This is a genomic window from Dyella sp. 2RAB6, assembly GCF_052115385.1.
Lineage (GTDB): Bacteria > Pseudomonadota > Gammaproteobacteria > Xanthomonadales > Rhodanobacteraceae > Dyella_D.
Window position 1 is genome coordinate 1 of sequence record NZ_JBFRGP010000004.1, and the last position, 55,021, is coordinate 55,021.

Below are 55,021 nucleotides of genomic sequence, written 5' to 3' on the forward strand. Positions count from 1 at the left end.
CGTGAGGGCTGGCCGGGCTTTTTGACAGGGCATCCATGCCCTGATCAAAAAGGCGGGGACGTCCTGTCCCCGCCCCCCTGCGGGGGCCTTTTCGTCCAGCCCTCACCGCCGGCGCCAAGGGGACCCGGTAGATCAAGAGCAAGATCAAAGGCCAGAGCAGAAGCGCACCAGCGGAACGCAGCGGCTGTGCCGCTGGCTCTTGGCTCTTCGCGAGAGCCCACGGACTCCCTCTCCCCGCCGGGGAGAGGGTTGGGGTGAGGGGGGCGGGGCTTGCACCGAGCGATGTCGCCAACAAAAGCCAGTCGCAGGCAAAGCCTGGTAATGCCAAACGCAACCGCTACGATCTCTTCTCCCGGCACTGTTTGAACATCACGAACAACTCCATCGCCATGGCGATCGTGCAGCCGCAGAAGGCAACCATCAACGCGCTCTTTGAATTCAGAAGCAGCCCGATGTCGTAGACGAAGAACGCGCAGAGCGCCACCACGACCATCGCCAGAACCGTATCCATCTCGTTATCCACGGGGTAGGGAATGAGCTTGCGATGCTAGGCAAGAAGGGGCGCCGGGCTGAATCGGTTTACTCCGATAAGGCGGCATGGGCGCGCATTTCCAGACAAATCCAACGGAAATGAGTGAGTGCTGCCAATCGCACATCGATGCTGTACTCAAGCGTCGTCAACGCCGAGGGCACACAAAAAGGCCGCCGGGACATCGCCACCGGCGGCCTTCTTCGGATGCAGTGCGTTTTACTTCACGCCATCGACATACCAGTACGTGCGCTTGCGCTTCCCGGTTCCCGGCGGCACTACTTTCTGCGTGCCCAGCGACGAGGTGTTGTTGCCGCCGACCAGGCCAAGCTGGTTGCCGCCGCCGATCAGCACCGGCGTCAGCAGTGTGCCGCCACTGGAAGTAGGCAGTTGCACCAGGCCGAAGATCGGTGAGGGCGGCATGCCGCCACCATCGAATTTCACGAAGCGGTCGGCATTGAGGCCGCTGCCGTCGAGGAAGTTGATGGCGTAGCCGCGCGCCACGCCCAGGTTCGGGTAGCACATGTTCGGGTTGTTGGCGGGGTTCGCCGGCTGGTTGGTGCCGAAGTAGGTATAGCCGGCCACGGTCAGCGGCGAGTTCACCGCCTTCTCGCCGGCATTGGTCAAGGTGACGTAGAAGCCGCTGCCGCTGCCGGTGAACAGCGTGCTGGTGGCGTCGGTCAGGTTGTTTTCGGTGATGGTGGTCCAGGTGGCTGCCACGCTGTTGCCGGTGCTGGTGTCGCGCAGGCTGTAGAAGCGGTTGACGACATTGGACGCGGCGTTCGAGGCCAGTGGATGTTCGCGGTCGCCGCTCGCCGCGACGACGGCGTCGTAGCTGCCGGTCGGCACCACGTCCGGCGGATAGAAGAACTTGCGTGCGCTGGTGCCGGTGCCGCCGAGGCTGGCGAGCTTGGTCACGGTCCAGTTGGTCGGCGCGGTCAGCGCGTTCGGTTCCAGGTCGACGCGCCAGATATTGCCGCCGAGGTCGCCGGCGTAGAGGCGCTCGATATTGCCGTCGCCGTCGCGGTCGAGCAGGGTGATGTCGGAGGGGATGGCGTAGGTCATGCCGGTCACGGCTTTGCAGGGGCTGGGCTGGCCGGTGCAACTGGGCGCGGCCATCCATACCGGTGTGCCGGTGACGGCGTCCAGCATCACGATCGCGCGGCCCATGCTGTCGGCGCCTTGCACCGGGTCGACGTCTTCGGCCGTGTCGTAGCCGCCGCCCATGATCAGCACGGGGTTGGTATTGCCTTTGATGCGCGCGACTTTCGGTTGCGACCAGGTCATGCCGAGTTCTGCAATGTCCGCATTGGACTTCTTCCACAGGAAGCGCGGCGCGGTCGGCGTGCTTACGTCGAAGGCGTAGATAAAGCGGCCGCCGCGGCGTGCGGTGAGGTAGATGTAGGTGGTCGCGGGCGTGACGCTCTGGTTCTGGTACACCGTGGTGGTGCCGTCGAAGAAATAGTCCTTCGGCAGCGCGCTGGCATCGGTGATGCCGGGCAGCTTGATCACCGGGCTGTTGTCGCGCTGGCGCTTGAGCTTGCCGAAGAATTCCGGCGCGATGAACGACCACAGTTCGCCGCCGGGCCGCACGGTGCCGATGCCGGTGGTCTGGTTGCCGTTGATCGCGCGGAAGTAGCCGTCGTTGGAACCGTAGAACACCACCACGCCGGTACTGCCGCCGTAGTTGATGATCGCGGGGCGCGAATGCAGCACGTCGCCGTGGATGGACGGGCGCACCGTCACCGGCGAGCCGGGTCCGGGTTCGGCTTCGTTGTTCGGGCTGGTGTTGTCGGTGCCGCGCACCCAGTTGATCAGGTTGGGCAGGTCGGTGGCGGTGGTGCCCAGCAGCGCCGCGGTGACGTTGGTATTGCTGGTATCGAACTTCGGCATGGCGCTGCCGGTGGGGCAGTTGCCCACGCCGTTGCAGGTGTACACGGTGCGGCCGGTCTGCGAGGTGAGGTAATCGGCGCGCAGCATTTCGCCCACGCCGCCTTTCTCCACCACTTCGCCGTCCACCGCGTCGTAGGCCAGGGAGATGCCGGAAGGCTTGTTGACCCAGAAGCCGTTCGCCGGCCAGTTGGTGACCACGCTGCTGCCGGGGAAAGCCAGCGGTCCGTTGCGCGGCGTGCCGGTCTGCTGGTCGGAGGTCCAGTAGCTCAGTGCGTTCGGCGAAATGAAGCCGGAGCCGTTGTTGCTGATCGCGGAGTTGCCGAGCGAGTCCTCGGTGATCACGTTGTTGTTGCTGTCCAGGCCAAGCTGGTACTGCTTGAGATTACCGATCCAGCGCGGCTGCGCCGTCGGGTCGGGGCGGAACACGCCGACGTAGACCTGGTTCAGCGACACGCCCTGGCTGTTGACGCTTACCGGCAGGCTGACCGAGGCGAACACGCTGTTGATCGACTGCACTTCGTTGAAGATCTGCTGCAGATCGTTCACCAGCGTATTGAGCGCGTTCGCATCGTTGATGTTCACCACGAAGGCCTTGCCGCCGCCATGGCTGGACATGCTTTGCAGGAACTGCACGTAGTCCGGGTTGCTGCCGTCGGTGACGGCGATGGTGTAGGTGATGATGTTCTGCGGATTGGTCGACGAGCCGCCAGAGAGATCGGTCTGGTACATGAACTGCGCCCACTCGTCGCCCCAGTTGGATTGGTACTTCGGGTAGGACGGAATCACGATCTGGGTCGGATTGGACTGGCCGGTCGCCTGCTGCAGCGAAGACTGGGCGCTGGGCGAATTGCCGGCATCCTGCGGCTTGCCGTTGCCCACCGCGTTGGCGATGTAGATGACGAAACTCTTCTGGCAGGTGCCGGACAGCGGCGACTTGTAGGTGACGCCGGATAACCCGGTCTTGCCCGCGAAGTACGCCCACATCTCTTCCATGCCGCCACCCACGGCGGAGTTGTTGGATTTGTCGCTCTGGCGGTCAAGCGCCTTGATGGTGGTCTGGAAGTTGGCCACGCCGGTGGCATCCATCAGCGGCAGCGCGCCCGGGTCCTTGGCGCGGCCCACGTCCGGGAAGCGGAACCAGCCGCCGTTGCTGGACGGATCGAACAGCATCAGACCCATGTTGAGCTTGCCCAGCAACACCGGGTTGGTGCCGATCGCCGTCACCGCCTGGTAGAGCGAGCATTGCTCGAAACCGACGTCCTTGCCGGCGTTGTTGGACGACACCACGCCGGAGGTGGGACAGGTGAAGCTGACGGAGCCATTCCATGCCGCCGCGTTGTCCAGCAGGATCAGCAGGTTCGGCGAACCGCCGTTGACCGGCGCGCCGGTGTACAGGTCGATGTCCTCGCTCAGGCTCAGGCCCGGCTCGGCCAACAGGGCGGTGGCGAGCGCCAGCCGGCGCAGGCGGCGGCTCAACGATGGGCGCGTAGTGGACATGGCGGCGTCTCCGCGAGGGCTGCTGGGCGTGTTCATGGACAGGGCGTTCCCACGGGGACGCGTACCGACGCGCCCTGGTGCACGATGACCGAGGTCGCGCTGTTGTTCGGATCGGTGACGGAGGACTGGATTTCCCACTGCGTGTCCGAGCACAGCGAGAACGCCGCGGTGGCGGCAGCGGAGCTGACCAACAGATCGCCGCTGCTGCTGGTGGGCGTGCGGCAGACATCGCCCACTGACAGGTCCTGGTTGAGCACCGGCTTGCTGTCCAGGCAGATCGGCGCGGCGACCTGCGCGGTGAAATCGTTGCTGCCGTCGCCGGTGACGTCGATCGGCACGGACGAGGCCGGGATCGGATTGAGCGTGAAAGCCTGGTTCATCACCGCCTCCACGCCCTGCTGCGCCACCGACCTCGCTTCCATGCGGTATTGCTGGTTCGAGGCCACCTTGGTGTTGACCAGGCTGGAGCTGGCCATGGAGATGGCGAACAGCAGGAAGATGACCAGGAACACCAGGGTCATCATCAGCGTGAAGCCGCGCTGGCGCTGCCGCCGTGCCGCAGGGAAGGAAGGATGCATGCTCAGTTCTCCCGCACGCCGCCGACGTTCCACAGGCGCGCGACCGCGCTGTAGACGTGGCGCTTGTAGCTGTCGTTGTAGGGGCCGTCCGCCGTCGCGCGGCCCAGGTCGTAGGTACGCGTGTCGTTCCAGCCGGTGGTGGGGTCGAGGTTGCGCGCCAGCACGGTCACGCGCACCGCGGTGATGTTGGCCCAGTTGGCGGTGGCGTTGGTCCAGCTGTAGCCGCTGCTGCCGGTGCAGGTTGCCGAGTTGTCGATGGCGGGATTGTCGACGTAGCAATCGGGCGAGCCGTTGCTGTCGGTGTCCACGCCATAGCTCAGGTGCACGTCCTGGATACCGGCCACCAGCGAGGAAACCTGGATCGAACCGTTGACGAACTCGGCCACCTTCAGGGTCGGCGTGCTGTCGCCGCCGCTGCTGCAGTTGTCGCAGCCGCTAAGGTAGTAAGTGCGCACCACATACTTGCGCAGCTCCGCCGGGCTGCCGCTGCTGCAGGTCTTGCCGAGCAGGGTGAAGTTGGCGGTCTTGCTGTCGTAGATCAGCTGCCTGGTGTCGCTGCTGCAGCTCGATTGCTGCAGGTAATACTCGGTGCCGGACACCGTCGCCGAGACATTGCCGGAGGCATAGTGCACGGTCAGCGCTTCGGTGCCCGTGCTCATGTTGGAAAGGCAGGTGGGTTTCGCGCCGCCCGCGGCCACGCCGGACAACGCCGCCGGCACGGTGATCGGCGAAGTGGTGTTGTCGAAACCCATCGAGGTCTGCGCCGTGGTGCAGGCGCCGGGCAGGTTGTATTGCAGCGAGGCGGACAGGCCCGGGCGGCCGAAGAAGCCGGCCATCTCGACGTCGCGCACCATCGATTCCAGCGCGTAGCGGCCGTTCTCCACCTGCTCGCCGGTCTTGTTGAATTCGGCGCGCGCCTTGGACGTGGCCACGTACAGCGAGCCCAGCGCGGCCAGCATGGCCAGTCCGATGGTCACGCCGATCATCAGCTCGACCAGCGACACGCCGCGCTGGCGTTGGAGTGGCGAGATGGAAGAGGGAGTGCGCATGGCGGCCGTCACGAGAGGTTGGCAATGCGTACTTGCACGCTGACGGCGCGGCGCAGGCTGTCGTCGCCGAACTTGTTCTGCCCGCAGCTCAGGCCCGGCGCGGCGGTGGGCATCAGGCCCTGCCACACCACGGTGATGCGGTAGACGTTGTTGGTCGCGTCGATGCGCTCGACGCAGCCGATCGCGCCGAGCATGGCGCCGACCTTGTTGCCGCCGGAGTTCTCGCTTGCGCCGAGCAGTGCGGCGCGCCAGGCGACGAGGTCGGCGTTGGCGGTGGCGGCCTGCAGCGCGGTGGGCGTGGGCGTGCCGGTGGCGCAGGCCGCCGGCGCGGCAGAGCCGGAGCCGGTGACCACGCCGGTGGCGCCGTTCGAATAGCACGCGGCCACCTGCCGGTTGGCATTGATGCGCGAGACCATGTCCTGCACCAGGGTCAGCGCCTGCACGCGCTGGTAGGACTCCATCTCGTTGCGGGTGGAGCGCGCCATCATCATCACCGTGCCCAGCAAGGCGACCGATGCGATCAGCATCGACACCAGCACCTCGATCAGCAGAATGCCGCGCTGGCCTTTCATGAGCAGGCTCCCTTGGTGGTCTGCACGCGCCCGGTGGCGCCCACCGCGACGCACAGCGGCTGCTGGCCTTGCGCGGTGACGGTGGGGTTGAGGGTGAACGACATGCCGGTGCCTGGCATGCGGCCGTCGCCGCCGAAATTGAACGAGGTATTGCCGCCGCCTTCGCTGATGCGCAGGCCATCCAGCGTGCCCTGCGCGCGGATCGTGCTGGCGGCGGTGACGGCGCTGGCGCTGCTGACCGTCCAGCCCTTGCTCCAGTCCGTGCCATTGGCCACCACGTAGACATTGCCGTTGCGCTTGATCGCCTCGCTGCGCGCGAACACCGCGCTGGAGGCGAGGTCCATGGTGGCGTTCTTCAGGCGCTGGCGTTGCAGGAACGGCGCCATCTGCGGCACCGCGAGCATGGTCAGCACCAGCAGCACGGAGACCGTGACCATCAGCTCGATCGCGGTGAAACCCCTGGCGAGTTCGCGGCGCATGGTTATTTCTTCCAGCACGTGGTGGACGTGCCCGAGGCGGTCTTGCTCCCGTCGCTGCCGAGCTTGAGCGTGCCGCAATCGGTATCGCGGGTCTGGTTGCCGATCGGGGTGGCGGTGACGGTGTAGCTGGGCGGCGGGCCGGCGCTGGTGGCTACCGCTATGGTGTAGTTCGGCGCGACGGTGTTCGGCAGCGTGCCGTAGCCCAGCAGTGCATTGCTGGTGGTGTATTGGCGGCTGTCGATCATGTAGCGCTCCTGCGCGCTGCTCATGTCGAGCATCACGGTCTCCGCCGCCGCGCGATTGGCGCGCAGCATGTAGCGGTAATAGCTGGGAATGGCGATGGCAGCGAGAATGGCGATCACCGCCACTACCACCATCAGTTCGATCAGGGTGAAGCCGCGTGCCGCACAGCGCTGCGCCTGCCGGCCTGGCGGCGTAGCGGTGAATGGCGAGGTGAGCGCGACCATGTGAGAACTCCCCCATGAGTCCACGTGGTTATTCCGCGACAGCGCCTTAATACGAAAGCCCGGCGACATCGAGCTGGAATGGCAAGTGCAGCGTAGGTATCGGCAATATCCAATGTCAATTTGCCGGTCGGCCGCCTGGACATAATCGTGGCCTTAGGCCATCCGGTGTAACAGCTGGTTATCACCGGCGATGACGGGTGATTCATATGCATCAGCCATGCCTGGGAAAGTTCCGCGCAAGCCTGGTTGCGCGAAAGCCTGGAAAATCGAGATTTCGCCGGTTTTTCACGATTCGATAAATCGGGTCTGGATAATCGATGGGCATTCGCCTATATCTTTCGGCATAGGCTTTCTGCAGATTTTTTCAGGCGCCGGACGAAAAATGTCTGCCGCCTGCCGCGGCTGTCTATTTTGGTCACCCGGCCGGCGGATCGGACTATGCATTTCGAGCAGCCGCCGCCGTAAGGATGAGCTAAGCCAAATGCGTTACGAAGACGGCCAGCTGGCCGTCTTCGTGTGCCCGGCGCCATGCGCCGCGCAACGGCCACGGCTAAGCGGTGCCGGCGGCGTCGACAATGGCAGGGGGATGGCGCGAACCGGTCTCGATAGAGGGTGATCGTTCGTTCGTTGACTCTTGACCAGGGAGACCATCATGTTGCTGAAGCAAACCGGTGCCGCGGGCGCCGCGTTGTGTGTCGCCGTCGGCCTGTCGTGCGTGGGAAGCGTGCACGCACAGGACCAGTCCGGCGCGGAGGCCACGCCGGCCGCGCAGCACGACACGCTGCATTCCCTGCGCGGCGTGATGCCGCGCCCCGACGATTTCTCCAAGAGCAAACGTGAGCATGCGGCGCGGCCACTACCGTGGATCGACGGCCCCGGCTCGCCGCCTGACGGCGCCGTGCAAGGCAGTGCGACCGGCGCCGCGCCCACCGCCGGCAGCGGTGTGGATGGCGTAGGCCAGGGCTTCAGCGGACCGCAGGGCACCTTTACGGTGGACAGTGCGCCGCCGGATACCAATGGCGCGGTCGGCGCCACGCAGTACGTGCAGATCGTCAACTCCGGCTTCGCGGTCTTCGACAAGGCGAGCAAGGCCGTGGTCTATGGGCCGGTGCAGAGCAACACGCTGTGGTCCGGTTTCGGCGGTCCGTGCGAAAGCGACAACGACGGCGACGCCGTGGTGGTGTACGACAAGGCTGCCGGCCGCTGGATCATCACGCAGTTCGCCGTCACCGCCGCACCGTATTACCAGTGCGTCGCGGTCTCCGCCACCAGCGACGCCACCGGCGCGTACTACCGCTATGCGTTCAACTACGGCAGCACCTTCCCGGACTATCCGAAGCTGGGTGTATGGCCGGACGCTTACTACATCAGCTTCAACATGTTCAGCGGCAACAGCTTCTCCGGCGCCAAGGTGTGCGCCTACGACCGCAGCAAGATGTTGGGCGGGCAGGCGGCGACGCAGCAGTGCTTCCAGCTTTCCAGCAGCTACGGCAGCCTGTTGCCGGCGGATCTCGATGGCGCCACCGCGCCGCCGGCGGGCGCACCGGATTACTTGCTGAACTTCGGTACCGGCAAGCTCAATCTGTGGAAGTTCCATGTCGACTGGAGCAACAGCGCCAACAGTACCTTGAGCGGACCCACGGCCATCCCGGTCGCTTCGTTCTCGGCGGCATGCAGCGGCGGTACCTGCATTCCGCAGTCGGGGACCAGGCAGAAGCTGGATTCGCTGGCGGACCGGCTGATGTTCCGCCTGGCGTACCGCCATTTCGCCGATCACGAAGCACTGGTGGTCAGCCATGCGGTGAAGGTCGGCACCAGCAAGCAGAACCCGTATACCGGCGTGCGCTGGTATGAAGTCCGCAGTCCCGGCACCACGCCGGTGGTGTATCAGCAGTCGACTTATTCGCCCGATACCACGTATCGCTGGCTCGGCTCGGTGGCGATGGACAAGCAGGGCAATATGGCGCTTGGCTACAGCGCGTCGAGCAGCACGATCCATCCGGCCATCCGCTACACCGGGCGCCTGGCCACCGATGCGCTCAACACCATGCAGGCCGAGGCGAGCATCGTCGAAGGCACCGGTTCGCAGAGCGGCAATAACCTGTCGCGCTGGGGCGACTACAGCGCGATGACGGTCGATCCGGTGGACGATTGCACGTTCTGGTACACCAACGAGTATTTGAAGACGACTGGCTCGTTCAACTGGAATACGCGGCTGGCGTCGTTCAAGTTCCCGGGTTGCCAATAAGCCTCGCGTCCGGCGCGACATGCAGAACCCCGCTTGCGAAAGCGGGGTTTTGTTTTGCTTTCAGTTGCGCAATACGCGTTGCAGCGTATCGACAATGCGCGCGAATTCGTCGTCGCGCAGCCAGGGGCTGTTGGTGATGGTCAGCGAGCGCGCGGCGAAATCGCGGGCGTTCGGCAAGTTTGCCGCGGGCACGATGTCGCGCAGGTAGCCGTAGTCGGGCAGGGCGTGGATAAACAGGCGGCTGACGCCGAGGCCGGCCGTCCACAAGGTGTCGAGTGCGCTATCGCGTGCTTCGCCGGTCGGCAGCGTGAGCAGCAGGAAGGGCCAGCTGCCTTGCGTGCCGGGTGCGTCGTCGAACACCGTGACGCCGGGCAGGGCGCGCAGCGGTTCGAGCCGCGCGCGGGCTTGCCGGCGGGTGTAATCGAGAAAGCCCGGCAGGCGTGCGAAGGCGGCCGTGCCCACGCCCTGGCGCCAGCGGCCGAGCGGATGCAGCGGGATGTCGGGGCCGAAGTCGTCGCCGACGGCAGCCACCGGATCGCCGGCGGCCAGGGCTGCGCGCAGCGGTTTGCCATAGACCGCGTACAGCAGCGAGGGGCGATAGGCCACGGCGTAGCCGAGCAGTTCCACCGCACGCTGCATGCTCCAGCGCGGGTTGGTGCGGATCACTTCGCGGCGGCTGGCCATGCAGGCCTGGCGCAGTTGCGCGTCGCGCGAGATCAGCACGCCGCCTTCGTACAGCGTCAGCCCCTTGCCCACGGCGAGACTGAAAAAGCCCGCATCGCCGAGCAGGCCCACGCTGGCGTCGCCGTGGCGGGCGCCCAGCGCCTGCGCGGCGTCTTCCAGTACGTAGGCGCCGCAGTCGCGCGCGATGGCCATGGCGGCCGGCACGTCGACGACTCGGCCGGCCAGGTGCGTGGGCACGATGGCCAGCGTGCGCGGGCCGCACAGGGTGGCCAGTTGCGCAGCGTCCAGGTCGATGCTGCCGGGCGCGAGGTCGCACAGCTTGAGCTTCAGCCCCGCGCGATGGATGGCCAGCGCCACCAGCGGGCAGGTCCAGGCCGGCACCACCACTTCGTCGCGCTGCGGGCGCAGGCGGTGCATGGCGTGCAAGGCCACCACCATGGCGGCGGTGCCGGAGCATTCGAGCTGCGGGTCGGCGACGCCGAGCCAGCCGGCCAGGTTCGCGGCGAAGCGCGCGCGGCGCGGCAGCAGGTCCGACGGGCGCAGCGGCAGGCCGGCGGTGGGCGGCAGCTCGCGGCGCATGCGCGTCAGTCTCCGGCGGAGACGCCGAGTGCGCCCTTGGCTTCGGTGGGCGCATCGCCCTCCGGATGCGCGCCGCTTTCGGCCAGGGCGAGGCAGACGATGCCGGCCACGATCACCAGCGCGCCGATCACCCGCGCCCAGGTCAGCGGCTCGTTGAACAGCCAGATCGAAAACAGCATCACGCTGACCACTTCCAGATGCGTGACCGCAAAGGCCGGGCCGATCGGCGCGTGCTTCAGCAGGGTCATCCAGGTGAAGAAGTTGCCGACATAGCCGACCACCGCCAGGTAGATCCACGGATGGCCGAACACGCGCACGATCCACGCCCAGTTCGCCTCCGGCGGAAACGCGTGGTTGCCGGCGTACTTGAAGGCCAGCTGCACCACGGTGTCGAACGCCACCAGGATCAGGAAGCCGAAAAAGTAGAAGCGCCCGAGTCGTGCGGGTGCGGTTTGCATGCGCTCAGCCTCCACCGGCGATCCCCACGATGCACACGCCCGCGGTGACCAGCAGGATGCCGGTGACGCGCAATGGGGTGAGCTTCTCGCGGAACAGGATGCGTCCGGCGATCATGATCACCACGATATTGATCGAGCCGAGCAGCACGCCTTCAGAGAGGTCGACCAGCGACAGGAAGGCGATCCACACCAGGAACTCGGCGACGTACGAGGCGATGCCCACCCACAGCCACGGCCGCGCGGCCATGTAGCGCCAGCGCGCCAGGCCGTCGCCGGCCTTCGGGTCGCTGGCCGCGGCCTTGAAGGCGAGCTGGCCGACGGTGTCCAGGCTGACGTTGAGCAGCCACAGCGTGACGGCGAGCGGGCTCATCGGCGCGCTCCGCGGCACGGTAAGGACTTCACGCGATCAGGCATCCGCTGCTCCCATGCTGTAATCAAGCCGCTGTAATCAAACCGCTGTCATCATGCCGCGATTCCGGCGGCGAGGTCGCGCGGATTCAGGCCGCGGCGCGCGCGGCGGCTGCAGCGGCCGGGTCGGCGATGCGGCCGAAGAAATCGGCGGAACGGTCGATCAGCAGGCGGCGTTCGCGGTCCACGGTGATCATGTGGTAGCTGTCTTCGAGCAGCAGCATCTCCACCGGGCCGGACACGCCGCGTTCGACCATGCGCGCATTTTCGAGGCTGGCGATGTCGTCTTCGGTGGCGTGCGCGATCAGGCAGGGCGCGGTGACCTTGGGCAGGTCGCGCTTCACCACCGCGGCCATCTTGTACATCTCGGCCAGCGACGGCCACGGATTGCCGGGCAGGCCGGCCGCGGCGCTGTCGCCGCCGAGCATGGCCGTACTGATCTGGGCGCGGATGCGCTCGTCGCGCAGGCCGTAGGGCTCGTTCTCATGCACCATGCGGTGCTTGCCGATGCCCAGGCGGCCGATCAGCGGCAGCATGAAAGACAGCTTGCTGTACCAGGGCGTGGCCCAGCCGTCGTAGCGGAAGGTAGCGCCATAGACGCCCACGCCCTTGACCAGGTCCGGACGGTCGGCGGCCAGCTTCAGCGCCAGCACGGCGCCCATCGACAGGCCGGCCACGAATAGATGGTCGAGCTCTTGCGCATAGCGTTCGGCGGCGGCCTGCACGCTGGCGTACCAGTCCTTCCAGCCGGTGGCGATCAGATCGTCCACGTCGCCGCAGTGGCCGGCGAGCTGCATGCCGTACACATCGAAGCCGGCGCGGTTCAGGCCGCGGCCGACCAGGCGCATTTCGGTGGGGGTGCCGGTCAGGCCGTGGATCAGCATCACGCCGGCGCGGCCGCCTTCGAGGCGGAATTCGACGTTCTGGATCACGGCTGACGGCCCAGGCGAAGGGTGGGGTGGAGCGTAACGGCTGGGCGCATGATTTCGCGATTAGATGAGACTGACTGGGCCAGTCTGGCCGGGGGCTCTTTCTAAAAACTTTCGACCCGCTTGCCGATCCGGCACTTAGCGCCGCCGAAGCTTGCGCATCAGCGCCCGTTGAAGCGGCTGACGCCGATCGACAGGCCGATGCTGCCGGTGGGGTGCGAGCAGTCGCCCAGGCGCTGCGTGACGTTCACCGCGCCGCTGTTGTAGGTGCCCGAACCCCAGTGGTTGCCGGTGACCACGCCCATGCCCACGCTGCCGTGCACCTGGGGCTGGTTGTAGGTGGCGTCGTCGCAGTGCGGACGGGCGGCTTCCGCCTCGGCTTCGTCCTGGGCGGCGGTGCGGCCGCTGGTGTCGCCGTAGTAGACGCCGGGGGCGGCACGGGTGCTGGCCGCGCTGCCGGCGGGGCGGGCGTTGACCGCGTCCATCGCGGGCGGGGCGTCGCCGGGCCTGGCCGGGGCGGCAGCGGTGCTGGCGCTGGCCGGGACGCTGCCGGGCGGCAGCTTGAGGTTGAGGTTGCTTGCCGTCTGCGCATGAGCGGCGGTGGCGAGCAGGGCGACGGCGAGCGCGGTGGCGATGAGCTTGGTGTTCATGGGGTGACTCCGGGTGCGCTGCCGATAACGGTTGGGGCGGGGCGGGCGTGCACAACAGGGATTCGACGGTTGGCGCTGGAAGGAAGTTCCAAGGCGGGGGTATCGGACCGGCGCAGCTTGGGGTGAGCCGATGACGAACCCCAACGATGTGTTGCGCATGAGGTAATGATGTTGGGGTTCGCCGGCGGCTCACCCCAACCTACGCCAGCTCACCCCGACCCCTCTCCCGGCGGGAGAGGGGCAGGTCGCGATCAAGCCGTGGTTTCGATCCGCTCCACCCGGCGCAGGCCGCGCGGCAGCACGCCGCCGCGGGTGGCACGGTTGCCGCCGAATTCGACCAGGTCGGACCAGCGCAGGGTGAGCTTGCGCTGGCCGGCGTACAGGGTGACTTCGCCCTTGCCCTCGGTCACCACCGCCACGCCGACCACGCGTTCGTCGCCGGAGGACAGCTTGGCCTTGGGAATCTCGATCAGCTTGTTGCCCTTGCCCTTGTCCAGTTCCGGCAGCTCGGCCACCGAGAACATCAGCAGATGGCCTTCGGTGGTGACCACCACCAGGCGGTCGCGCGAAGGGTCGGCGCTGACCTGCGGCGGCAGCACGCGCGCGCCGTCGCCCAGTGTGAGCATCTGCTTGCCTGCCTTGTTGCGGCCGGTAAGCGCCTCGAAGCGGGTGACGAAGCCGTAGCCGAAATCGGTGGCCAGGATCAGGCGGGTGTCGTTGTCGCCGGCGCACAGCGCATCGAAGCTGGCGCCGGCCGGCGGGCTGAAGCGGCCGGTCAGCGGCTCGCCGTTGCCGCGCGCGGAAGGCAGCGTGTGCGCCGCGGTGGAATAGCTGCGGCCGGTGGAATCGATCACCGCGATCTGCTGCGTGGTGCGCGCCCTCACCGCGGCGAGCAGGCTGTCGCCCTCGCGGTAGGACAGGCCTTCGGCGTCCACGTCGTGGCCCTTGCCGGCGCGGATCCAGCCCTTCTGGCTGAGCACCACGGTGACCGGCTCGCTCGCCACCAGGGCGCTTTCGTCCAGCGCCTGCGCGGCTTCGCGCTTGACCAGCGGCGAGCGGCGCTCGTCGCCGAACTTGGCGGCGTCGGCGCGCAGTTCTTCCTTGATCAGGCCCTTGAGCTTGGCCGGCGACTTCAGCAGCACGTTGATGCGGGCGCGCTCTTCCTCGAGCTGGTCGCGCTCGGCATTGATCTTCATTTCCTCGAGGCGGGCCAGCTGGCGCAGCCTGGTTTCGAGGATGTAGTCGGTCTGCTCTTCGCTGAGCTTGAAGCGCGCCATCAGCACGGGCTTGGGCTCGTCCTCGCTGCGGACGATGCGGATCACTTCGTCCAGGTTGAGGTAGGCGATGCGCAGGCCTTCCAACAGGTGCAGGCGGCGCTCGACCTTGGCCAGGCGGTGCTCCAGGCGGCGCGTCACCGTAGCGGTGCGGAAGCTCAGCCATTCGCTGAGGATGCGCTTGAGGTCCTTGACCTGCGGCCGGCCGTCCAGGCCGATCATGTTGAGATTGACGCGGAAGCTTTTTTCCAGATCGGTGGTGGCGAACAGGTGCTGCATCACCTCGTCCGGATCGATGCGGTTGGAGCGCGGCACCACCACCAGGCGGATCGGGTTCTCGTGATCGGACTCGTCGCGCAGGTCCTCGATCATCGGCAGCTTCTTCGCGCGCATCTGCGCGGCGATCTGCTCCAGCACCTTGGACGGGCTGACCTGGTGCGGCAGCGCGGTGATCACGATATTGCTGTCTTCGCGCTGGTACACGGCGCGGGCGCGCAGCGAGCCGACGCCGCTGTGGTAGATCGCCAGCAGCTCGTTGCGCGGGGTGATGATCTCCGCTTCGGTCGGGTAGTCCGGACCCTGGATGTGCTCGCACAGGTCGGCGATGCTGGCGTCCGGATCGTCGAGCAGGCGGATGCAGGCGCTGACCACTTCGCGCAGGTTGTGCGGCGGGATGTCGGTGGCCATGCCCACGGCGATGCCCATCGAGCCGTTGAGCAGCACGTGCGGCACGCGCGCCGGCAGCCAGCTCGGTTCTTCCAGGGTGCCGTCGAAGTTGGCCACCCAGTCCACCGTGCCCTGGCCCAGCTCGCCCAGCAGCGCCTCGGCGATCGGGCTGAGCTTGGATTCGGTGTAGCGCATCGCCGCGAAGCTCTTCGGGTCGTCGGGCGAACCGAAGTTGCCCTGGCCGTCGACCAGCGGGTAGCGATACGAGAACGGCTGCGCCATCAGCACCATCGCTTCGTAGCAGGAGCTGTCGCCGTGCGGATGGAATTTGCCGATGACGTCGCCGATGGTGCGCGCGGACTTTTTCGGTTTCGAGGTGGCGGACAGGCCCAGCTCGCTCATCGCGTAGACGATGCGGCGCTGGACGGGTTTCAGGCCGTCGCCGACGAAGGGGAGGGCGCGGTCCAGGACCACGTACATGGAGTAGTCGAGGTAGGCGCGCTCGGCGTATTCCTTGAGCGGGATCTGTTCGAAATTGGCTTGCAGATTCATTTAGTTACGCGGGGAGGTGGCGCGCGGGGCGCGCGGGATTGGCTCGGGATGGTGCCAGATTGCATCCTGGCCGTCATGCCGCTTCGGTGCGTCGATGCAGGCGTAGGTTGGGGTGAGCCGCAGGCGAACCCCAACGTTTTGGTGCGTTGGGGATTACTGCCGTTGTACTTCGATGCCCAGCTTTTCCAGCTGCTTCAGCAGGCTGTCCGGGCCTGCAAGATGTCCCGCGCCGACCGCGACGAAGGTGGTGCCCGGTTGCTTCATGCGTTCGGCGATGTTCTTTGCCCACGCTTCGTTGCGCTTTACCAGCATGCGGTCGTACAGCTCGGGGGAGCCTTTGCGCAGGTCTTCGTCTTCGATGCGGGCGATTTCGTCGGTGTCGCCGCGGCGCCAGGCGTCGATCAGGTCGCGCAGGCGGGCGGGGCCTTGGGCGACTTCGTCCAGGCTTTGGCGCAGGAAGGAGAGTTGGAGGGGTTCGGGCATGTCGGCGAGCATGCGTAGCTGTTGCTCGGCGGTTTCCAGGCCTTCGACCGGTTTGTCGGCTTTTTCCATGCGCGCGCGCAGCGTCTTGTCGACGCCCTGGGCGGGGTCCATGCCGGCGCGGACCAGGGGGCCCACGGCGAGCGACACGGCGGCCAGCCAGGGGCGCATGGCCTGCAGGGTGGCGGCGCCGCCGGGGAGCTGGGCCTCCTCGGCGGCGCGTTCGAGGCGGTGGCGGTCGCGTTCGGACAATTTGCCGGAGAGCGGGTGGGCCGGGTCGAGGCCGTACTTGATCACCAGCGCCTGCATGTTGGCGGGGTTGTCGTCGGTCAGTTCGATGACCAGGCGGCTGCTGGCTTCGAGGGCCTGGTCCAGTGGCTTCGACGACCAGTTGGTGTCCGAGGGCAGCAGGTGCACGGTGCCGAACAGGTAGACGGTGGCCTGGTCCTTCTTCGCCACCCACAGGCCGGGGTTGGCGAAGGCGGGGGCGGCGAGCAGCAGGCACAGCGCGAACAGGACGCGGATACGGCGGAACGGCTTCAACGGCAACTCCAGATGGGACGGCGGGCGGGGCAGGCGTCAGTGGGCGGCGTGTCCGGCTTCGACGTCCTGCAGGAAGCGGGTGAGGCCGTCGAAGTAGGTGCGCTGGTCATCGTACATCGCCATATGGCTGCCCTTGGGGCACAGCAGGAAGCGGCCCTGCGGCAGCTTCTTCGCCATCGCGGCCATGTAGGCGGGATCCATGGTGTCGTGTTGCGCGCCGATCACCAGGGTGGGCACGCGGATCTGCTGCAGGTCCTTGCTGCGGTCCCAGTGCTCCAGGCGGCCGCTGGCGCCCAGTTCGCTGGGGCCTTGCATCAGCGTGTACACGCGCTCGTTGAGATGGGCGAAGGCGCGTTGCACCGGGTCCGGCCACTGCGCTTCGGGCATGCGCAGCACGTGCTGTTCGTAGTGCATCGGGGTGAGGATCTGCATGTAGCGCGGGTCGGCGGTGCGGCCGCTGGCTTCGAGCTGCTTGGCTTCGGCCAGCAGCTTGGGATCCATCGCCGGCTCCAGCACCTTGCTGGCATAGACGTTGTAGGCGGGGATCGAGTCCATCATGTTGGAGATCACCAGGCACTTCAGGTGCTGCTGGTATTTCAGCGCGTACTCCATGGCCAGGATGCCGCCCCAGGAGTGGCCGAGCAGGCAGAAGTTGTCCTGGTCCAGATGCAGCGCCTGGCGCACCTGTTCGACTTCCTCGACGAAGCGCGCGGTGGTCCACAGCGAGTCGTCCTTGGGCTGGTCGCTGTAGGCGGAGCCCAGCTGGTCGTAGTAGTAGTACTCGACGCCGGCGGCGGGCATGAAGCTGTCGAAGGCTTCGAAGTATTCGTGAGTGGCGCCGGGGCCGCCGTGCAGCAGCAACAGTTTCAGCTTCGGGTTGTTGCCGGTGCGTTTGGTCCACACGCGGAACTTGCCCTTGGGCGTGTCGATCACGATGGTCTTGACGCCGCCGCTCAGCACGTCGTCGCGGCCGCTGTTGTCGAAGTAGCTGGCGGGGGCAGGTGGGCTCTTGGACGGCAGGTCTGCGGCATGCGCCGCGCACAGGCCGAGCACGGCGGCCAGGGTGGCAAGCAGGCGTTTCATCGTGACTCCCCTCAGCGATGGCGCTTGGAATGATGCGGCACTATCCCGCGCCCGCTGCATGGCGGCAAGCGCGGTTCAGCGCGGCACGCGGTAGCCGCCGGGCACGCCCTCGGGGCTCAGCGTCAGTTGCCACAACTGGTCGCGGCGGCTGCGGAACACCGCGCCCGACACCGACAGGTAGAACTGCCACATGCGGCGGAAGCGGTCGTCGTAGTTCTCGGCCAGGTGCGGCCAGGCCGCGTCGAAGTTGGCGCGCCAGGCGTCCAGGGTGCGTGCGTAGTCGGCGCCGAAGTTGTGCCAGTCCTCGACCACGAACAGGTCCTGCAAGGCTTCGGCCACCTGTTGCGCGGAGGGGATCATCGAGTTCGGGAAAATGTACTTCTCGATCCATGGATCGGGCCGCGACGGCGAGCCGTTGCTGCCGATCGAATGCAGCACGAACAGGCCGTCGTCCTTCAGGCAGCGGCGCGCCACCTCGAAATAAGTGCGGTAGTTGAGCGCGCCGACGTGCTCGAACATGCCGATCGAGAAGACCGCGTCGAAGCGCTCGTCCAGCTCGCGGTAGTCCTGCAGGCGGATTTCCACCGGCAGTCCGGCGCACAGCTGGCGCGCGAACTCGGCCTGCTCCTGCGAGACGGTGACGCCCACGCCTTCGATACCGTAGCGCTCTGCCGCGTACTTGAGCGCCTCGCCCCAGCCGCAACCGATGTCCAGCACCCGCTGGCCCGGCTGCAGGCGCAGCTTGCGGCAGACCAGATCGAGCTTGGCCGCCTGCGCGTCGTCGAGGTTGTCGGCCTGCGCCCAGTAGCCGCAGGAATAGACCAGGCGCTTGCCCAGCATGGCCTGGAACAGGTCGTTGCCCAGGTCGTAGTGGGCGCGGCCGATCTCGTAGGCATGCTCGCCGCGCTGCAGGTTGATGAAGCGCGCCTTCAGATGCGCCAGCAGCGTGTCCAGCGTCCTCAGCTCGCGGTCCACGTGCGAGCGCAGCAGGCGGGTGAACATGCCGGGCAGGTCGTCGGCATCCCACCAGCCGTCCATATAGGCCTCGCCCAGGCCGAGCGAGCCGTGGGCGAATACGCGGGCGTAGAGATCGTCGTCGTGCACGCGCAGATCGGTGGGGGCGCCGCCGTCCAGATGGATGCCGGCGTGCTCCAGCAAGGTGATGGCGCGTTGCTTCAGGGAGTCCCGGCTCATGCGTGCCTCAGGGGTGGGTGGGACAACGGAATCAGTGCTTGCCGAGTACCTCGAAGCCTGCCGCCAGCGATGCATAGACCACGTCGACGTTGGCCGCGCGCACGGCCGACAGCAGCGTTTGCGCCCGGGTTTCGTCCAGCAGGAATTCGACTTTCACCGGCAGGTCGTCGGCCAGGTCGAAGAACTGTTCCTCGTGCAGCACGCCGTGGCGGCCGTAGCCGGCGATGGCACGGAACGCCGAGCCGCCGCCGATGCCCTGGCGCCGGGCCAGTTCGAGCAGCCATTCGTGGACCAGTTTGCCGTCGTGCCGCGCGCGCTGGCGGCAGTAGAAGATCAGCAGCCGGCCCTGCTGGATGGTGTCGTCATTCATCTCGGCTCCTCCTTCAGGCGCGCAGCAGCAGGCGGGTGGCGGCGATGCCGGCGATGGTCATCGCGATCGAACCCAGCAGGTGGAAGGCCACGTGGCCGGCGAACCACAGGTACTGCTGGCGCAGCAGCAGGGTGGTGGCCTCGGCCGAGAACGTGGAGAAGGTGGTCAGGCCGCCGAGGAAGCCGGTGGCGATGAACAGGCGCAGCTCCGGCGGCAGGGTCTGGTAGTGGTCGAACACGCCCAGCACGCAGCCCATCAGCAGGCCGCCGGCCAGGTTGGCGGCGAGCGTGCCCAGCGGGACGGTGGGGAACAGCGGGTTGAGCAGCACGCCGAGGGTCCAGCGCAACCAGCAGCCGAGAGCGCCGCCGATGCCAACGACCAGGAATCCGGAATAACTCACGTGCAATGTCTCCTAAAAGGGTTGCAGCCCTCCGGAACCAGGCACGCGCCTGCGCCCCGGCGCGAGCCGGTGTGCAGGCATCATCAGCGCCGGGCTCGGGGTGAATGTATCGAGCCGCGGCGCGGTTCGTCCGTATCGACACGGAACGGGAGGCATGCCATCTCCCCTGCGTTGGGCATGCTAGCCGAAGGTATTGGCATGGCGCCAACCCTGAGCTGACGAGTGGAGCATGCGGGGCCGGCGACGCACCCCTATACTCGCAAGCCTCGCGCCCCCTCTCGTTGCACGCCATGAACGCTACTCCCCGCGCCGTGCAGCGCAGCCTGCCGGTGCTGCTCGCGGGCCTGTCGATGATCGGCCCGTTTTCCATCGATGCGGTGTTCCCGGCGTTCCCGCTGATCGGGGCGCAGTTCGGCGTGGACAACGCGCAGCTGCAGCAGCTGATCAGCGTCTACCTGCTGACCTATGCCGCGATGAGCCTGTTCCATGGCGCGCTGTCGGACGCAGTGGGGCGCAAGCCGGTGCTGGTGGCCGGCATCGCGGTGTATGCGCTGGCCTCGGCCGGCGCTGCGCTGGCCACCTCGTTCCCGATGCTGCTGGCCTGCCGCGGCCTGCAGGGCATGTGCGCGGGCGCCGGCCTGGTGGTGGGGCGCGCCATCGTGCGCGACTGCTACGAAGGCGCCGCGGCGCAGCAGCTGATGTCGCGGGTGATGATGATCTTCAGCATCGCGCCGGTGATCGCGCCGATGGTCGGCGCGCAGATCCTCTACTTCGGCAGCTGGCACGGCATCTTCTGGGTGCTGATGGGTTTTACCGCGGTGCTGGCGACGGCGCTGGTGCTGCTGCTGCGCGAGAGCCATCCGCCGCAGGCGCGCACCAGCTTTGCGCCGCGCGCGTTGCTGGCCGGCTATGTCGGCTTCGGGCGCGACGTGCCGTTCCGGCCGCTGCTGGTGTCGTGCTCGGTGAACTTCGCCGGCCTGTTCCTTTATATCGCCTCGGCGCCGCGCATCGTGCGCGACCTGCTGCACCTGACGGCGCAGGGTTTTCCCTGGCTGTTCCTGCCGGTGGTGATCGGCTTGATGGCCGGTGCGTGGATGTCCGGCCGCCTCGCGGTGCGGCGCAGCCAGGTCTATACGGTGAACCTGGGGTATTTCTCGATGCTGGCCGCCTGTGCGCTGCATCTGCTGTTTGCGCTGGTGCTGCCGGACCCCGTGCTGCCCTGGTCGATGCTGCCGCTGGTGTTGCATGGCGTGGGCGTGCAGTTGGCGTTTCCGACCTTGACCTTGCTGCTGCTGGACCGGTTTCCGCATCACCGCGGCGGGGCATCTTCGGTGCAGGCATTTGCCAGCTTGCTGTTGTGCAGCGTGGTGGCGGGCGTGCTGTCGCCGCTGCTGGCCGACCGGATGCTCTACCTGGCGCTGGGGGCGTCGGGCTTGACGGTGATCGGCTGGGTGTCGTGGCGGTGGTATCGGCGGACGCTGGAGCGGGTGCCGCAGGGGGCGGTGAGCGAATTGGCGTAGGTTGAGGTGAGCCGCAGGCGAACCCCAACATCGGCACCGGGATATGCGTCGCAACGTTGGGGTTCGCCTGTGGCTCACCCCAACCTACGCAGCGATGGGGCGCCCTTGCGCGTCGAGCAACGCATGCTCCACCAGCCACAGCCGCGCGTCCTGCGCATCCTCGGCGAACCACGCCGCGGTCGAGCCCAGCCGGAAGCTGTAGCCCCAGGCGTCCATATCCGCCATCAGGCGCGCGCGGCCGACGCCAGGCAGCGCGTCGGCGAGCACGATCTGCAGATAACAGGTGGCGTCTTCTTCGGCGATCGAATCGGTCGCGTCGGTATGCACCTGCGCGCGCCGCTCCGGCGGCAGCACGATCAGGTGCCCGGCCTCGTGCAGCAGCGAATGCACGGGCGTATCGCCGCGCGCATACACCACGCTGCCGATGATGCCGGCCTCCTCGTCGCCCCAGAAGCTGCCCGGGATGGGCTGGCCGTCGGGCACGCGTTCGAGGCTCAGGCCGTAGCGGGCGAGCAGGGCACGCGCGTCATGCTCCTGGATCTCGGCCAGGCGCAGCACGGAAGGAGGGGCGGGCGTTGCTGGCATGCGTCGCGGCGCGGACAGTGTCTGCGCGGGAATCGTGAGGGGAGGGATACCGGCGGGCACATGCCCGCCGGCGCTGCATCAGCCGGCGACCGGAGCGGTCGAACCGGGCTTGTTGTGGTCGGGCAGGGCGACCGAGAGTTCCAGTACTTCGTGCCCGCTGTCGCGCTCGACGTTGATGTTGATCGCTTCGATGTCCACGTGGACATATTTCTTGATCACTTCGAGCAACTCGTTGCGCAGCAGCGGCAAGTAGTCGGGCGCTCCGCGCGAGGAGCGCTCCTGCGCCACGATGATGCGCAGGCGTTCCTTGGCCACCACGGCGGTCGGCTCGGGCCTGCGCTTGAGGAAATCAAGAATACCCATCGCGTTCAACCTCCGAATACGCGCTGGAAGAAGCCCTTCTTCTGCACTTCGAGGAAGCGCAGCGGGCGCTCTTCGCCAAGGAGGCGGGCCACGGTGTCCGTATAAGCCTGGCCCGCATGCGAGTTCTCATCGAGGATCACCGGCACGCCCGAATTGGACGCGGCCAGCACGTTCTCCGATTCCGGAATGACGCCGACCACCGAGATGCCGAGGATGTCTTCGACGTCTTTCACGCTGAGCATTTCGCCCACCGCGACGCGTGCCGGGTTGTAGCGGGTCAGCAGCAGGTGCTGCTTGATCGCGTCTTCGCCCTTTTCGGCGCGGCGGGTCTTGCTGGCGAGCAGGCCCAGGATGCGGTCGGAATCGCGCACCGAGGACACTTCCGGGTTGACCACCACCACCGCGTGGTCGGCGAAATACATGGCCAGGTGCGCGCCCTTCTCGATGCCGGCGGGCGAATCGCACACGACGTAGTCGAAGCCTTCGTCGGACAGGCCCTGCAGCACTTTCTCCACGCCTTCCTGGGTCAGCGCGTCCTTGTCGCGCGTCTGGCTGGCGGCCAGCACGTAGAGGGTGTCGTAGCGCTTGTCCTTGATCAGGGCCTGCTTGAGCGTGGCCTCGCCGTGCACGACGTTGACGAAGTCGTACACCACGCGGCGCTCGCAGCCCATGATCAGGTCGAGGTTGCGCAGGCCGACGTCGAAGTCGATCACGGCGACCTTCTTGCCATGGACGGCCAGGCCGGTGGCGAGCGAGGCGCTGGTCGTGGTCTTGCCCACGCCACCTTTGCCCGAGGTGACAACGATGATCTCAGCAGTCAAGGGCCCATCTCCCGAATATGTTTCTTGTAATGATGTTGCGATTAGTAGTGTCGCGATCGTTGCAGGCCGGCGCGGCCGCGTCAAAGTTTCGCGATCAGCAATTTTTCACCTTCGAGCCAGCATTGCACAGCCTGGCCTTCGAGATCCTTTGGCAATTGTTCAAACACGCGGTAGTGGCCGGCGATGGCTACCAGCTCCGCGCGGAAGTCGGACACGTAGATGCGCGCCTTGGCGTCGCCCTGGGCGCCGGCCATCGCGCGGCCGCGCAGGCCGCCATAGATATGGATGCTGCCGTCGGCGATCACTTCGGCGCCGTTGGCCACGCCGCCGGTGACGACCAGGTCGCGGTCGCGCGCATAGATCTGCTGGCCCGAGCGCACGGTGCCGTCGTGGTACTGGCCACCCGGCCCGGCCGGGGCGGCTTCCGCTTCGTGCGCAACCGGTGCCGGGGCTGGCGCAGGCGCGGCCGGCGCAGCGGCGGCCGGCGCAGGCGCCGATGCCGGAGCAGCGGCCGGCGGCGCGATGCTGCCGCCGTCGGCGGGTTCGTAGGCGGCGCGGAACTTGGCCAGCAGCGGCAGGCCCATGCGGTGCGACAGCGCCTCGGTCTCGCTGGTGCCGTAGGCCAGGCCCACCGGCAGCATGCCGGCGCTGCGCACCGCTTCGAGCAGGGCGTCGACGGTGCCTTCGTCCGGCAGGTTGAGCAGGTGGCTCAGGTCCAGGATCACCGCGGCACGGGAAAACAGCTGCGGAGCGGTGCGCACGCGGCGCTCCAGCTCCTCGAACAGCGCAGCGGCGTCGGCGCGGCGCACGCGCACGCTGGCAATACCGACCTGGCCGAAGCGCAGGTCGCAGACATCGGAGGTATCCATGCGGGCATTCACGGGCGCCGCTCTCCAGCGAGGCGGCGCTTGTCATTGTTATGGTCGGGGCGGGGACGCTCGGCCAGCCAGCTCACGTCGGGCAGGCCGCCGCGCTCCAGGTAGGTCTCGCGCACATAGGGGTAGCTGGGCAGTTCCTTGGCCAGCAGGCTGACCTGCGGACCTTCGTCGCCCATGCGCTGCTGGCCGACTTCCTGGAAGCCGTAGGTGCCGTGGAACAGCAGCACCTTGTCGTCGCGCGGCTCCAGGAACACCTCGCAGGTCAGCAGCGGGGCGCGCACTTCGGCGTAGCTGGTGGCGTCGCAATAGAAGATGCGCCCCAGGCCGTGGCGGCGGTAGGCGTTGGCGATGACGATGCGGTCGATATATACGAACTGCGCGTAGCGCTCGCCGAACCACAGGTAATTGGGGCTGGAATACCCGCCGCCTTCGCGCAGCGCGATCAGGAAACCGGCGATATGGCCGTCGATCTCGGCCACACGGAAATAATCGGCGTGCTCGTAGAAGTAGCGCAGTTGCCCGGCGTCCAGGGCGAGGATGGTGCGCCCGGCGGCGTTGTTGAGCGCCAGTACGGCATCCAGGTCGTGCTCGCGCACGTCGCGGATGGCAAGGGCCATTCGTTGCTCCGCTATTAGATGTTGCTTAGGGATGTTGCTTGGGACAGACCGGCTGACGGCCCCGCGTATCGGAGCGCATTATGACACGGGGGCGGCGGGCGCACATAACACGGCGCACCATGTAAAACCTTTGTAAAGCGCGAGCCGGCATGGCTTCCGGCAGGCCCGCCATGGCAGCTGCCATGGCTTCTGGCAGGGATCGGTCAGTGACTTCTCGCGCATTGCACCACAGGACCTGCGGCCTATGATGCTTCGCATGCGATGGTCAAATTTGAATCATATCCGGCTGCTGCGCCTGACCGGCCTGTTCGCCTACGTCTGCTCCGGCACGCCGCTCATCATCCAGTGGGCGGTCGAGCGCTTGGACCAGCTGCACCGGCCCAATTTCGCGCTGCTGCTGTGGTCGCTGTTCTATCTGCTGTTCGGCGTGCTGTACCTGCTGCTGACCAGCAACCTGGGCTCGCGCCGCAACCTGGGGGCGCGCCTGGTCGGGCTGACCCTGATCACCGCCTCGGCCCTGGCCGTGGGCTGGTACAGCCATAGCGGCCTGTCGGCGATCCTGATGGTGGTGTCCTCGGTGATCCTGCCGTGGCTGCTGCCGTTCTGGCTCAGCGTGGCCTGGATCCTGCTGCAGTGCCTGAGCCTCGCGGTGCTGTTCTCGACCTTCCCGGAATTCAACTACAGCGTGACCCTGGCCCTGCTGCAGGCCTGCATCTATACCGGCTTCTCGGCGGTGGGCTTCGTCGCCTCGGTGATCGCCAGCCAGCAGGCCGAGGAGCGCGAAGTGCAGCGCCGGCTCAATTCCGAGCTGCGCGCCACCCGCGCCCTGCTGGCCGAATCCACCCGCATCGCCGAGCGCATGCGCATCGCGCGCGACCTGCACGACCTGGTCGGCCACCACCTCACCGCGCTGACCCTGAACCTGGAAGTGGCCAGCCACCTGAGCAACCCGGCCGCGGCCGAGCACGTGCTCAAGGCCCAGGCCACCGCCAAGCACCTGCTGAGCGACGTGCGCGAGGTGGTCAGCGAACTGCGCCAGGACGACGCCATCGACCTGACCCAGGCGCTGCGCAGCCTGGTCGAAGGGGTGCCGGGGCTGAACGTGCACGTGGAGACGCCGCCGCGCTTCAGCGTGGAAGATCCGCGCCGGGCCCAGGTGCTGCTGCGCGTGGCGCAGGAAATCATCACCAATACCGCCCGCCATGCCGGGGCGCGCAACCTGTGGCTGGACTTCTGTTACGACGGGGCCAGCGTGCTGGAACTGCACGCCCGTGACGACGGCCGCGGCGCCGACCAGTTCCGCCCCGGCAACGGCCTGTCGGGCATGCGCGAGCGGCTGGCGGAGTTCGGCGGCACGGTCAAGGTCGACACCGCCGCCGGCCAGGGCTTTGCCCTCAACGTCAGCCTGCCGCTGGGCGAGGAATCGGCCCTGGCGCATGCGCCGACCCGCTTCGAGCCGCCCGCCCTGAGCGTGTCGTGAGTCCGCACCGCATGCCTTCAGCCATGCCAGAATGGGCGGTCGGCCTGGAAGGCCGCACCGTTGTCTATCCCGTCGTCCCCGGCGATGGCGCCGGGGAACGCAATCGCTCCGAGGAACCGCGATGATTTCCGTGTGTCTTGTCGACGACCAGAACCTGGTACGCCAGGGCGTTCGCTCCCTGCTGGATCTGGCTGAGGACATCCGCGTAGTGGCCGAATGCGCCGACGGCGCCCAGGCCGTGCAGGACATCCCGCGCATCAAGCCCGACGTGGTGCTGCTGGACCTGCGCATGCCGAACATGAGCGGCCTGGAAGTGCTGCAGGCACTGTCCGCCCGCAACGAATTGCCGCCCACCATCATCCTGACCACCTTCGACGACGACCAGCTCGTGCTGCAGGGCCTGAAGGCCGGCGCGCGCGGCTATCTGCTCAAGGACGTGTCGCTGGAACAGCTGGTCGAAGCGGTGCGTACCGTCTCCGCCGGCGGCTCGCTGGTGGCGCCGATGGTGACGCAGCGCCTGCTGGCCGGCGTCGGCCGCATGCAGAACCAGTTCACCAGCCTCGAGCAGCCCGACCCGCTGACCGAGCGCGAGACCGAGATCCTGCGCCTGCTGTCCGGCGGCTACAGCAACAAGGAGATCGCCAACTCCCTGAAAGTGGCCGAGGGCACGGTGAAGAACCACGTGTCCAACATCCTCTCCAAGCTCGGCGTGCGCGACCGCACCCGCGCCGTGCTCAAGGCGCTCGAGCTGGGCATCGTCTAAGGCCCCGCACAGGCTCCGGAAGGCCCGATTCGAGGCCTTTCGGGGCGGCCTGCGGGGCGGATAGCGTTCCAGGCCATGAACCGGTACCATCGGTGGCTTCGGCGCCGGCCGACCCCTGTCACGAATGCCATTCCTTCGGGCCGTTTTTCTAAGGAAGCGCAATCGTGGCGGACCGGTTTCCGGTGACGCATGCGAGCCGCCAAGAGAGATGTTCGGAGAGCCCTGGAATGATGCGTGTTCTTGAATTCGTTGTTGCCCTGGTCATCGTCGCCGTCGTCGGCGTCGTGGTGGGCGTGATCATGCCTGGCAGTGGCCATGTGGAGAGGTCGCTGGTGGTCGGCAAGGACATGCGTCAGGTGTACGACGTGCTCGCCAATTTTCGGCGCTACCCCGACTTCACGGTGCAGCGCAAATACGACCGCAATACCCAGTTCACCTTTTCCGGCAAGGCCTATGGCCCGGGCGCGGAAATCAGCTGGAGCAGCAACGACGACAAGGTGGGCAAGGGCAAGCTGACCGTTGCCACTGCCGAGCCGTCGTTCGACAAGATCGACTCGACCGCGAAGGAAGCCAAGGTTGTCTGGAACCTGGACAACGACTGGCGCGGCCAGGACAAGCACTTCACGCTCGGCATGGAACGCCAGGGCACCCGCGGCCAGCTGACCAAGATCACCTGGTCGTATGACGTGGCCTACGGCTTCAATCTGATCGACCGCTACTCGAACCTGTACATCCACGGCGACCCGGATGCCTTCATCCAGTTCAGCCTGAACGATCTGCAGAACGTGCTGGCCTCGGTGCAGAACATCGACTACGGCAAGCTGATCCCCTACATCGAGCAGACCCAGCCGACGCCGGTGCTGCTGGTGTCCAGCTCGATCGAGCGCAAGGGCGGCCTCGATGCGCTGAACGAAGCGACCGACAAGGCCGAGGGCCAGATCCAGGCCGCCGCCAAGAAGCTGGGCGTGACCGTGACCGGTCCGCGCATCATCTACACCACCAACTATGGCGACCAGACCTACTCGTTCGACGTTGCCCTGCCGATCAGCGCCACCAGCGTGACCGTCAATGGCCAGAGCCACGAGCTGACCGCCGCCAAGGCGCCGGACCTCACCGCTCCTGCCAGCAGCAGCACCGCCGCGGCGCCGGCCGGCGACACCACCCCGGGCAGCACCGACCGCTTCGGCCGCCTGATCGTCGACAACGACGTGCGTGGCGTACTCGCCTTCGGTGGCCCGGCGCTGAAGGGCGTCTGGAACGGTACCGCCGCCGGCGTGCCGCAGACCCGCGACATGCTGAAGGCCTACGCGCAGACCCACGGCTACAAGTTCGACGAAGTGGTCAGCCGTCCGTACGACATCCTGGTCAAGCCGGAAGTGAAGCAGGGCGACCAGGTGACCAGCTACGCGCAGTTCGCCATCTACCTGCCGCTGACCGGCGATGCACCGGAGAAGACCCCGGAGCAGGAAGCCAACCTGCAGCCGCCGTCGCTGGACGCAGGCGCCGCCGAAGCGCCGGCCGCGTCGGGCACCGCCGCCGCTCCGGCCTCGGCTGCCAGCGCCGGCCAGCAGTAAGCCAAGGCGTACGCAAGATCGAAAGGCCCTTCGTTCGCGAAGGGCCTTTTTCTTTGCGCGAGGTTTTCCTGCGCATCCGCCCCGGCGAACTTTTCCGCCCCGATGGGGTACATTGCTTCGTCGTTGCGCCGCCCGGGCCCGCGACCATTCCGCCGTTTTTCCTGCCGCTCCGGACATGATCGAAACCGAACAGCTCACCCGGCGCTACGGCACGCTTACCGCGGTCGACGCGCTCAGCTTCCGCGCCGAACCTGGACAGGTGCTGGGCCTGCTCGGCCCCAACGGCGCCGGCAAATCCACCGTGATGCGCATGATCGCCGGCTTCCTGCGGCCCAGTGCCGGCACCGCGCGCGTATGCGGCCATGACGTGCGCAGGGAGTCGCTGAAGGCCAAGCGCGCACTCGGCTACCTGCCCGAAGGCGCGCCCAGCTATGGCGAGCTGACGGTGCGCGAATTCCTCACCTTCATCGTGCGCTCGCGTGGCCTGTCGGCCGACCAGGGCTATCGGCGCTTCGAGGAAGTGGTCGGGCAGCTGCAGCTCGAAGAGGTGCTCGACAGCTGCATCGAGACCTTGTCCAAAGGCCTGCGCCGCCGCGTCGGCCTGGCCCAGGCGATCGTGCACAACCCGCCGGTGCTGATGCTGGACGAACCGACCGACGGTCTCGATCCGAACCAGAAACACGCGGTGCGCCAGCTCATCGATACGATGGCGCGCGAGCGCACCATCCTGATTTCCACCCACCTGCTGGAAGAAGTCCACGCGCTGTGCAACCGCGTGGTGATCATCGCCAACGGCCGCCTGCTCGCCGACGCCACGCCGGCGGAACTCGAAGCGCGCTCGCGCTACCACGGTGCGGTGTCCTTCAGCGCACCGGGCAGCGGCGTGTCGCAGGAGATGCTGGGGCGCCTGCCGCAGGTGGCGTCGATCGAAGTGGATCCATTGGACGGCCGCATCACCGTGTTCCCGCGGCCTGGCGAGCGCATCCTCGAAGCGGTCGAATCGCTGCTGCGCCAGCAGGGGCTGGAAGTGTCGGAAATCCAGCTCGAACGCGGCCGCCTCGACGAAGTGTTCCGCCAGATCACCACCGGCCAGGCCAAGGCCGACGCCGCGCGCGAGGCCGGTGCATGAGCCCCGTGATGGCGGTGGCGCGGCGCGAACTGCGCAGCTACTTCGTGACGCCGGTGGCCTATGTATTCCTGGTGATCTTCCTGGTGCTGGCCGGCATCCTCACCTTCTACGCCGGCGATTTCTACGATCGCGGCCAGGCCGACCTGCAGCCGTTCTTCGTGATGCATCCCTGGCTCTATCTGTTGTTGGCGCCGGCGGTGTCGATGCGCATGTGGGCGGAGGAATCCAAGGGCGGCACGCTGGAACTGCTGCTCAGCCTGCCGATGACGCTGGCGCAGGCGATGCTGGGCAAGTTCCTGGCCGCGTGGTTCTTCATGGGCATCGGCCTGCTGCTGACCTTCCCGATCTGGATGACCGTGAACTACCTGGGCTCGCCCGACAACGGCGTGATCGTGGCCAGTTATCTCGGCAGCTGGCTGATGGCGGGCTCCTTCCTGGCCATCGGCGCGTGCCTGTCGGCGCTGACGCAGAGCCAGGTGGTGGCCTTCATTCTGACCATGGTGGTGTGCTTTCTGCTGCTGCTGGCGGGCCAGCCGCAGGTGCTGGATTTCCTGCAGGGCTCGGTGCCGCGGCGGCTGCTCAACGGCGTGGCGCACCTGAGCCTGCTGCGCCACTTCGAAGCGATCGCGCGCGGCGTGCTGGACGTGCGCGACGTGCTGTACTTCGTGCTGTGCATCGCCTCCTGGCTGACCGCCGGCGTGCTGGTGCTCGACCTGAAGCGGACGCCTTGAACATGCGTCGCCCGACCTTCTCCCGCCGCGTGCGCGTGATCGGCCTGCTGATCGTGCTGGTGGCCGTTTCGGTGACGCTGGCCGTGGCCGGCAGCCGCTGGATGCGCGCGACGCGCTTCGATCTCACCTCCGATCGCCTGTACACCTTGACGCCCGGCACCGTGCGCATCGTGGACAAGCTGCGCGCGCCGCTGAAGCTCACCCTGTATTTCTCCGAGCACTCCACCCGCGACCTGCCGCAGCTGCGCAGCTACGAGCAGCGCGTGCGCGAGCTGCTGCAGGAGATGGTGGCGCGTTCGCACGGCCGCCTGCGCCTGCAGGTGGTGGACCCGGTGCCGTATTCGGACGACGAGGCCGCCGCCGAGGGCAGCGGCCTGAGTCCCCTGAGCGGCGGCACCAACGGCGAGCGCGTGTTCTTCGGCCTGGTCGGCACCACCTTGCCGGGCCTGCAGGACGGCGAGGCCGACAACGAGACGCGCCCCGGCGCCAAGAACCTGGCCATCCCGCTGTTCGACCCGGGCCGCGAGACCTTCCTCGAATACGACGTGGCCAAGCTGCTGTACGAACTCAACGAGCCGGCCAAGCCGCATATCGGCGTGATCAGCAGCCTGGCGGTGCAGGGCAATCCGGTGCTCGGCGAGGAACCTTGGACGGTGATCCGCCAGCTCGGCCAGCTGTTCGAAGTGAAGACGCTGGACCCGAACAAGCTCGATCGCGTCGGCGACGACATCCAGGTGCTGCTGCTGATCCATCCCAAGCACCTGTCCGACACGGCGCTGTACGCGATCGACCAATACGTACTGCGCGGCGGCCACCTGGTGGCCTTCGTCGATCCGTATTCGGAACTGGACACCACGCCGTTCGTCGACAGCAACGGCGTGATCGACGACCACGACTCGGACCTGCACCGCCTGTTCGATGCCTGGGGCGTGCAGTTCGATCCGCAGAAAGTCGTGCTGGACCGCTCGCGCGCGCTGCGCATCGAGCTGGCCGACAACAGTGCGGCCAACCATCCGGCGATGCTCGGCCTGACCGGGCAGGAGCTCAACCACGGCGACGTCACCACGGCGAGCCTGCAGCGCATCAACCTGTCCAGCGTGGGCTATCTGGATCTCTCGCCCAAGGCCACCACGCGCCTGATCCCGCTGATGCAGACCAGCACCGATGCCGAAGTGGTGCCGGCGCAGCGCGTGCGCGAAGCCACCACCGACCCCAACGCACTGCTGGACGGCTACAAGGCGGACAACATCCGCTACGTGGTGGCCGGCCGCGTGCGCGGCGCGTTCCCCTCGGCCTTTCCGGAGCGTGCGAAGCAGCCCGGCTTTATCGCCCAGGCCAAGGACAACGCCGAAGTCATCCTGGTGGCGGACACCGACCTGCTGACCGACCGCCTGTGGGTGTCGTATTCGCAGAGCCTGCTCGGCCCGCTGCAGTTGAGCGCGCTGGCCAACAACGGCGACTTCGTCACCAACCTGGCGGACAACCTCAGCGGCTCGTCCGAGCTGCTGTCGATCCACGGCCGCACCAGCTCGCAGCGCCCGTTCACCCGCGTGCTGGCGTTGCAGGCGGCGGCGGACCAGAAATTCCTGGCCAAGAAGCAGGAGCTGCAGCGCGAACTGGCGGTCACGCGCAGCCGCCTGTCCGAGTTGCAGCCGGCCAAGGCTGCGCGCGGCGACAACGCCGGCACCGAGCAGCGCGCGGAGATCGAGCAGTTCCTGCAGCGCCAGCTCGCGATCAACAAGGAGCTGCGCGATGTGCAGCACCAGTTCAACGCCGAGATCGACGCGCTGGGCATGCGCCTGAAGTTCCTCAATATCGTGCTGGTGCCGGCCCTGGTCACGCTGTTCGGCCTGGCTTATGGCTGGCGGCGCTCGCGCCGCAGCCGCCGCCGCGCATGATGGTGGCGGCCATCTGCCGCAGCCGCGCCGGCGCGGCGCCGGACTATGCTTGGCGCTTGCCGTCCGGCGCCCGGGTCTGAACACCGATGATGTCGAGCCTGCTCACGTGGATCGTGCCCTGGGAGTTCTCCTGGGTCTTTCTGCTGAGCTTCGTGGCGATCTGCGCGCTGTATGTGCGCGGCAGCCGCCGCCTGCACGTGAGCTTTGGCAGAAAACTGGCGTTCTGGGTCGGCATGGCGATCGTCTACGTGTCGCTGCACACGTACTTCGATTACTACGCCGAGCACGAATTCTTCATGCACCGCATCCAGCAGGTGCTGCTGCACCACCTGGCGCCGCTGCTGCTCGTCGCTTCGTATCCCGGCACCGTGCTGCGCGCCGGCCTGCCGCTGGCGTGGCGCGCGCGCGCGCTGCGGCCGCTGGAGCATTCGTGGCCATGGCGCGCGGTGACCGGCGTGCTGTTGCATCCCGCTGTCGCCACCGTGCTGTTCGTCGGCTTTATCCTGATCTGGCTGATCCCGGCCATGCAGACGCTGGCGATGCTGGACTGGCGCATCTACCGCTTCATGAACTGGTCGATGATGCTCAGCGGCCTGAGTTACTGGTGGCTGGTGCTGGACCATCGTCCGCGCCCGCCGGGGCGGATGACACCAGGCCTGCGCGTGCTGTCGCCGGCCATCACCATGAGCCCGCAGATCCTCGCCGGCGCCATCGTGACCTTCTCCAAGAGCGACCTCTATCCGATCTTCGAGATCTGCGGCCGCGCCTTCACCTTCAACGTGCTCACCGGCCAGCTCGCTGGCGGCGTGATCATGTGGGTGCCGGCGGCGCTGATCGAATCGATCGGCGGCCTGCTTGCGCTGCGGCAGTGGGTACGCCTGTCGCGCAACGGGCGGATCAAGTCGAAGCGGCAGCTGCAGCTGGAAGCGCGCGGCTGGGGTCAAAAGCCCAGCCCGTAAAGCCCAGCCGTAGGTTGAGGTGATAACCCCAACAAGCCTCAGTGCCGATGTTCCATCCCGCCCATATCGCCGCCATCCACCGTATTGGCCGGCTTCGCCTCGAACTCCGTATCCAGCGTGCTGCCATCGGTGAAGTGCAAGGTGACGCGCACCTTGTCGCCGACCTTCACCGGCGCATTCGCCTTCATCAGCATCAGGTGATAGCCGCCGGGCGACAGCGCCGCCTTGCCATGCGCGGGAATCGGCAGCGCGTCGACGTGTTCCATGCGGCCCATGCCGGTGTCGGTGCTGCTCTTGTGCAGCATCACCTCGGCATAGGCCGGGCTGCTGGCCGAGCTGAGCGAGGCCGCATGGTCGCCACGATTTTCCAGCACCACATAGCCGCCGGCGGGCAGGGCGCCGGGCATCACGCGGATCCAGCCGCGGCTGGCCGCGACGTGGTCCGCGTCGCCCGCGGTGGCCGCGCCGGCAAACAGCAGGCCGGCGATCAACAGCGCGCAACGTGCGCTCATGGCTTGGCTCCGTTATCCAGCAGCAGGTGCAGGTCGTGGACGAGATCGTCCTGGGCGTCGGCAGCGGTGGAGAGCAGGCGCGCCTTGCCGTCGCGGTCGAACAGATAGATCGCCGAGCTGTGGCTCACTTCGTACTGGCCGTCGGCCTTGTCCGGTTCGCGCGTGTATGCCGAGCGATAGCGCTTGCTCAGCGCCTCCAGCGCGCGCGGTTCGCCGGACAGGCCCACCGCGCGCGGATCGAAGGCGTTGACGTAGGCATGCATCACCTCCGGCGTGTCGCGCGCGGGGTCGACGCTGACGAACAGGATGCGCGTGCTGTCGGCGAGCGGGCCGAGCCGCTGCATCACCACGTGCAACTGGGCGAGGGTGAGCGGGCACACATCCGGGCAATGGGTGTAGCCGAAGTACAGCAGCACCACCTTGCCGCGGTAGTCCGCGCCGGTGACCGGCTTGCCGTGGTCGTCGACCAGCTTGAAGTCGAGGTCCGGCATATGGCCGGTGACATTGGTGAGCTTCCACGGCAGCTCGTCGCCGCGCTGGCAGCCGGCCAGCAGCAGCGTGCCGAGCAGCAGGGAAAGCAGGAGCAAGGCGCGGACGAGGTGTCGGGGCTTCATGCGAGAATCCTGGATCGACATCGCGCCAGCATACGACACCGGCGCCGCCAGCCCGAGGACTGCTTACCCATGCGACAAAATGTCAGCTCCGCCGCCGGCTTGCTGGCCGGTTTCGCCGGTGCCAGCGCGGTGATCCTGGGCGCCTTCGGCGCGCATGCCTTGCGCGGCGTGCTCGACCAGCGCGGCACCGAGCTGTGGCATACCGCGGTGAATTACCACGTATGGCATGCGCTGGCCTTGTGCCTGGCGCTGTTCTTTCTGGAGGCGCCGCAGCGGCGCCGCACGGTCGCGGCCTTCGCCATCGGCATCGTGCTGTTCAGCGGCAGCTTGTATGCGCTGGCGCTGGGCGCGCCGCGCTGGTTCGGCGCGATCACGCCGCTGGGCGGCGTGGCGTTTATCGCGGGGTGGATGCTGCTGGGCTGGGGCGCCAGCCGGCGCGGCTGATCCAAATTCAGGCGAGCGCCGCCAGCGCAAGCTGCGCGCCGACGTGCAGCACCAGGTCGGCGCTGAAGTGCGCGACCATCGCGTGTTCCAGCCCGTACTTCCAGAACAGCCAGCCGCAGGGCAGCCCGACCAGCGTGTTGAGCACGATGATGCGGCCGATCGACAGCGGCCCATGCGCGATACCGGCGGAGAACGCCGCCGGCAGATGGCCGACGCCGAACAGCACGGCGGCGAGCACGATCGCGAGCACGAACATCCACGGCCGCACGCCGTTGCCGAGGCGCGCCAGCAGCCACACCAGCAGGCTCACCAGGAACAGGCGGCACAGGGTTTCCTCGGCGATGCCGCCGTAGAACGAAGCCAGCGCGCCGCGCCACGCCTGGTCCAGCAACTTCGAGGCGGGAGCATGCAGCTGGCCATGCCAGTCCAGCGCCAGCACGATCACTGCTGAAACGACGCCGAGCAGGATCGCCCACAGCCATCTGCCGCGTGCCTGCGGCGGCGCCTCGCGATAGATCCAGGCGCGCAGCCACGGCGCGCTCAGGCCGTAGCGCTCGCCCAGCCACAGGCCGAACCAGGCGAGCCCGCCGCACAACGCGCCTGACTGCAGCGACTGCAGGATCGCCAGCAGCGGGACCGGCATCGGCAGCCGGGTGAGGCGCGGCATCAGCACGATCAGATAAGGGAACAGCGCCAGCGTGGCGATGGCCGCCGCGATTCCCAGCACCAGGGCCAGTTTCAGCCGCGGCGCGCGCGTAGCGGGCAGGGCGGGCATGCGGGTGTCCTCTCGCTCAGTGATGCGGTTGGATAAAGAACCCGGCCACCTTGCCTTGCGCATCGCAGGTGACCTTCGACTCGATCGTGGTCTGGCCGTAGTGCAGCGGCGTGAGCACGATGGTGAAATCGCCGGCCGGCAGCGCGCTCGCCGCATCGCGTGTGCCGCGTTCGCCGAACTGCTGCGCCACCGCCGGCCAGATCTGCCCGAGTTTTTCCGGCAGCAGCTTGGTCTTCATGGTGTCGTTGAAGTCGCTGGTGGCGCCGGCGTAATCGCCTTTGTCCAGCGCATCGAGCAGATGGGTCGAGGCGGTTTCGCAGGCCGATTCGGCGCGCGCGCCGGCGGCAGCGGCGAAACAGATCCCCAGGCAGACGATCGCCGCCAGTTGCTTGTTCATGTGCTTGTACCCCTGTGTACTTGCGTGGATGGACTTCGGTGGAATCAGCCTGGATCGTCCTGGTCGTCCGCCACCGGCGCGATCTGGCCGGATTTCAGGCGTCCGCTTTTGCGCAGCGCTTCGCGCAGCACGTACTCGATCTGCGCGTTCACGCTGCGCAAGTCGTCGTCGGCCCAGCGCTGCACCGCCTCCAGTACGGCGGGGCTGATGCGCAGCGGATAGGATTTTTTCTCGGCCGGCACGTGCGCCTCGCTCAGCCGCTGTAGAGCGTGCCGGCGTTGACGACCGGCTGCGTGGCGCGGTCGCCGCACAGCACCACCAGCAGGTTGCTGACCATCGCGGCCTTGCGCTCTTCGTCCAGTTCCACCACGCCCTGCTCGCGCAGGCGGTCCAGCGCCAGCGCGACCATGCCTACCGCGCCTTCGACGATGCGCTCGCGCGCCGCCACGATCGCGCTGGCTTGCTGGCGCTGCAGCATGGCCTGGGCGATTTCCTGGGCGTAGGCGAGATGGCTGATGCGCGACTCGATCACGTTGACGCCGGCCTTGTCCAGGCGCGCCTGGATCTCGTCGCGCAGATGGTTGTTGATCACTTCGCCGTGGCTGCGCAGCGAGGGCTTGCCGTCGTCGTGCGCGTCGTAGGGGTAGTTCTGCGCCATCTGGCGCAGCGCCGACTCGCTCTGGATATGCACGAAGTTCTCGTAGTCGTCGACCTGGAACACCGCCTCGGCCGTGTCGACCACCTGCCACACCACCACCGCGGCGATCTCGATCGGATTGCCGTCGCTGTCGTTGACCTTGAGCTTGCCGCTCTCGAAGTTGCGCACGCGCAGCGAGATGCGGCGCCGGGTGAAGAACGGGTTGGTCCAGCGCAAGCCTTCCGCGCGCACCGTGCCGGCGTACTTGCCGAACAGCTGCAGCACCTGGCCTTCGTTCGGCGCGACCTGGAAGAAACCCTTCAGCAGGAACGCGGTGAACACCATCACCAGCACCCCGGCGAAGAAGCTCGCCAGCGGCGGCTGGTGGCCACCGGAGGTGAGGATCAGCCAGGCGCCGAAGGCGCCCAGCAACAGACAGAAACCGACGAACGGGATACCGGCAAGCGAAAAACCCTGACGCTCATTCATGGTGATACCTCCCTTGGATGGGAGGTATCTGATATCGAAATGATGTCACTCGCAAGTGCCTACTGGCTGCCGCCCCCGCCGTTGCCAACCGGGGCGCTAGGCGCCGCCACCACCGGGGCCGTCGACATGAACTCCCAGGAGGGCGACACGTCGACTATTTGCATGGCGTTGAACAGATTGGTGACGGCGAAGAAATGCCAGGGGTCGCCGTCGCCGGTGTCGAGTGCGATGTGGGTGCTGTCGAAGCGGCGCAGGGCCGCGTCGTAACTCTGCCAGCGCCCGTTGACCCATGCCTGCACCCATTCGTGCGGCACGAACACGCGCGAGGTGTTGGCGTAGCGGTCGGCGTAGACCATGCCGGTGACCACCCGCGCCGGAATCCCTTCGGCACGCGCCATCGCGGCCAGCAGCACGGCGTATTCGGTGCAATCGCCCTGGCGCGTATTCACCACTTCCAGCGCCGAGGCGTAGCCCACGTCCAGGCCATGCTGGGTGATGTAGTGGCTGACGAAGCTGCGCAGCCGGCGCATCTTCTGCCGGTTGTCGACCGCGGTGCCGACCGCTTCGGCGGCCAGCGCGCGGATCGCCGGCGCGTCCGATTGCAGCCAGTCGTTGGCGAGCAGGTCTTCCGGTTGCGGCGGGGCCTGGCCGCCGGCATAGGAGTTGCCGATGTCGATCTGCCAGTCGTGGCCGCCCAGGTGCAGCACGCGCTGTTCGTCGGTGCTGATGATCGGCGCGGCGATATCGCCCTGGATGGTCAGGCGGTAGCGCAGGAACGAATCACGCAGGTTCGGCGTCAGCGGCCGCGGCGAATCGACCATGGCGGCGCGGAACATGTCCACGTCCTGCTCCGGCGCGAGCGCGCAGGCCTGGTCGCAGGCGATCATTTCCAGCTGCCGCCCGAGCATCGAGATCACGCCCTTGCGCGCGCGGCCGCGGCTGTCCAGCCACAGGTCCAGCAACTGGTCGCCGCGGTCCTGGTGCAGGCGCTGGCGCTGGTGGCTGAGCGTCTCGGTGCCGCCCGGCAGGTCGATCGACTCGTTGCCCATCACCTCCACCGCCACATCCATCACCTGCTGCGTGGCCGGGTCGAACATCTCCATCCGGTAATGCAGCCCCGGCTGTTTCGCGGCGCCGAGCATGGTCCGGCGCTGGGCGTCGTTGAGCAGGGCCTGGCCGGGCCAGGGGATATAGCTGTAGCGGGTGGCGCCACCCACCGTGGTGGCGATGCGGAACGAGCCATCCGCCTGCCGCTCGCCGTTCACCGTGCTGTCCATGGCGGACATCGAGGTGCGGGTGGAGAAGCCCAGCGGCTGGCCATCGGTGCTTTCCACGCTGCGGATCATGTTGCTCAGCGGGATGCTCTTGCCGCTGCGGTTGAGCAGGATCGACAAGGCCTGGGTGGTGGTCACCGTGCCTTGCGCGGTCTCGCGGTCGATGCGCAGGTGGCCGATCTTGCGGCCGCCCAGCAGGACGCTCATCCAGGTGGTGTCGGCCGAAGCATTCGGCGTGGTGTTGGCGGGCGCGGTTTCGGCGGCCATGGTCCCGGCAATGGGGCACGGCAACAGCAACAGCACCAGCAATAGCTTGGCGGTCTTCAGTCGCATATGCGTATCCGTGGGGACGGCTTGGATGATAGTGAATGCCGACTTAAGGCTGTCGTCAATCCGCAATGCAGCGAGGCGGTCGGCGCGGCGGAGCGAGGCTTGCGGGGCGCTTACGGGATCGTGTTTTTTTGCGCCCCACGGGCCGCCGGCGGAAGCGTTTTTCCGTCCCGGCGCGTTGTGCGAGGATCACCGGCTTCAAGCAACCCAACGACGCGGCGCCCGCCGTGTCCTCAAGGCAGGGAGCAAGCATGCAGTCCTCGGCATTCGCGCATTGGCTGGTGGTCGTGGTGGAGACCTTCTCGGCGTTGTTCCTGTTGCTGCTGGCGATGGGCGTGATGGTGCTGCTGGTGGTGTGGCTGGTGGATCGCAACCAGACCTCCAATTCGGTATTGCGCAACTTCCCGGTGATCGGGCACTTCCGCTACTGGTTCCTGCACCTGGGCGAATTCTTCCGCCAATACCTGTATTCCAGCGACCGCGAGGAAATGCCGTTCAACCGCGCGCAGCGCACCTGGGTGTACCGCGCGGCCAAGGACGTGGAGAACACCAACGCCTTCGGTTCCACCCGCGACCTGCACGCCGAAGGCCTGCCGTTCTTCGTCAACGCGCCGTTCCCCTCCCTGGGCCAGAGCCATGTGGTGCCGAAGCCGATCACGCTCGGGCCCTATTCGCGCGAGCCGTACAGCCATTCGTCCTTCTTCAATATCTCGGCGATGAGCTTCGGCGCGCTGTCCGCGCCGGCGGTGCGCGCGCTGTCGATCGGCGCGGCCAAGGCCGGCATCTGGATGGATACCGGCGAGGGCGGGCTGGCGCCGTATCACCTGGAAGGCGGTTGCGACATCGTGTTCGAGATCGGCACCGCCAAGTACGGCGTGCGCACGCCGGAGGGCAAGCTGGACGACCAGAAGCTGCTGGACATTTGCAAGCACCCGCAGGTGAAGATGGTCAGCATCAAGCTGGGCCAGGGCGCCAAGCCGGGCATGGGCGGCCTGCTGCCGGGCGCGAAGGTGACGGCGGAAATCGCCGCGATCCGCGGCATTCCGGTGGGCGAGGACTCGCAAAGCCCCAATCGCCATCTCGACATCGGCAATGTGCGCGAGCTGATGGACGCGATTACGCATATCCGCGAACTCACCGGCAAGCCCACCGGCTTCAAGGCGGTGTTCGGCGGCATGGAATGGATCGACGAGCTGTGCGAGGAAGTGCGCCGCCGCGGCATCGAAAGCGCGCCGGACTTCATCATCGTCGACGGCTCCGAAGGCGGCACCGGCGCCGCGCCGCAGACCCTGATGGAAGGCGTCGGCCTGCCGCTGCGCGAGGCGCTGCCAGCGCTGGTGAACACGCTGATCCGCCAGGGCCTGCGCGAGCGCGTCAAGGTGATCTGCTCGGGCAAATGCATCACCGCCTACGACGTGGCGTGGGCGTTGTCGATGGGCGCGGACTTCGTCAACTCGGCGCGCGGTTTCATGCTGGCGCTGGGCTGCATCCAGTCGCTGCAGTGCAACCGCAACACCTGTCCCACCGGCATCACCACGCAGAACGCCAAGCTGCAGCGCGGCCTGGTGGTCACCGACAAGAGCGAGCGCGTTTATCACTACGCGAGCAACGTGATGCGCGAGGTCGGCATCATCGCGCACAGCTGCGGCGTGGAAGAACCGCGCGAACTGGATCGCACGCATTGCCGCGTGATGGGCGACGACGGCATCTCGGTGCCGCTGGTGCGGCTGTTCCCGTATCCGGAAGGCCACGCGCCGAACGCGTGAGGCGTAGGTTGGGGTGAGCCGTAGGCGAACCCCAACGATACGATGCGTTTGAACGCGACGATGTTGGGGTTCGCCGGTGGCTCGCCCCAAGCTACGGCATGTCCACCCAGCCATCGACCGTGCGGATCTGCAGCGGCTGGAAATACCGCTTGTAGTCCATCTTCGGATGGCCTTCGATCCAGAAACCCAGGTAGATCCACGGTATGCCGCGGCGCTTGGCCAGCTCCACCTGCTGCAGGATGGCGAAGGTGCCCAGGCTGCGCTCGGTCTCGTCCGGCTCGAAGAAGGTGTAGACCGCCGACAAGCCGTGCAGCGAGATGTCGGTCACCGCCACGCCGAGCAGGCGCGGGCCCTCGCGCAGTTCCAGGAACAGGGTGGGGCTCCACGGCGCGGTGAGGAAGCGGCGGAAGTCGCTGGCGTCGGCCTCGTCCATGCCGCCGCCGGGGTGGCGCTGGCGCAGGTAGCGCTCGTATAGGGCGTGGCGCTCGCTGTTGTAGCCGGCCATGGATTCCACCACCTGCAGGTCGGCATTGCGCTTCAGGCAGCGCCGCTGCGAGCGGCTGAGCCGGAAGCGTTCGACGTCGATGCGGCAGGGCGTGCAGGCCCGGCAGCTGCTGCAGTAGGGGAAGTACAGATGCCCGCCGGCACGGCGGAAGCCGCGCTCCAGCGCCGGGCCGTACAGCTGGTCGAGCTGGGGGGCCGCCGGATCGATCACCAGGTTCTGCGCCGTGCGGTCGGGAAAATACCCGCAGGCGTGAGGCAGGGTCTGGAACAGGCGGACGCGGTCTGAGCGCATGGCCGATTCTACGTCCGGGGCGGCTTGCTGTGACAAGCATCGCAAATTCGCCGGGCCGGCCATACGGCGTAGGACGGAAGGCCTCGCGGCCCACCGGCGGCTCAGATGACGCCCAGATACCTCAGCATCACCACCACGAACGCCCCCGCCACCGCCAGCAGCACGATCCGGCGTACCCGGTTGGCGACGCTGCCGCGGCGCGCCTCGGGGCTGGGATTGCGGGCCAGGGCCAGTTCCTCGGCGTGGCGGATCACCGGCTCGATGCCCAGCTCGCGCAGCAGGGTGCGGGCGCGGGTGTAGTCGTCGGCCTTGCTGATCCAGACCTGCTCCCAGGTGTCGCGGTTTTCCTTGCGCTGGGAATAGCTGAAGCGCTCGTAGCTGCGCTTGTTCCAGTTCGAGCGGTTCTCGATCGAGTGCTCGATGCCGTGCTCGCCGAGCATGGCGGCGACGCGGTTGATGTTTTCGGGGCGGGGCGAGGTATAGATCTGGCGCATGGGGTGATTTTACTCCACCGGGTCAGTTGCGCAGGCGGATCAGGCCTTCCTGCACGGTGGAAGCGACCAGCCGGCCGTCGCGGCTGAAGATCTGCCCGCGCGCCAGGCCGCGGGCGCCCTGCGCGGTGGGGCTGTCGAAGGAGTACAGCAGCCACTCGTCGACCCGGAACGGGCGGTGGAACCACAGCGCGTGGTCCAGGCTGGCCATCTGCACATTGTGCGTGTAGTACGAAATGCCGTGCGGCAGGGTGGCGGTGCCGATCAGGTTGAAGTCGGACGCATAGGCGAGCAGGGCGTGGTGCAGCACGGCGGAGTCGCCGATCGGCGCGGCCACGCGGAACCAGATGTGCTGGTAAGGCGGGCGCTTGCTCGGGTGCAGCTTGTCCTGCGGCCAGACGTGGCGGAACTCGATCGGCGCTTCCAGGCCCAGCCAGCGCTGCAGCTTCTCCGGCAGCTTGGCCAGCTTGTCCGGCGGCAGCGGCTGCATCGGCGCGATGTCTTCCGGCGCCGGCACCTCGGGCATGGCGGTCTGGTGCTCGAAGCCCTCTTCTTCGATCTGGAACGAGATCGAGCCGTTGAGGATCGGCTGGCCGTGCTGGATCGCCACCACCCGGCGCGAGGAGAACGTGCCGCCGTCGCGGGTGCGCTCCACGCTGTAGACGATCGGCGCGTCGATATCGCCGGCGCGCAGGAAATAGGCGTGCAGAGAATGCGCCGAGCGCGAGCTGTCCACCGTCTGCTGCGCGGCCGACAGCGCCTGGCCCAGCACCTGCCCGCCGAACACGAAGCGGGTGCCGATGTCGCGGCTCTGGCCGCGGAACAGGTTGTCTTCCAGGCGTTCGAGGTGCAGCAGGTCGACCAGCTCGCGGACGTGGTTTTCCGTCATGTCAAAGCAATCCAAGGGGGCGATTCAGGGGGCGGGGCGGACGGCCCGCGCCATGAATTATAGCCGCCGGCCGGGCCCTAGCCCCGCGCCGGCCGCGGCGGCAGGCGGTTCAGGCCGCTGCCGGCCAATACCTCGGCCCAGGGGAACAGCGGGCCCGGGTCGAGCTTGCGCGGCACCTCCCGGCTGGGGTCGTCGCTGGCCGGCAGGCGGGCCAGGTCGAGGTCTTCGTGGCCGGCGATGTCGCGCAGCTGGGGGAATTCGCCGCGCAAGCGGGCCAGCAGGGCGCGCAAGGCGTCGATCTGCGCGGCCGGGTAGGGCTCGGTCATGGTCTGGTTGCCGGCATGCCACCAGTCCGGATAGCGGCCGCGGTTGACCAGCTCGATGCCGATCGAATGCGGATTGAAGCCGCGCACGTGGTGCGCCACCCGCGTGCCGGGCACGTAGCGCCAGATCGCACCGTCGCGGTCGATGTAGTAATGCCCGCAGTTGCCGGTGCCGCTGTCGTGCACGATGCGCTCGCCGTACTCGCGCGCGGTGGCCAGGTCCGGCAGTTCGGTGCAGTGGATCACCACCAGTTCGACGGCGGCGGCGGGGCGTTCGGGCAGGCGCTCGACGTAGGGCAGGAAGTGGTCGCGCACGATGGATTCAGGCATACCGGCGAGTCTCGCATGCGGCCCGGTATCATGGGCATCCTTGTACTTGCTTGTTGGAGACCGCGATGCGCGGCCAGATCATTCTTTCCCACGGTTCGGATTCCGGCCCGGATGCCACCAAGGTCAGCGCGCTGGCCGCCATCGCCGAATCGCTGGGCTGGTCGACGCAGCGGCCCGACTATCGCGAAGACGACCACCCCGGCTACGCCGGCTCGGTCGCCCCGCGCGTGGCGCGCCTGCGCGCGGCGATCGACGCGCTGGACGCGCCGCCGGTGCTGGTCGGTTCCAGCATGGGGGCGTTCGCTTCCGGCCTCGCTTCGCTGGAGCGGCCGGTGGCCGGCCTGTTCCTGCTGGCCACGCCGGTGGCCATTCCCGGCTACCAGGCGGCCTTCGATCTGCGCCAGGACGTGCCGACCCTGCTGATCCACGGCTGGCATGACGAACTGTGCCCGCTGGACGACCTGCACGACTTCGCCCGCCGCCGCAGCCTGCCGCTGCTGGTGCTGGACGACGACCACCGGCTGAGCTCCAGCGTCGATGCGATCGGTGCGCAGTTCCGCTCCTTCCTCGATGCGCAGGCGAGCGTCCAGTGAGCGCCTACTTCGCCACCTGCCCCAAGGGCCTCGAATACCTGCTGCGCGACGAGCTGGCCGCGCTGGGTGCGGAAGACGCGCGCGAAGCGCTGGCCGGCGTGTATTTCTCCGGCCCGCTGGAGATCGCCTACCGCGCCTGCCTGTGGTCGCGCCTGGCCAGCCGCGTGCTGATGCCGCTGGCGGAATTCGATGCGGCGGATGGCGATGCGCTGTACGCCGGCGTCGAAGCCATCGACTGGTCCAGGCACCTGGCCGCGCACGGCACGCTGGCGGTGGAGGCGGTCACTGCGCAGAGCAAGCTCACGCATAGCCAGTTCATTGCGCTGCGCGTGAAAGACGCGGTGGTCGACCAGTTCCGCCAGCGCGACGGCTCGCGTCCCGACATCGACACCGAGGAACCGGACGTACGCATCCATCTGCGCCTGCGCCGCGACCGCGCCACGCTGTCGCTGGACCTGGCCGGCGCGCCGTTGCACCGCCGCGGCTGGCGCGAAATGCAGGGCGACGCGCCGCTGAAGGAAAACCTCGCCGCCGCCATGCTGCTGCGCGCCGGCTGGCCGGCGATGTATGCGCAGGGCGGCGCGCTGCTGGATCCGATGTGCGGCTCCGGCACGCTGCTGATCGAAGGCGCGCTGATGGCCGCTGACGTGGCGCCGGGCCTGCGCCGCGAGTACTTCGGCTTCCTCGGCTGGCTCGGCCACGACATCGCGCTGTGGCGCGGCCTGCTGGAAGAAGCAAGCGCTCGCGCCGAGACCGGCCTGCGCGCGCTGCGCCCGTGCTTCTTCGGCAGCGACGCCGACCCGCGCATGGTGCAGACCGCCAAGCGCAATGCGCAGGAGGCCGGCGTGGCCGGCTTCCTCAGCCTGGACCGCCACGACGCGCTGCACGTCGCGCCGCCGCCAGGTTTCGAGCGCGGCCTGGTCATCACCAATCCGCCCTACGGCGAACGCATGGGCGAACGCGATGCGATGCCCAAGCTGTACCGCGCGCTGGGCGAGGCGCTGAAGCAGCGCTTCGCCGGTTGGCATGCGGCGGTGCTGGCCGGCGACGCCGAACTGGGCCAGGCCATTCCGCTGCGCGCGAACAAGAAATACGCGCTGTACAACGGCGCGCTGGAAACCGTGCTGCTGCTGTTCGAGCTGCGCGCGGCCGACGACACCCCGCGCGAAGTGAAGCCGCTGTCTTCCGGCGCGCAGATGCTGAAGAACCGGCTGGAGAAAAACGTCCGCCACCTGCGCAAGCGGCTGGAGCGCGAAGGGATCCATTGCTGGCGCGCCTACGACCAGGACCTGCCGGAATACGCGGCGGCGATCGACGTCTACGGCGACGCCAAGGGTGGCCAGTGGCTGCACGTGCAGGAATATCGCGCGCCGGCCGACGTCCCCGTCGAGACCGCGCGCCTGCGCCTGCGCGAGATCGTGCGCGTGGCCGGCGAAACCTTCGGCGTGCCGCGCGAACGCGTGGCGCTGAAGACGCGCGAGCGCGGCAAGGGCGGCTCCAAGTACGGGCAGCTCGACCAGCGCGGCGAATTCGTCGAGGTGGAGGAGGGCGGCCTGCGCTTCCTGGTCAATCTCACGGATTACCTGGATACCGGACTGTTCCTCGACCACCGCCTGGTCCGCGCGCGCCTGCGCGAGCTGGCCGAAGGGCGGAGCTTCCTCAATCTGTTCGCCTACACCGCCACCGCCAGCGTCTACGCGGCGGCGGGCGGCGCGCGCGATACCACCAGCGTGGATCTGTCCGGCACTTATCTGGATTGGGCTTCGCGCAATCTGGCGCTGAACGGTTTCACCGGGACCAAACACCGGCTGATGCAGGCCGACGCGCTGGAATTCCTGCGCCACGAGCGCGAGCGTTACGGGCTGATCTACGTCGATCCGCCGACGTTCTCCAATTCCAAGCGCGCCGAGGACTTCGACGTGCAGCGCGACCACGCCCGCCTGCTGCTGGCCTGCGCGGAGCGGCTGACGGCGGACGGGGCGATCGTGTTCTCCAACAACTTCCGCCGCTTCACGCTGGATCGGGCGGCGCTGGAAGAGCACTTCGAGATCGAGGACTGGAGCGCGCCCAGCATCCCGTTCGACTTCGCCCGCCGGTCCGACATCCACGGCTGCTGGGTGCTGCGGCTGCACCCGCAGGAGTCGCCCTGGGGCGACAGCGTCCGGCACATCCAGCACCGGGGTAAACGCTAGGAAAACGGGGTGGAAATGCTCAGTCCGGATTCAGCCCGCCGGCCCGAGCATGAGCACCGGCAGACAACGCCGGCGCGGCCCCCTGTTCACCCTTTCCCGGACCGCCCGCACCGTTGCCGCCGCTCTCTCGGAGACCGAAAGCCATGAACATGTCGAAGCGTTCCAGCCTCAAGCGCGTGGTCCTCGCCGCCGCCGTGCTGCTGGGTTGCGCGGCCGCCGCCCCGTCGTTCGCCCGCAGCCACGTCAGCGTGGGTATCGGCGTCAACCTGCCGGGTGTCAGCATCGGCTACTCCGACGGCTACCGCGGGCACTACCACCACCCGTATTACGGTGGCGGCTACTACGGCGGTGGCGGCTACTACGCTCCGCCGGTGTACTACCGTCCGGCGCCGCGCGTGGTGTACTACGACGATCCGGTGGTGGTGGAGCGTCCGGTGTACGTGCGCCGCGTGTATGAAGAGCGCGGCTACTACAGCGACGGTTACCGCGCACGCCACTACCGCGACGATGACGACGGCGAATGATGCCGCCGCGATGCGCGCAAAGAAAGAGCCCGGCCTAGGCCGGGCTCTTTCGTTTCATGCTGCGCTTACGGCTTGGTCGGCGGCGTGCCGCCGTTGCTGATGAAGCCGTGCTGCGATGTATGCTTCTCCAGCTTCTTGAACTGCGCCTTGTCGATCTTGCTTACGGACTGGATCGCGCAGGGTGGCTGGTCGCGGGAAATCACGCTCTCGCCGACTTCGCCGCAGACCGCGCCCATGCCGGCCGCGCGATTGGAGTCGTTGGCGCGGAACAGCAACTGCTGGCCGATGCCTAAACGCGGGCAGTCGGCGGTGAGCTTGACCAGGTAGCGATCCGGGCCGGTGCGCGCGATCACCGTGCGCTGGTCCACGACATACCATTCGTTGACGCGATCCGGACGCAGGCAATCGCTGACCGGACGCATCGGCTGACGCTCGGGCGCCGGACCGTCGGCATGAGCCAGTCCGGTGGCGGCAGTCATCGCGAGCAGCAGCATGGCGGTGACGGTTTTCATGGGGATACCTCGATAGGGTGGATGGAACGCCCTGTGTTACCCGTTGCCGGGGCCCTTGCCTGGTGAAACCACCGACGTCGTGCGCGCGCATTTGAGCGCCGCCGGGTCGTCGCGTGTCAAGCCTTTGCCCAGGCCGTATCACGGAAAATGAACGGGTGCTGCGGCAAGGTATCTGGATGCGGGTCCTCGAGTCGCCAAGCCCTCTCTATAACGTTCGACGGGGCATTTCGTTGCAACGGAGGCCCGCGTGAGCCTGTCCGATGTCAGCACGCGCGCCCTGTCGCTGGCGCAGCGTTTCCAGCGCGTGCGCGGCCGCACCGTAGGCTTGTCCGCCGGCCTCAGCGCCGAGGACATGATGGTGCAGTCGATGCCCGACGCCAGTCCGGCCAAATGGCATCTGGCGCACACCACCTGGTTCTTCGAGCAGTTCCTGCTCGGCCGCGATCCGACCTGGCGCCCGCGGCATCCGCAATGGCATTACCTGTTCAATTCCTACTACCAGACGGTGGGGCCGATGCATGCGCGTCCGCTCCGCGGCCTGCTGTCGCGTCCCGGCCTGGATGAAGTGCTGGACTATCGCCATCGCATCGAGGACGCCGTGGCCGAACGCCTCGAAGCCGGCCTCGATCCGGCCGGCGAGGCGATCGTCGAGCTCGGCCTGCAGCACGAACAGCAGCATCAGGAATTGCTGCTCACCGACATCCAGCACGCGCTGTGGTGCCACCCGCTCCATCCGGCCTACGACGAAGCGCTGGCCGCTGCGCACAGCCACGCGCCGGCTACTTCGATGAGCTATGTCGACGGCCGCGAAGGCATCGTCGAGATCGGCCACGGCGGCCATGGTTTTTCCTTCGACAACGAAGGCCCGCGCCATCGCACGCTGCTGCAGGCGCACGCGCTTGCCAACCGCCCGGTGACGAACGAGGAGTTCCGCCTGTTCGTGCAGGACGGCGGCTACCGCGAACCCTCGCTATGGCTTGCCGATGGCTGGGCCACGCTGCAGGCCGAAGGCTGGCAGCATCCGCTGTATTGGCGCGACGACCTGGACAGCGCCTACGGTCTCGGCGGCATCCGCGCGCTCGATCTCGCCGCACCGGTCTCCCAGCTCAGCTATTTCGAAGCCGACGCGTTCGCGCGCTGGGCCGGCGCGCGCCTGCCCACCGAAGCGGAATGGGAAAGCGCCGCGGCCGCGCAACCGGTGCATGGCAACCTGCTGGACGAGCGCGCGCACATGCCGCGCGCCGCCAGCGGCGACGGCCTGCTGCAGATGTACGGCGACGTGTGGGAATGGACCGCCTCGCCCTACGTCAGCTATCCCGGCTTCCAGCCGTTGCCCGGTGCGCTGGGCGAATACAACGGCAAGTTCATGAATGCGCAATGGGTGCTGCGCGGCGGCTCCTGCGCCACGCCGCGCGAGCACATCCGCGCCAGCTACCGCAATTTCTTCCCCGCCCAGGCGCGCTGGCAGTTCGCCGGCCTGCGTCTCGCACGAGATCGGTAAGAGAGCCACCCACCATGAGTCTGCAAGCCCTGGAACCCCGCGACGACGATCGTCGCCCACCCGCCAGCGAACTGCTGGAAATCGTCCAGCGCGGATTGCGCGCGCAACCGAAGCGCCTGCCGTCCTGGCTGTTCTACGACGAACGCGGCAGCGAGCTGTTCGAGCAGATCTGCGAGCAACCGGAGTACTACCTCACCCGCGCCGAAATCGCCTTGCTCGAAGCGCACGCCGGCGATATCGCGCGCACGCTCGGTCCGGACGTGCGGCTGGTCGAATACGGCAGCGGCAATGCGGTGAAGACGCGCCAGTTGCTGGAACACCTGGTTTCGCCGGTGTGCTACGTGCCGGTGGAGATCGCCTCCGAGGCGCTCGCCGCCAGCGTGCAGCGCCTGGCCGAGCGCTTCCCCGCGCTGCCGATGCAGCCGCTGCATGCCGACTTCACCCGCCCGCTGCGCCTGCCGATTCCGCCGCGCGCGCCGCGGCGCACGGTGATCTATTTCCCCGGTTCGACCATCGGCAACTTCGAACAGCGCGAAGCGATCCAGCTGCTGCGTACCATGCGCGACGAAATGGGCGAAGCCGGCGGCGTGCTGATCGGCGTGGACCTGAAGAAGGACGCCGCGCGCATCGAGTCCGCTTACAACGACGGCGCCGGCATCACCGCCGAGTTCACCCTCAATATGCTGGCGCGCCTCAACCGCGAGCTGGGCAGCGATTTCCACCTCGATGCGTTTCGCCACCGCGCGCACTACAACCCGCTGGCCGGACGCATCGAGACGCACATCATCAGCACGCGCGAACAGAAGGTGCGGGTCGGCCGCATGCTCGCCACCTTCGCCGAGGACGAGGCGATGCTGGTGGAATACAGCTGCAAGTATTCGCCGGAAGACTTCGCCGCGATGGCGCACAAGGCGGGCCTCGAGGTGGCGAAGCTGTGGCTGGATCCGGAGCAGCTGTTCTCGGTGCAGTATCTCGTTCGCCGCGCGGGATAGTGCTGGCGTAGGTTGGGGTGAGCCGAAGGCGAACCCCAACATTGCGGCGAGGTTTGTTGGGGTTCGCTGCGCTCACCCCAACCTACGCCGGTCGTTCAGGCCGGCCGCCGCGCCCCCAGCTGCACCAGGATCTCCTGCGCCGTGCGGATCCGCTCCACCGCTCCCGGCAATTCCAGCAGCACCTTCAGCTTGTCCTGCCCATCCAGCTTGTACACGCGCGGCTGGCTCTGGATCAGCCGGATGACCGCCATCGGATCCAGCTCCGGCTTCTCGCGGAAGGTGATGCGCCCGCCATTCGGCCCGAAGTCCAGCTTGCGGATGCCCAGCGGCGTCGCCATCAGCTTCAGGCCGGCGATGGCGAACAGCGTCTTGCTCGGCTCCGGCAGCAGGCCGAAGCGGTCGATCATCTCCACCTGCAGGTCGCGCAGCGCTTCGTCGTGGCGTGCGCTGGCGATGCGCTTGTAGAGCGTAAGGCGGGTGTGCACGTCGGGCAGGTAGTCGTCCGGAATCAGTGCCGGCAGATGCAGCTCCACCTCGGTCTCGTGCTCGGAGCTGAGATCGAAGTCCGGCAACTTGCCCGACTTCAGCGCGCGCACCGCGCGTTCCAGCAACTCGGTGTACAGGCCGAAGCCGATCTCCTGGATCTGGCCCGACTGTTCGTCGCCCAGCAGCTCGCCCGCGCCGCGGATTTCCAGGTCGTGCGTAGCCAGCGTAAAGCCCGCGCCCAGTTCTTCCAGCGAGGCCAGCGCTTCCAGGCGCTTCTCCGCGTCCGCGGTCATCGCCTTGCGGTCCGGCACGATCAGGTAGGCGTAGGCGCGATGGTGCGAGCGGCCGACGCGACCGCGCAGCTGATGCAGCTGGGCCAGGCCGAAGCGGTCGGCGCGGTCGATGATGATGGTGTTGGCGGTGGGGATATCGATGCCGGTCTCGATGATGGTGGTGCACACCAGCACGTTGAAGCGCTGGCGATGGAAGTCCGCCATTACCTGTTCCAGTTCGCGCTCGGCCATCTGGCCGTGGGCGATGCCGATGCGCGCCTCCGGGATCAGCTCCTGCAGCTCGCGCGCGGTGCGGTCGATGCTCTCCACCTCGTTGTGCAGGAAGTAGACCTGGCCGCCGCGCGCCAGCTCGCGCTGGAACGCTTCGCGCACGGTGGCCGGGTCCCACGCGCTGACGAAGGTGCGCACCGCCAGTCGATGCGCCGGCGGGGTAGCGATCAGGGAGAGATCGCGCAGCCCGCTCATCGCCATGTTCAAGGTGCGCGGGATCGGCGTGGCGGTCATGGTCAGCAGGTCGACCTCGGCGCGCAGCTTCTTCAGCTGCTCCTTCTGGCGCACGCCGAAACGCTGCTCCTCGTCGACCACCACCAGCCCGAGATTCTTGAAACGGATATCCGGCTGCAGCAGCTTGTGGGTGCCGATGATCACGTCGATCTGGCCATCGGCCAGGCGCTTCATTGCTTCGTTCACTTCCTTGGTGGACTTGAAGCGCGACAGCACGTCCACCCGCACCGGCCAGTCGGCGAAGCGGTCGGCGAAGTTGCGGAAGTGCTGCTGCGCCAGCAGGGTGGTCGGCACCAGCACCGCCACCTGCTTGCCGGCGGTGGCGGCGGCGAAGGCGGCGCGCAGCGCCACTTCGGTCTTGCCGAAGCCGACGTCGCCGCAGATCACGCGGTCCATCGCGCGCGGCGCGGCGAGGTCGCTGAGCACGGCGTCGATCGCCTGCGCCTGGTCCGGGGTTTCCTCGAACGGAAAGCTGGCGCCGAATTCTTCCACCAGCTGGCGGTCGATCGGCAGCGACTCGCCGCCGCGCGCCTCGCGCTGCGCATAGATCGCCAGCAGCTCGGCGGCCACGTCGCGCACCTTCTCCGCCGCCCGGCGGCGCGCGCGCTCCCAGGCGTCGCCGCCCAGCGAATGCAGCGGAGCCAGCTCCGGCGCGGTGCCGGTGTAGCGGCTGACCAGGCCGAGCTGGGCCACCGGCACGTAGAGCTTGTCGCCCTTGGCGTATTCGATGATGAGGAACTCGCCCTCGGTGCCGCCCAGCTCCATCGAGACCAGGCCCTGATAGCGGCCCACGCCGTGGTCGACGTGCACGATCGGCGCGCCGATGGTCAGCTCGGTGAGGTCGCGGATGATCGCGTCCGGATCGCGCGCCGCGCCGCGGCGGCGCTTGCGCTCGGTGCGCACGCGCTCGCCGTACAGTTCGCGCTCGGTCAGCACGGTGATCGCCGGCTGTTTCAGCGCGAAGCCTTGTTCCAGCCCCGCGATGGCGATGGCGAACTTCGGACCGTTGCCGTCGGCGGCCATGAAGCGCGGCCAGCCATCGATGCTGTCGGGCTTCAGCCCCGCCGCGGCCAGCGTCTCGATCAGCGCCTCGCGGCGGCCGGCCGAATCGGCCGCGATCAGCACGCGGCCCGGATAGTTGACGAGGAAATGGCGCAGCGAGGTGCCGGGCTCTTCGCCCTTGCGGTTGAGCGGCAGTTCCGGCGCCGGCTGGGTGCCGATATCGGCGGCGTGCTCATGCCCGCTGGCGACCACTTCCACGCGCAGGCGGCGGTTGAGCTGCTCGCGCAGCTGCTCCGGCGGCAGGTACAGCTCGACCGGCGGCAACACCGGGCGTTCGATATCGTGCGCGCGCTGGTCGTAGCGTTCGCCGGTCTGCAGCCAGAACTGCTCGGCCGATTCCAGCGTGTCTTCGCCGAGCAGGAACACCGCGCCCTCGGCGAGGTAGTCGAACAAGGTGGCGGTCTGCTCGAAGAACAGCGGCAGGTAGTACTCGATGCCGCCGGGCGTCACGCCTTCCTTCATGTCCTGGTACAGCGGGCAGCGGCGGACGTCGATCGGGAAGCGCTCGCGCAGCTTGCCGCGGAAATCCTTGGCGGCCTGCTCGGTGAGCGGGAATTCGCGCGCCGGCAGCAGCTCGACCTTTTCCACCGGCTGCTGCGAGCGCTGAGTATCCGGATCGAAGCTGCGGATCGATTCCACTTCGTCGTCGAACAGCTCGATGCGGTACGGCTCGCCCGCGCCCATCGGATAGATGTCGATCAGCGCGCCGCGCACGGCGAAGTCGCCGGGTTCGGCCACCTGCGGCACGTTGCGATAGCCGGCCGCTTCCAGCCGGCGCTGCTCGGTGGACAGATCCAGCTTCTGGCCCTTGCTCAGCACCAGGCCGGAACCGGTGACGTGGCTGTGCGGAGCGATGCGCTGCATCAGCGTGGCCACCGGCACCACCAGCACGCCGCGCCGGGTCGACGGCAGGCTGTACAGGGTGGCGATGCGCTGCGAGACGATCTCCGGATGCGGGCTGAATATGTCGTAGGGCAGGGTTTCCCAATCCGGGAAATGCAGCACCGGCAGGTCGCCGGCGAACAGCCTCAGCTCGTCCTCCAGCGCGTGCGCGCGCTGGGTGTCGCGGGTCACCGCCACCAGCAGCCCGGCGTGGCTGCGCGCGGCCTCGGCCACCAGCAGGGCACGCGCCGAACCATGCGGCGGCGTCCAGTAGCGGCGGTGCTTGGGGGTGCTGGGAAGGGCGGGAAGAAGAATGGGGCTGGGCATGTCGCGCTGGCGTTCCGTGGTCGGCCAGGACGGCCGCGCCGGTGAAAGCGGGCAAGTGTAACGCGACCGCCCCGGCGGGCCGGGGCGGTCGGAAGTCATATGGGAGTTTGTGACGGTGTATGCGGCACCGGCCCGAAGCTGCTCAGAGCTGCAGCGCGATCTGCGTGGTGCCGGGTTCTTCCGGGCTCAGGCGGCGCACGAAGCCCAGCTCCTTGCACAGCTGCAGCATCGGGCGGTTCTCCAGCAGCACGTAGCCCCACAGCTCGGACAGGCCGCGGCGGCGGCTGTCGTCGACCAGGCGCTGCATCAGCAGGGCGCCCAGGCCGACACGGGCCCAATCGTGCTCCACTAGCACCGAGAACTCGGCGCTGTTCGCGGCCTCGTCCACATAGATCCGGCCCACGCCGCGCATTTCCGCCGGTTGCACGGTTTCGTCCATCAGCACATAGGCGCTCTCGATGGCCGGATCGACCCGGCTCAGCCGCTGCGCCATCGGCGCCGGCAGCTCCGACATGGCGTGCAGGAAACGGCGGCGGATGTCCTGCGGCGACAGCCGGCCGAAGCAGCGCTGCAGCGCGGCCACGTCGCCCGGCTCGATCGCACGCAGGCGCAGCTCGCGGCCGTCCCGGGTGGTCACCAGCTCGCCCTTGGGCGAGGTGCGGGCTTCGGCCAGCCGGGGGCGGGCGAAGCGTTCGCTGCTGGGCGGGGGAAGGGGGCGATGGGCGGGGGACATATCGGTAAGAAGGTTCGCAGCCATGGACCGTACTTTAGCGTATTGTGTGCATCGCAACATGAACAAAACTGGTTTACGGGCGTGGCCTTACGCCGCAGATGGAGCCGTTCATGTTGCGATCCGGCACGCTTCCGGGGAGACGCCTTCCGGCCAAATCGCCACAATGCGCGGATGGCCGGCCACATGGCGTCGGCACGGAGTGAAGGCATGGGCAAGGCCGGCAAGGGCATGACGGTGGTTCAGCTGCAAGCCCTGTGCGGGGCCTGGCCGGGGGTGACCCACGACATCAAATGGGGCGAGGACCTGGTCTTCAGCGTCGGCGGCAAGATGTTCGCGATCACTCGCACGGCGGAGGCCGTCCACGGCCATCGGCTGGCCCTGAAGGTGGCCGACGAGCGTTTCCTGGAGCTGACCGACCAGCCCGGCATCATCCCTTCGCCCTACCTGGCCCGCGCGCACTGGGTGTCGGTGGTGGAGCCGCAGCGCTTCGCCACCCGCGAACTGGAAGCGATGGTGCGCGACTCCTACACCCTGGTGCGCGCCAAGCTCACCAAGAAACTGCAAAAAGAGCTGGGGCCCTTGCCCCCGGCCTGACCTGGATCGGAGTAACGATGAAACAGCATCTCGGCGCCCTGGCGCTGCTCGTGGCCGACTACGACCAGGCCATCGCCTGGTACACCCGCGTGATGAACTTCGAGCTGATCGAAGACACCCGCCTGGACGAGGAAAAGCGCTGGGTGGTGCTGGCGCCGCGCGGTTCCAGCGAAACCCGCCTGCTGCTGGCGCGGGCTTCCAATGAGGAACAACGCGCCTCGATCGGCCACCAGGCCGGCGGGCGCGTCTTCCTGCTGCTCAACACCGACGATTTCTGGCGCGACTACGAGCGCATGAAGGCCGCTGGCTGCACCTTCTGCGAGGAGCCGCGCGAGGAAGCCTACGGCAGCGTGGTGGTGTTCCAGGATCTGTACGGCAACAAGTGGGACCTGCTGCAGCGCAAGTGACGCGGGCTTTCAGTCCGCCACGTCCGGCTCGAAGAAACTCCAAGCCACGTCGGGGAAGCGCGCCTTCATCGCGCGCTCCACCGCATTGATGTTGTGGATCAGCGCGAGATTGTCCGCGGCCGGCGCCATGCGCGCCTTCACCGAGACCATTACCTCCGGCCCGAGCTGCAGGGTGATCAGGTTCAGCACCTCGGCTACTTCCGGCCGCTCGGCCAGAAACGCCAGCAGCTCCTGCCGGCGGCGCGGTTCCACACCCTGGCCGATCAGCAGCGCTTTCACTTCCACCGCCACCGCAACGGCCACCACCACCAGCAGCACGCCGATGACGATGGTGCCCAGTGCGTCGAACAGCAGGTTGCCGGTGAGGATGGTGGCCAGGATCGCCAGCAGCGCGATCGCCAGGCCGAGCAGGGCGGCGAGGTCTTCGCCGAAGATCACCAGCAGCTCGCTCG

56 protein-coding genes and 1 riboswitch (1 of these 57 cut by a window edge) are annotated in these 55,021 nt (G+C 67.6%); of the genes, 18 read left to right on the forward strand and 38 right to left on the reverse strand.

The window, feature by feature from the left end; genetic code table 11:
- Positions 1-337: 337 nt before the first annotated feature.
- The 7 genes from AB4083_RS07755 to AB4083_RS07785 form a co-directional block, all read right to left on the reverse strand.
- Entirely contained in the window at positions 338-511 is a 174-nt protein-coding gene (locus AB4083_RS07755) for a hypothetical protein (protein WP_441607203.1), read from the reverse strand.
- A 237-nt stretch (positions 512-748) separates the two neighbouring features.
- Positions 749-3,919 (reverse strand): pilus assembly protein, encoded by a 3,171-nt coding sequence (locus AB4083_RS07760; protein ID WP_441607204.1) that lies wholly within the window; start codon positions 3,917-3,919, stop codon positions 749-751.
- Positions 3,920-3,951: 32 nt separating this feature from the next.
- Positions 3,952-4,497 carry a pilus assembly PilX family protein gene (locus tag AB4083_RS07765; RefSeq protein WP_441607205.1) on the reverse strand — a complete coding sequence of 182 codons (546 nt, stop codon included), beginning with the start codon at positions 4,495-4,497 and terminating at the stop codon, positions 3,952-3,954.
- Between the two features lie 2 nt (positions 4,498-4,499).
- Positions 4,500-5,546, reverse strand: coding sequence for a PilW family protein (locus AB4083_RS07770; RefSeq protein ID WP_441607206.1), 1,047 nt, complete (start codon positions 5,544-5,546; stop codon positions 4,500-4,502).
- A gap of 8 nt (positions 5,547-5,554) precedes the next feature.
- Positions 5,555-6,118 carry a type IV pilus modification protein PilV gene (pilV, locus tag AB4083_RS07775; RefSeq protein ID WP_441607207.1) on the reverse strand — a complete coding sequence of 188 codons (564 nt, stop codon included), beginning with the start codon at positions 6,116-6,118 and terminating at the stop codon, positions 5,555-5,557.
- The gene (locus tag AB4083_RS07780; protein WP_441607208.1) at positions 6,115-6,597 is read right to left on the reverse strand and encodes a GspH/FimT family pseudopilin; all 483 of its coding nucleotides are present in this window, start codon (positions 6,595-6,597) and stop codon (positions 6,115-6,117) included. The genes pilV and AB4083_RS07780 overlap by 4 nt, the downstream gene beginning before the upstream one ends.
- A 2-nt stretch (positions 6,598-6,599) precedes the next feature.
- Entirely contained in the window at positions 6,600-7,064 is a 465-nt protein-coding gene (locus AB4083_RS07785) for a type IV pilin protein (RefSeq protein ID WP_441607209.1), read from the reverse strand.
- Positions 7,065-7,716: 652 nt separating this feature from the next.
- Here AB4083_RS07785 and AB4083_RS07790 point away from each other — a divergent pair.
- Positions 7,717-9,312, forward strand: a complete 1,596-nt coding sequence (locus AB4083_RS07790) for a hypothetical protein (protein ID WP_441607210.1) — start codon at positions 7,717-7,719, stop codon at positions 9,310-9,312.
- Positions 9,313-9,372: 60 nt separating this feature from the next.
- On the opposite strand, the gene AB4083_RS07795 is transcribed toward AB4083_RS07790, so the two are convergent.
- From AB4083_RS07795 to crcB, 11 genes are all read right to left on the reverse strand, one after another.
- Positions 9,373-10,575, reverse strand: coding sequence for a DegT/DnrJ/EryC1/StrS family aminotransferase (locus AB4083_RS07795; RefSeq protein WP_441607211.1), 1,203 nt, complete (start codon positions 10,573-10,575; stop codon positions 9,373-9,375).
- Positions 10,576-10,580: 5 nt separating this feature from the next.
- Positions 10,581-11,033, reverse strand: a complete 453-nt coding sequence (locus AB4083_RS07800; protein ID WP_441607212.1) for a DMT family transporter — start codon at positions 11,031-11,033, stop codon at positions 10,581-10,583.
- A gap of 4 nt (positions 11,034-11,037) precedes the next feature.
- Positions 11,038-11,403 carry an EamA family transporter gene (locus AB4083_RS07805; protein WP_441607213.1) on the reverse strand — a complete coding sequence of 122 codons (366 nt, stop codon included), beginning with the start codon at positions 11,401-11,403 and terminating at the stop codon, positions 11,038-11,040.
- A gap of 127 nt (positions 11,404-11,530) precedes the next feature.
- Positions 11,531-12,373: an alpha/beta hydrolase gene (locus AB4083_RS07810; protein WP_441607214.1), complete on the reverse strand. Its 843-nt coding sequence runs from the start codon at positions 12,371-12,373 to the stop codon at positions 11,531-11,533.
- 158 nt (positions 12,374-12,531) lie between these two features.
- Positions 12,532-13,020, reverse strand: coding sequence for a hypothetical protein (locus tag AB4083_RS07815; protein WP_441607215.1), 489 nt, complete (start codon positions 13,018-13,020; stop codon positions 12,532-12,534).
- 251 nt (positions 13,021-13,271) lie between these two features.
- Positions 13,272-15,512, reverse strand: coding sequence for a DNA topoisomerase IV subunit A (gene parC / locus AB4083_RS07820; RefSeq protein ID WP_441607216.1), 2,241 nt, complete (start codon positions 15,510-15,512; stop codon positions 13,272-13,274).
- A gap of 153 nt (positions 15,513-15,665) precedes the next feature.
- Complete coding sequence (locus AB4083_RS07825; protein ID WP_441607217.1) at positions 15,666-16,535, reverse strand: TraB/GumN family protein; 870 nt, start codon at positions 16,533-16,535, stop codon at positions 15,666-15,668.
- Between the two features lie 36 nt (positions 16,536-16,571).
- Positions 16,572-17,618, reverse strand: a complete 1,047-nt coding sequence (locus tag AB4083_RS07830) for a proline iminopeptidase-family hydrolase (protein WP_441607218.1) — start codon at positions 17,616-17,618, stop codon at positions 16,572-16,574.
- 75 nt (positions 17,619-17,693) lie between these two features.
- Positions 17,694-18,812, reverse strand: a complete 1,119-nt coding sequence (cfa, locus tag AB4083_RS07835; RefSeq protein ID WP_441607219.1) for a cyclopropane fatty acyl phospholipid synthase — start codon at positions 18,810-18,812, stop codon at positions 17,694-17,696.
- 31 nt (positions 18,813-18,843) lie between these two features.
- Positions 18,844-19,182, reverse strand: a complete 339-nt coding sequence (locus tag AB4083_RS07840; protein ID WP_441607220.1) for a DUF190 domain-containing protein — start codon at positions 19,180-19,182, stop codon at positions 18,844-18,846.
- A 13-nt stretch (positions 19,183-19,195) separates the two neighbouring features.
- Positions 19,196-19,582 carry a fluoride efflux transporter CrcB gene (crcB, locus tag AB4083_RS07845; RefSeq protein ID WP_441607221.1) on the reverse strand — a complete coding sequence of 129 codons (387 nt, stop codon included), beginning with the start codon at positions 19,580-19,582 and terminating at the stop codon, positions 19,196-19,198.
- Positions 19,583-19,649: 67 nt separating this feature from the next.
- Positions 19,650-19,756: riboswitch (Fluoride riboswitch) on the reverse strand.
- Positions 19,757-19,872: 116 nt separating this feature from the next.
- Here crcB and AB4083_RS07850 point away from each other — a divergent pair.
- On the forward strand, positions 19,873-21,102 hold the full coding sequence (locus tag AB4083_RS07850) for a multidrug effflux MFS transporter (protein ID WP_441607222.1): 1,230 nt from the start codon (positions 19,873-19,875) through the stop codon (positions 21,100-21,102).
- A gap of 84 nt (positions 21,103-21,186) precedes the next feature.
- Here the strand turns inward: AB4083_RS07850 and AB4083_RS07855 are convergent, their stop codons facing one another.
- The 5 genes from AB4083_RS07855 to AB4083_RS07875 form a co-directional block, all read right to left on the reverse strand.
- Positions 21,187-21,687, reverse strand: coding sequence for a hypothetical protein (locus AB4083_RS07855; RefSeq protein ID WP_441607223.1), 501 nt, complete (start codon positions 21,685-21,687; stop codon positions 21,187-21,189).
- Positions 21,688-21,765: 78 nt separating this feature from the next.
- On the reverse strand, positions 21,766-22,050 hold the full coding sequence (gene minE, locus AB4083_RS07860) for a cell division topological specificity factor MinE (protein WP_441607224.1): 285 nt from the start codon (positions 22,048-22,050) through the stop codon (positions 21,766-21,768).
- Positions 22,051-22,055: 5 nt separating this feature from the next.
- Positions 22,056-22,871, reverse strand: coding sequence for a septum site-determining protein MinD (gene minD, locus AB4083_RS07865; protein ID WP_441607225.1), 816 nt, complete (start codon positions 22,869-22,871; stop codon positions 22,056-22,058).
- An 80-nt stretch (positions 22,872-22,951) separates the two neighbouring features.
- On the reverse strand, positions 22,952-23,740 hold the full coding sequence (minC, locus tag AB4083_RS07870) for a septum site-determining protein MinC (protein WP_441607226.1): 789 nt from the start codon (positions 23,738-23,740) through the stop codon (positions 22,952-22,954).
- Positions 23,741-23,748: 8 nt separating this feature from the next.
- Positions 23,749-24,366 carry a GNAT family N-acetyltransferase gene (locus AB4083_RS07875; protein WP_441607227.1) on the reverse strand — a complete coding sequence of 206 codons (618 nt, stop codon included), beginning with the start codon at positions 24,364-24,366 and terminating at the stop codon, positions 23,749-23,751.
- Positions 24,367-24,622: 256 nt separating this feature from the next.
- Here AB4083_RS07875 and AB4083_RS07880 point away from each other — a divergent pair, with 256 nt between their 5' ends.
- The 7 genes from AB4083_RS07880 to AB4083_RS07910 all read left to right on the forward strand — a co-directional run bounded on the left by AB4083_RS07880 (position 24,623) and on the right by AB4083_RS07910 (position 32,900).
- On the forward strand, positions 24,623-25,846 hold the full coding sequence (locus tag AB4083_RS07880) for a sensor histidine kinase (RefSeq protein ID WP_441607228.1): 1,224 nt from the start codon (positions 24,623-24,625) through the stop codon (positions 25,844-25,846).
- A gap of 121 nt (positions 25,847-25,967) precedes the next feature.
- Positions 25,968-26,609 (forward strand): response regulator, encoded by a 642-nt coding sequence (locus AB4083_RS07885; protein ID WP_102304958.1) that lies wholly within the window; start codon positions 25,968-25,970, stop codon positions 26,607-26,609.
- Positions 26,610-26,836: 227 nt separating this feature from the next.
- Positions 26,837-28,183, forward strand: a complete 1,347-nt coding sequence (locus AB4083_RS07890) for a polyketide cyclase (RefSeq protein ID WP_441607229.1) — start codon at positions 26,837-26,839, stop codon at positions 28,181-28,183.
- A gap of 175 nt (positions 28,184-28,358) precedes the next feature.
- Positions 28,359-29,312 (forward strand): ATP-binding cassette domain-containing protein, encoded by a 954-nt coding sequence (locus AB4083_RS07895; RefSeq protein WP_441607230.1) that lies wholly within the window; start codon positions 28,359-28,361, stop codon positions 29,310-29,312.
- A complete protein-coding gene (locus AB4083_RS07900) occupies positions 29,309-30,043 on the forward strand; it encodes an ABC transporter permease subunit (protein WP_441607231.1) in 735 nt (244 codons plus the stop codon). The genes AB4083_RS07895 and AB4083_RS07900 overlap by 4 nt, the downstream gene beginning before the upstream one ends.
- A gap of 2 nt (positions 30,044-30,045) precedes the next feature.
- Complete coding sequence (locus AB4083_RS07905) at positions 30,046-31,941, forward strand: GldG family protein (RefSeq protein ID WP_441607232.1); 1,896 nt, start codon at positions 30,046-30,048, stop codon at positions 31,939-31,941.
- 86 nt (positions 31,942-32,027) lie between these two features.
- Entirely contained in the window at positions 32,028-32,900 is an 873-nt protein-coding gene (locus tag AB4083_RS07910) for a cytochrome c oxidase assembly protein (RefSeq protein WP_441607233.1), read from the forward strand.
- A 38-nt stretch (positions 32,901-32,938) separates the two neighbouring features.
- Here the strand turns inward: AB4083_RS07910 and AB4083_RS07915 are convergent, their stop codons facing one another.
- Positions 32,939-33,412: a copper chaperone PCu(A)C gene (locus tag AB4083_RS07915; RefSeq protein ID WP_441607234.1), complete on the reverse strand. Its 474-nt coding sequence runs from the start codon at positions 33,410-33,412 to the stop codon at positions 32,939-32,941.
- Complete coding sequence (locus AB4083_RS07920) at positions 33,409-34,026, reverse strand: SCO family protein (protein WP_441607235.1); 618 nt, start codon at positions 34,024-34,026, stop codon at positions 33,409-33,411. Before AB4083_RS07920 ends, AB4083_RS07915 begins: the two co-directional genes overlap by 4 nt.
- A gap of 69 nt (positions 34,027-34,095) precedes the next feature.
- Between AB4083_RS07920 and AB4083_RS07925 the strand changes: the two genes are divergently transcribed.
- On the forward strand, positions 34,096-34,470 hold the full coding sequence (locus AB4083_RS07925) for a DUF423 domain-containing protein (protein ID WP_441607236.1): 375 nt from the start codon (positions 34,096-34,098) through the stop codon (positions 34,468-34,470).
- A 7-nt stretch (positions 34,471-34,477) separates the two neighbouring features.
- Here the strand turns inward: AB4083_RS07925 and AB4083_RS07930 are convergent, their stop codons facing one another.
- From AB4083_RS07930 to AB4083_RS07950, 5 genes are read right to left on the reverse strand one after another with little or no spacing between them, the layout of a single operon-like run.
- The gene (locus tag AB4083_RS07930; protein WP_441607237.1) at positions 34,478-35,245 is read right to left on the reverse strand and encodes a CPBP family intramembrane glutamic endopeptidase; all 768 of its coding nucleotides are present in this window, start codon (positions 35,243-35,245) and stop codon (positions 34,478-34,480) included.
- A 16-nt stretch (positions 35,246-35,261) separates the two neighbouring features.
- Positions 35,262-35,642, reverse strand: a complete 381-nt coding sequence (locus AB4083_RS07935; protein WP_441607238.1) for a DUF3887 domain-containing protein — start codon at positions 35,640-35,642, stop codon at positions 35,262-35,264.
- Positions 35,643-35,686: 44 nt separating this feature from the next.
- Entirely contained in the window at positions 35,687-35,884 is a 198-nt protein-coding gene (locus tag AB4083_RS07940) for an Arc family DNA-binding protein (RefSeq protein ID WP_441607239.1), read from the reverse strand.
- Positions 35,885-35,895: 11 nt separating this feature from the next.
- The gene (locus AB4083_RS07945) at positions 35,896-36,768 is read right to left on the reverse strand and encodes an SPFH domain-containing protein (protein ID WP_441607240.1); all 873 of its coding nucleotides are present in this window, start codon (positions 36,766-36,768) and stop codon (positions 35,896-35,898) included.
- Positions 36,769-36,827: 59 nt separating this feature from the next.
- A complete protein-coding gene (locus AB4083_RS07950; protein WP_441607241.1) occupies positions 36,828-38,375 on the reverse strand; it encodes a transglutaminase domain-containing protein in 1,548 nt (515 codons plus the stop codon).
- A gap of 248 nt (positions 38,376-38,623) precedes the next feature.
- On the opposite strand from AB4083_RS07950, the gene AB4083_RS07955 reads away from it, so the two are divergent.
- Positions 38,624-40,138 (forward strand): FMN-binding glutamate synthase family protein, encoded by a 1,515-nt coding sequence (locus AB4083_RS07955; protein WP_441607242.1) that lies wholly within the window; start codon positions 38,624-38,626, stop codon positions 40,136-40,138.
- Positions 40,139-40,229: 91 nt separating this feature from the next.
- Here AB4083_RS07955 and AB4083_RS07960 read toward each other — a convergent pair whose 3' ends face one another.
- The 4 genes from AB4083_RS07960 to AB4083_RS07975 all read right to left on the reverse strand — a co-directional run bounded on the left by AB4083_RS07960 (position 40,230) and on the right by AB4083_RS07975 (position 42,967).
- The gene (locus AB4083_RS07960; protein WP_441607243.1) at positions 40,230-40,997 is read right to left on the reverse strand and encodes an arginyltransferase; all 768 of its coding nucleotides are present in this window, start codon (positions 40,995-40,997) and stop codon (positions 40,230-40,232) included.
- Positions 40,998-41,035: 38 nt separating this feature from the next.
- Positions 41,036-41,428: a hypothetical protein gene (locus AB4083_RS07965; RefSeq protein WP_441607244.1), complete on the reverse strand. Its 393-nt coding sequence runs from the start codon at positions 41,426-41,428 to the stop codon at positions 41,036-41,038.
- A gap of 22 nt (positions 41,429-41,450) precedes the next feature.
- Positions 41,451-42,314 (reverse strand): acyl-CoA thioesterase II, encoded by an 864-nt coding sequence (gene tesB, locus AB4083_RS07970; protein WP_441607245.1) that lies wholly within the window; start codon positions 42,312-42,314, stop codon positions 41,451-41,453.
- A 77-nt stretch (positions 42,315-42,391) separates the two neighbouring features.
- The gene (locus tag AB4083_RS07975; RefSeq protein WP_441607246.1) at positions 42,392-42,967 is read right to left on the reverse strand and encodes an N-acetylmuramoyl-L-alanine amidase; all 576 of its coding nucleotides are present in this window, start codon (positions 42,965-42,967) and stop codon (positions 42,392-42,394) included.
- A gap of 65 nt (positions 42,968-43,032) precedes the next feature.
- Here AB4083_RS07975 and AB4083_RS07980 point away from each other — a divergent pair, with 65 nt between their 5' ends.
- From AB4083_RS07980 to AB4083_RS07990, 3 genes are all read left to right on the forward strand, one after another.
- Complete coding sequence (locus tag AB4083_RS07980) at positions 43,033-43,560, forward strand: alpha/beta hydrolase (RefSeq protein ID WP_441607247.1); 528 nt, start codon at positions 43,033-43,035, stop codon at positions 43,558-43,560.
- Positions 43,557-45,752 carry a bifunctional 23S rRNA (guanine(2069)-N(7))-methyltransferase RlmK/23S rRNA (guanine(2445)-N(2))-methyltransferase RlmL gene (gene rlmKL, locus AB4083_RS07985; RefSeq protein WP_441607248.1) on the forward strand — a complete coding sequence of 732 codons (2,196 nt, stop codon included), beginning with the start codon at positions 43,557-43,559 and terminating at the stop codon, positions 45,750-45,752. Before AB4083_RS07980 ends, rlmKL begins: the two co-directional genes overlap by 4 nt.
- A gap of 143 nt (positions 45,753-45,895) precedes the next feature.
- Positions 45,896-46,276 carry a hypothetical protein gene (locus tag AB4083_RS07990; protein ID WP_441607249.1) on the forward strand — a complete coding sequence of 127 codons (381 nt, stop codon included), beginning with the start codon at positions 45,896-45,898 and terminating at the stop codon, positions 46,274-46,276.
- A 65-nt stretch (positions 46,277-46,341) separates the two neighbouring features.
- On the opposite strand, the gene AB4083_RS07995 is transcribed toward AB4083_RS07990, so the two are convergent.
- Positions 46,342-46,788, reverse strand: a complete 447-nt coding sequence (locus AB4083_RS07995) for a DUF6491 family protein (protein ID WP_441607250.1) — start codon at positions 46,786-46,788, stop codon at positions 46,342-46,344.
- Between the two features lie 247 nt (positions 46,789-47,035).
- Between AB4083_RS07995 and egtB the strand changes: the two genes are divergently transcribed.
- Entirely contained in the window at positions 47,036-48,289 is a 1,254-nt protein-coding gene (gene egtB, locus AB4083_RS08000; RefSeq protein ID WP_441607251.1) for an ergothioneine biosynthesis protein EgtB, read from the forward strand.
- 14 nt (positions 48,290-48,303) lie between these two features.
- Complete coding sequence (egtD, locus tag AB4083_RS08005) at positions 48,304-49,281, forward strand: L-histidine N(alpha)-methyltransferase (protein ID WP_441607252.1); 978 nt, start codon at positions 48,304-48,306, stop codon at positions 49,279-49,281.
- Between the two features lie 95 nt (positions 49,282-49,376).
- Here the strand turns inward: egtD and mfd are convergent, their stop codons facing one another.
- Positions 49,377-52,835, reverse strand: coding sequence for a transcription-repair coupling factor (gene mfd / locus AB4083_RS08010; RefSeq protein WP_441607253.1), 3,459 nt, complete (start codon positions 52,833-52,835; stop codon positions 49,377-49,379).
- A 142-nt stretch (positions 52,836-52,977) separates the two neighbouring features.
- The gene (locus AB4083_RS08015) at positions 52,978-53,592 is read right to left on the reverse strand and encodes a GNAT family N-acetyltransferase (protein ID WP_441607254.1); all 615 of its coding nucleotides are present in this window, start codon (positions 53,590-53,592) and stop codon (positions 52,978-52,980) included.
- A gap of 183 nt (positions 53,593-53,775) precedes the next feature.
- Between AB4083_RS08015 and AB4083_RS08020 the strand changes: the two genes are divergently transcribed.
- Together AB4083_RS08020 and AB4083_RS08025 are read left to right on the forward strand one after the other, a co-directional pair.
- Positions 53,776-54,162 (forward strand): MmcQ/YjbR family DNA-binding protein, encoded by a 387-nt coding sequence (locus tag AB4083_RS08020; protein WP_441607255.1) that lies wholly within the window; start codon positions 53,776-53,778, stop codon positions 54,160-54,162.
- Between the two features lie 17 nt (positions 54,163-54,179).
- Positions 54,180-54,569 (forward strand): VOC family protein, encoded by a 390-nt coding sequence (locus tag AB4083_RS08025; RefSeq protein ID WP_441607256.1) that lies wholly within the window; start codon positions 54,180-54,182, stop codon positions 54,567-54,569.
- 9 nt (positions 54,570-54,578) lie between these two features.
- On the opposite strand, the gene AB4083_RS08030 is transcribed toward AB4083_RS08025, so the two are convergent.
- On the reverse strand, positions 54,579-55,021 hold the final stretch of the coding sequence (locus AB4083_RS08030; RefSeq protein ID WP_441607257.1) for a cation diffusion facilitator family transporter. 466 nt of this gene lie beyond the right edge of the window; only the last 443 of its 909 coding nucleotides appear in the window; its start codon lies beyond the right edge, outside the window; it ends in the stop codon at positions 54,579-54,581.

Bases quoted from the DNA above. Each gene is read 5' to 3' on its own strand.
- AB4083_RS07945 (WP_441607240.1), bottom strand. From the start codon at position 36,768: ATGAATGAGCGTCAGGGTTTTTCGCTTGCCGGTATCCCGTTCGTCGGT.
- AB4083_RS07975 (WP_441607246.1), bottom strand. From the start codon at position 42,967: ATGCCTGAATCCATCGTGCGCGACCACTTCCTGCCCTACGTCGAGCGC.
- AB4083_RS08020 (WP_441607255.1), top strand. From the start codon at position 53,776: ATGGGCAAGGCCGGCAAGGGCATGACGGTGGTTCAGCTGCAAGCCCTG.
- AB4083_RS07785 (WP_441607209.1), bottom strand. From the start codon at position 7,064: ATGGTCGCGCTCACCTCGCCATTCACCGCTACGCCGCCAGGCCGGCAG.
- AB4083_RS07950 (WP_441607241.1), bottom strand. From the start codon at position 38,375: ATGCGACTGAAGACCGCCAAGCTATTGCTGGTGCTGTTGCTGTTGCCG.
- AB4083_RS07995 (WP_441607250.1), bottom strand. From the start codon at position 46,788: ATGAAAACCGTCACCGCCATGCTGCTGCTCGCGATGACTGCCGCCACC.
- AB4083_RS07850 (WP_441607222.1), top strand. From the start codon at position 19,873: ATGAACGCTACTCCCCGCGCCGTGCAGCGCAGCCTGCCGGTGCTGCTC.
- AB4083_RS07980 (WP_441607247.1), top strand. From the start codon at position 43,033: ATGCGCGGCCAGATCATTCTTTCCCACGGTTCGGATTCCGGCCCGGAT.
- AB4083_RS07800 (WP_441607212.1), bottom strand. From the start codon at position 11,033: ATGCAAACCGCACCCGCACGACTCGGGCGCTTCTACTTTTTCGGCTTC.
- AB4083_RS07890 (WP_441607229.1), top strand. From the start codon at position 26,837: ATGATGCGTGTTCTTGAATTCGTTGTTGCCCTGGTCATCGTCGCCGTC.
- AB4083_RS07895 (WP_441607230.1), top strand. From the start codon at position 28,359: ATGATCGAAACCGAACAGCTCACCCGGCGCTACGGCACGCTTACCGCG.
- AB4083_RS07765 (WP_441607205.1), bottom strand. From the start codon at position 4,497: ATGCATCCTTCCTTCCCTGCGGCACGGCGGCAGCGCCAGCGCGGCTTC.
- AB4083_RS07880 (WP_441607228.1), top strand. From the start codon at position 24,623: ATGCGATGGTCAAATTTGAATCATATCCGGCTGCTGCGCCTGACCGGC.
- AB4083_RS07855 (WP_441607223.1), bottom strand. From the start codon at position 21,687: ATGCCAGCAACGCCCGCCCCTCCTTCCGTGCTGCGCCTGGCCGAGATC.
- AB4083_RS07935 (WP_441607238.1), bottom strand. From the start codon at position 35,642: ATGAACAAGCAACTGGCGGCGATCGTCTGCCTGGGGATCTGTTTCGCC.
- parC (WP_441607216.1), bottom strand. From the start codon at position 15,512: ATGAATCTGCAAGCCAATTTCGAACAGATCCCGCTCAAGGAATACGCC.
- AB4083_RS07930 (WP_441607237.1), bottom strand. From the start codon at position 35,245: ATGCCCGCCCTGCCCGCTACGCGCGCGCCGCGGCTGAAACTGGCCCTG.
- AB4083_RS07910 (WP_441607233.1), top strand. From the start codon at position 32,028: ATGATGTCGAGCCTGCTCACGTGGATCGTGCCCTGGGAGTTCTCCTGG.
- AB4083_RS07960 (WP_441607243.1), bottom strand. From the start codon at position 40,997: ATGGCCGGCCCGGCGAATTTGCGATGCTTGTCACAGCAAGCCGCCCCG.
- AB4083_RS07905 (WP_441607232.1), top strand. From the start codon at position 30,046: ATGCGTCGCCCGACCTTCTCCCGCCGCGTGCGCGTGATCGGCCTGCTG.
- AB4083_RS07965 (WP_441607244.1), bottom strand. From the start codon at position 41,428: ATGCGCCAGATCTATACCTCGCCCCGCCCCGAAAACATCAACCGCGTC.
- AB4083_RS07990 (WP_441607249.1), top strand. From the start codon at position 45,896: ATGAACATGTCGAAGCGTTCCAGCCTCAAGCGCGTGGTCCTCGCCGCC.
- pilV (WP_441607207.1), bottom strand. From the start codon at position 6,118: ATGAAAGGCCAGCGCGGCATTCTGCTGATCGAGGTGCTGGTGTCGATG.
- tesB (WP_441607245.1), bottom strand. From the start codon at position 42,314: ATGACGGAAAACCACGTCCGCGAGCTGGTCGACCTGCTGCACCTCGAA.
- AB4083_RS07915 (WP_441607234.1), bottom strand. From the start codon at position 33,412: ATGAGCGCACGTTGCGCGCTGTTGATCGCCGGCCTGCTGTTTGCCGGC.
- AB4083_RS08025 (WP_441607256.1), top strand. From the start codon at position 54,180: ATGAAACAGCATCTCGGCGCCCTGGCGCTGCTCGTGGCCGACTACGAC.
- egtD (WP_441607252.1), top strand. From the start codon at position 48,304: ATGAGTCTGCAAGCCCTGGAACCCCGCGACGACGATCGTCGCCCACCC.
- AB4083_RS08015 (WP_441607254.1), bottom strand. From the start codon at position 53,592: ATGGCTGCGAACCTTCTTACCGATATGTCCCCCGCCCATCGCCCCCTT.
- AB4083_RS07795 (WP_441607211.1), bottom strand. From the start codon at position 10,575: ATGCGCCGCGAGCTGCCGCCCACCGCCGGCCTGCCGCTGCGCCCGTCG.
- AB4083_RS07760 (WP_441607204.1), bottom strand. From the start codon at position 3,919: ATGTCCACTACGCGCCCATCGTTGAGCCGCCGCCTGCGCCGGCTGGCG.
- AB4083_RS07925 (WP_441607236.1), top strand. From the start codon at position 34,096: ATGCGACAAAATGTCAGCTCCGCCGCCGGCTTGCTGGCCGGTTTCGCC.
- AB4083_RS07900 (WP_441607231.1), top strand. From the start codon at position 29,309: ATGAGCCCCGTGATGGCGGTGGCGCGGCGCGAACTGCGCAGCTACTTC.
- AB4083_RS07790 (WP_441607210.1), top strand. From the start codon at position 7,717: ATGTTGCTGAAGCAAACCGGTGCCGCGGGCGCCGCGTTGTGTGTCGCC.
- AB4083_RS07840 (WP_441607220.1), bottom strand. From the start codon at position 19,182: ATGAATGACGACACCATCCAGCAGGGCCGGCTGCTGATCTTCTACTGC.
- AB4083_RS07885 (WP_102304958.1), top strand. From the start codon at position 25,968: ATGATTTCCGTGTGTCTTGTCGACGACCAGAACCTGGTACGCCAGGGC.
- AB4083_RS07920 (WP_441607235.1), bottom strand. From the start codon at position 34,026: ATGAAGCCCCGACACCTCGTCCGCGCCTTGCTCCTGCTTTCCCTGCTG.
- AB4083_RS07780 (WP_441607208.1), bottom strand. From the start codon at position 6,597: ATGCGCCGCGAACTCGCCAGGGGTTTCACCGCGATCGAGCTGATGGTC.
- minC (WP_441607226.1), bottom strand. From the start codon at position 23,740: ATGGATACCTCCGATGTCTGCGACCTGCGCTTCGGCCAGGTCGGTATT.
- AB4083_RS07770 (WP_441607206.1), bottom strand. From the start codon at position 5,546: ATGCGCACTCCCTCTTCCATCTCGCCACTCCAACGCCAGCGCGGCGTG.
- AB4083_RS07955 (WP_441607242.1), top strand. From the start codon at position 38,624: ATGCAGTCCTCGGCATTCGCGCATTGGCTGGTGGTCGTGGTGGAGACC.
- AB4083_RS07815 (WP_441607215.1), bottom strand. From the start codon at position 13,020: ATGAACACCAAGCTCATCGCCACCGCGCTCGCCGTCGCCCTGCTCGCC.
- cfa (WP_441607219.1), bottom strand. From the start codon at position 18,812: ATGAGCCGGGACTCCCTGAAGCAACGCGCCATCACCTTGCTGGAGCAC.
- mfd (WP_441607253.1), bottom strand. From the start codon at position 52,835: ATGCCCAGCCCCATTCTTCTTCCCGCCCTTCCCAGCACCCCCAAGCAC.
- AB4083_RS07755 (WP_441607203.1), bottom strand. From the start codon at position 511: ATGGATACGGTTCTGGCGATGGTCGTGGTGGCGCTCTGCGCGTTCTTC.
- AB4083_RS07875 (WP_441607227.1), bottom strand. From the start codon at position 24,366: ATGGCCCTTGCCATCCGCGACGTGCGCGAGCACGACCTGGATGCCGTA.
- AB4083_RS07830 (WP_441607218.1), bottom strand. From the start codon at position 17,618: ATGAAACGCCTGCTTGCCACCCTGGCCGCCGTGCTCGGCCTGTGCGCG.
- AB4083_RS07805 (WP_441607213.1), bottom strand. From the start codon at position 11,403: ATGAGCCCGCTCGCCGTCACGCTGTGGCTGCTCAACGTCAGCCTGGAC.
- minE (WP_441607224.1), bottom strand. From the start codon at position 22,050: ATGGGTATTCTTGATTTCCTCAAGCGCAGGCCCGAGCCGACCGCCGTG.